Genomic DNA, 56,247 nt, shown 5'->3' with positions numbered 1-56,247 from the left:
CCACGAGGAGGGCCGTGCCCGCCCGCAGCGCCTCGACGGTGGCGAGGTCCGCCTTCGTGAGGACGTGCTCGGCCTCGCTCTGCGGCTCGACCCGGGTCCCCTCGACCGCCTGCAGGCGCATCGTCGTGGGCTCGGGAACGGGCGGCTGCTGCTGCTCGCCGCGCTCGTCGCCAGTCATGTCGTCCTACCACCCTCTCCGTCGGCGGTCGCCGGGACCTGCCACCCTAGATCACGTCGGCGCGGAAGTCCCGGTCCCGGGGGAAACCGGTTGCGCAGGGCAGTGATCAGGAGAGCTGGGCGCGGTAGGCGTCGACGTCGAGCAGCGCGGCGACGGCCGCGGCGTCCGACGGGCGCAGCTCGTACATCCAGCCCTCGCCGTAGGGGTCGGAGTTGACGAGCTCCGGGGTGGCGTCGAGGGCGTCGTTGACCGCCGTGACCTCGCCGGCCACCGGCGCGTAGAGGTCGCTGACCGACTTCGTGGACTCGACCTCGCCGCAGGTGTCGCCCGCGACGACGGAGTCACCGACCGCCGGCAGGCTGACGTACACGACGTCGCCGAGGGCCTCCTGCGCGAAGGCGGTGATGCCGATGCGCACGACCCCGTCCTCCTCGCGGACCCACTCGTGCTCGGCGGTGTAGCGCAGGCCGGCGGGGTACTCGAGGTCGCTCATGGTTCTCCTGTCTCGGACGCGGTCGCGTCAGGGGGTGCTCGTGGGTACGGGGCGAGCGTACTGAGGCGTGGTGACGCTCAGCAACGCGTCGACCTCCACCTCGTCGCGGATGTCGACGGAGGCCTCGGCGCCGGCCCGGCGCGCGGTGGCCGTGACGCCGCCGGGGATCTGCATGGCCCCGGCGAGGGTGTTGGGGTCGCCGATGGCCCGGATGACGTAGGGCGGGGTCACCTCGGACCCGGACACCGAGATGCCGCCGCCGTCGGTGTCGGCGAACCACGTCGAGGCCACGACGCGCACGTCCCCGACCTGGATCGCCTCGGCGCCGGCGGCCCGCAGCTCCTGGACGGCGTCGAGGAGCAGGTTCTGGCGGACCAGGCGCTGCGGGTCCTCGATGCGCAGGAGGATGCCCGGGCCCTTCGCGGGTGCCGTACCCGCGAGGATGCCGAGCGCGTCGAGGCGCTCCTGGGCGGCGCGCTGGGCCTCCTGCTCGCCGGTCGTGCGGCTCTTGAGCAGCTCGAGCGAGGACTGCAGGTCGCGGACCTCGCCGGAGAGCTGGTCGCCGTCCTGGTCGACGTCGGAGAGGATGCGCACGAGCTCGTCCTCGCGGAGGGTCTCCAGCCCCTGGATGGAGGTCTGGCGCACCTGGGCGATGATCGCGAAGCCGAGCGCCAGCGCGAGGAGCATCGCGAGGAGGTTGGAACGGCTCGGGCGCGGCGAGCCGGCGCGACGCAGCCGGGCCCACGCGTGGCGCGCGTCCCGGGGTCCCGTCGGCGTGGAGTCGTGGGGCTCGCTCATGCGTCGAACAGGTGGCGCCGGATTGACGCGACGTTGGAGAAGATCCGGACGCCGAGGACGACGACGACGCCGGTGGAGAGCTGGCTGCCGACCCCCAGCTTGTCGCCGAGGAAGACGATGAACGCGGCGACGACGACGTTCGAGAGGAACGAGACGACGAAGACCTTGTCGCTGAAGATGCCGTCGAGGATGGCGCGCACCGCCCCGAACACCGCGTCGAGGGCCGCGATGACCGCGATCGGCAGGTAGGGCTGGAGCCACACCGGCACGGTCGGCTGGAGGAGCAGGCCGACGAGGACGCCGACGGCGAGGCCGAGGGCAGGGATCACGACGGGCCCTCCTCCTGGTCGCTGCGCTCCCCGCCGCTCGGGGACGCCCCAGTATCCACCGGCGTCGCCTCGCGCAGCGTGAGGCCCCGGCCGGCCGGCACGGTGAGGTCGTCCTGGGAGACGTCGGTGTCGGCGCGGATGCCGAAGGTCGAGTGCAGCGTCGAGAGGTAGCTGCCGCCCACGCCGTCGGCGAACGCGGCGGGCATCGAGCGCGGGTCGCCGATCGCGGTGATCCGGTACGGGCGGGCCAGCGGCCGGAAGTCGACGACGAGCGCCGACCCCGCGAAGCGGATGGCCGAGACCGACGTCATCCGGTTGCCGTTGATGCTCACCGCCTCCGCCCCCGCCTGCCAGAGGGCGTTGACGACGTACTGGAGGTCCTTGGAGAGCACGCGCTGCTCCTCGGTGCCGTCGGTGCCGTCGCCTTTGTCGCCGGCCGGGGCGTCGTCGAGCGTCACGACCATCCCCGGGCCGGTCATCGCGACCGCCCCGACGGCCTGCGCCAGGGTCTGGCCGCGGGCACCGCCCGCGGCCGAGGGACCGAGCTGGGCGGCCTCGAGCGTGGACACCTCGGCCTGGAGGCCCTGCTGCTGGGCCGACAGCTGCTCGACCTGCGTCCGGCGCTCCTCGATCTGGCGCACGAGGTCGGCGCGGGCGGCGGAGCGCGGCGTGTCCGGGGCGGTGAGGTTGGAGGCGGCCACCCCGACGACGAGCCCGAGCGCGAGCGTCGCGGCGAGCAGCCGGGGCGCGCGCAGCGACGTCGAGCCCGGCAGGCCGGCCGCCTCCCGGCGGGCCGCGGCGGCGGCGTACCCCGGGTCGAGCGGGCGCTCCATCATCGTCCGGATGAGCGTCATCGACGCGTCCGGTCGGCGCCCGCCCGCGGCGCTCACGCCGGGACCGCCCGCTCGTGGGCGAGGAGGTGGCGCAGCTGCGCGGCGTAGATGAACGCCGAGAGCCAGTACAGGACGATCCCCCACCACGCGAAGCCCCAGCCGACCGGCTCGGCGACGCGCGCGAGGGTGCCGTCACCGTCGGCGAGCAGGAGCAGCGGGAAGGCGTAGAGGAGGTTGAAGGTGGCGGCCTTGCCGGCGAAGTGCACCGGCAGCCCGACCCAGCCGTGACGCTTGGCCACGAGCACGACGACCGCCATGAACGCCTCGCGGGCGAAGAGGACGACGACGACCCACCACGGGAGGATGTCGCGGTAGGCGAGGCCGAGCAACGTCGAGGCGATGTAGAGCCGGTCGGCGACGGGGTCGAGCAGCTGGCCGAGGCGCGACTCCAGGCCCCAGGCCCGGGCGATCTTGCCGTCGAGGTAGTCGGTGACGCCCGACGCCATGAGGAGCACGAGCGCGAGGACGTCGTGCTCGGTGACGATCGCCCAGAGGAAGACGGGCACCCCGACCAGGCGCAGCGAGCTGAGGACGTTGGGGAGGGTGAGGACCCGGGAGCTGGCCGGTGCCGGGGACCCCTCGTGCGTCATGCGCGCCACTGTATGGGGTGGTGGCCGGTCGGCGCGCCGTCGCCCCGCGGGTCGGGCGCGGGTCCGCGACCTAGGGTGGCGGGATGACGACCACGAGCATCCTGGGGGCCTCCGAGGCGGAGCTGCGGCGCGACCGCACGAGCGTCAAGTGGCTCGCCTACCCGCCCGACGTGCTGCCCCTGTGGGTGGCCGAGATGGACTGCGACCCGTGCCCCGCGGTTGCCGACGCCGTCGCGTCCGCCGTCTCGCGCGGCGACACCGGCTACGGCTGGGCCCCCCGCTACGCCGGCGAGGTCGCGCGCTACGCCGGCGAGACCTGGGGCTGGGACGTCGACCCGTCGTCGATGCTCGTCGTCACCGACGTGATGATCGGCGCGAGCGAGGTCCTGCGGATGCTCACCGACGAGCGCGGCGCGGTCGTCGTCTCGCCGCCGGTCTACGACTCGTTCTTCGGCTTCGTCGACGCCATCGGGCGGCGGCGGGTCGACGCCCCGCTCGGCGCCGACGGGCGGCTGGACCCGGAGGCGTTGCGGGCGGCGTTCCGCGAGGCGACCGCCGGCGGCGGCCGCGTCGGCTACCTCCTGTGCAACCCGCAGAACCCGACCGGGACGGTCCACTCCCCCGACGAGCTCGCGACCCTCGCCACGCTCGCCCGCGAGTTCGGGGTGCGCGTCGTCGCCGACGAGATCCACGCGCCGCTCGTCCACGACGACGGGCCCGCGTTCAGCCCCTACCTGACCGTCCCCGGCGCCGAGGACGCCTTCGCGGTCTTCTCGCCCTCGAAGGGCTGGAACCTCGCCGGCCTCAAGTCCGCGGTCGTCGTCGCCGGCCCGCAGGCGCAGGACGACCTCGCCCGGCTGCCCGAGGTCCACACCCACGGCAGCTCGCACCTCGGCGAGATCGCGCACGTGGCCGCGATGCGCGACGGCCTGGACTGGCACGCCCGGCTGCGGGCCGAGCTGAGGTCCAACCGCGACCTCGTCGGCCGGCTGCTCGCCGAGCACCTGCCGGCCGTGCGCTGGACGGTGCCGCAGGCCACCTACCTGGGATGGCTCGACTGCCGGGCGCTCGACCTCGGCGACGACCCCGCCGCCGCCTTCCGCGAGCGGGGCCGGGTCGCCCTCGGCTCCGGGCCGCGCTACGGGGCGCAGGCCGGCCGCGGGTTCGTCCGGCTCAACTTCGCCACCTCGCCCGCCATCCTCGAGGAGGCCGTCCGGCGGATGGCCACCGCGGTCGGCTGACCGGACCCCACCCACGCCGAAGGGCCCGACCGTGACGGTCGGGCCCTTCGCATCTGTCGGGCTGACAGGACTCCGCGCTCCTGCCCCGCTCGTCCCTCGCGGGGCACTCGCGCTCCCGGCATCCCGTCAGACCCGACAACGAGAGAGCCGCTGCGGTCGACTCCGTCGATCCGCAGCGGCTCTCTCGTTGTCGGGCTGACAGGATTTGAACCTGCGACCCCTTGACCCCCAGTCAAGTGCGCTACCAAGCTGCGCCACAGCCCGTGGCTCGCCCCCTCGCGGGAGCGTCGAAACCTTATCCCACGCGCGCCCGCGCGACCCAATCGGCCTGCCCCGCGGACGCGCGCGCGGGGTCAGCGGCGGTCGCGCCGCTTCTCGCGCACCCGGACCGAGATCTCGATCGGGGTGCCCTCGAAGCCGAACTCCTCGCGCAGGCGGCGCTCGACGAAGCGGCGGTAGCCGGCCTCGATGAAGCCTGACGCGAAGAGGACGAAGCGGGGCGGGCGGGTGCCCGCCTGGGTCGCGAAGAGGATGCGCGGCTGCTTGCCGCCGCGCACCGGGTGCGGGTGGGCCGCGACGATCTCGCCGAGGAAGGCGTTGAGGCGCCCGGTCGAGATGCGGGTCTCCCACGAGTCGAGCGCGCGGTCGATCGCCGGGACGAGCTTCTCGAGGTGGCGGCCGGTGCGGGCCGAGACGTTGACCCGCGGCGCCCACGGCACCTGGACGAGGTCGCGCTCGATCTCGCGCTCGAGGAAGTGGCGGCGCTCCTCGTCGGTGAGGTCCCACTTGTTGTAGGCGATGACGAGGGCGCGACCGGCATCGATGACCTGCTGGATGACGCGGACGTCCTGCTCGGCGATCGTCGCGCTCGAGTCGACGAGGACGACCGCCACCTCGGCCTTCTCCAGGGCGGTCTGCGTGCGCAGCGAGGCGTAGAAGTCGGCGCCCCGGGTCTGGTGCACGCGGCGGCGGATGCCGGCGGTGTCGACGAAGCGCCAGGTGCGCCCGCCGAGCTCGACGACCTCGTCGACCGGGTCGCGCGTCGTGCCGGCGACGTCGTCGACGACGACGCGGTCGGTGCCGGTCAGCTTGTTGAGCATCGAGGACTTGCCGACGTTGGGGCGACCCAGCAGGGCGACGCGGCGGGGCCCGCCGCGGGCGTAGGCGCCGACGGCCGAGACCTCGGGCAGCACCTCGAGCAGGGCGTCGAGGACGTCACCGCTCCCCCGGCCGTGGAGGGCCGAGACCGGCCAGGGCTGGCCGAGGCCGAGGTTCCACAGCGCCGCGGCGTCGGCCTCGGTGCGCTGGTCGTCGACCTTGTTGGCGACGAGGACGACCGGCTTGCCGGCGCGGCGGAGCATCCGGACGACGGCCTCGTCGTCGTCGGTGGCGCCGACGGTCGCGTCGACGACGAACATCACGGCGTCCGCGAGCTCGACGGCGATCTCGGCCTGCTCGGCGACGCGCAGGTGGATGCCGGTGGCGTCGACCTCCCAGCCGCCGGTGTCGACGACGGTGAAGTTGTGCCCGGTCCACTCGGCGTCGTAGGCGACGCGGTCGCGGGTGACGCCGGGGACGTCCTCGACGACGGCCTCGCGACGGCCGAGGATGCGGTTGACGAGGGTCGACTTGCCGACGTTCGGACGGCCGACGATCGCGACGACCGGCGCGGGGCCGCCGCGCTCCTCGTCTGCGCCGGGGTCGCCCTCGGAGTCGAGGAGGGCGCGGTCGTCGTCGTCGAGGTCGAAGTCCTCGAGTCCGGCCCGCAGGGCGCGCTCGACGGCCTCGGGGTCCTGCGTCTGCGTCGGGTCGTCGGTGCTCACGGGTCCATCCTCCCGCACGGGGGCCCGCTCCCCCGAATCGCGCCGGTCGGGGAGGTCAGGCCGGCGGCTCGTCGGCCGCGGCGACGACGTCGAGGACGGCCTCGATGCTCTCGTCGAGGTCGAGGTCCGAGGTGTCGACGAGGACGACGCCCTCCGCGGCCTCGGTGAAGGTCGAGACGGTCGAGTCGTCGCGGTCGCGGCGGACCACCTGGTCGCGCGTCGCCTCGACGGCGGCGGCGTCGGCGGTGCCGTGCAGCTCGGTGCTGCGCCGGCGCAGCCGGGCCTCCTCGGAGGCCGTGAGGAGCACCCGTACGCGGGCGTCCGGCGCGACGACGGTCGTGATGTCGCGGCCCTCGGCCACCACTCCCCCGGTGCGCTCGGCGGCGCTCGCCATGAGGTCGCGCTGGAGCTGCTGGAGGACGGGGCGCACCTCGCGGTTGGTCGCGACGGCCGAGACCGCGGTGCTGACCTCGGAGGTGCGGATCGCCTCGGTGACGTCCGTGCCGTCGACGAGCACCCGCGGCGAGGTCGGGTCGGTGCCCAGCTCGAGCGGCAGCTCCCGCGCCGCCGCCGCGACGGCCTCGGTGTCGGCGAGGTCGATGCCCCGCTCGACGCACCACCAGGTGAGGGCCCGGTAGGTGGCGCCGGTGTCGACGAACCCGATGCCGAGGCGCCGTGCCACGGCCCGCGCGACGCTGCTCTTGCCGGAGCCTGAGGGACCGTCGATGGCGATGGTGAGCGGCGTGGTCATGGGTGGAGAGCCTACTGACGCCGGTCAGCCGTGCAGGCGCCAGCCCCGATCCGCGAGAGCCTCGGCGAGCCCGGCGGCCGCGCTCGGCACGACGTCGACCTCGGCGAGCCCGAACGGCTGGCCGAGCCCGTGGTCGAGGTGGAACTCCTCGATGTTCGTGCCGATCTCGCCGACGTCGGCGAAGAGCCGGCCGAGCTGGCCCGGCTCGTCCGGGATGAGCACGCGCACGGTCGTGTACGCGGTCGGTGCGGCGCCGTGCTTGCCGGGGATGCGGGCGTGGCCGGCGTTCCCGGCGGCGATGGTGCGCGCCAGCGTGCCGCGCGCCCCGACCGGGTCCCCCCCGGCCTCGAGCGCCGCGAGCGAGTCGACGACGGCGGTGAGGTCGTCGGCGAGGTCGGCGAGCACGGCCCGCACCGCGCCGGCGTTGCCCGCGAGGATCTGCGTCCACAGGTGCGGGTCGCTCGCGGCGATGCGCGTGACGTCGCGCAGGCCCTGGCCGGCCAGGGCGACGGCCGGCTCGTCGAGGTCCTCGAGCCGGGCCGCGACGAGGCTCGCCGCCAGCTGCGGCACGTGCGACACGGCGGCGACGGCTCTGTCGTGCGCGTCCGGCGGCAGGCGGCGCACCGCGGCGCCGGCCGCCGTCGCGACGGCGGCCACGAGGTCGAGGACCTCGGGCAGCGTCTCGTCGGTCGGCGTGACGACCCACGCGCGGCCGTCGAAGAGGTCGTGCCGCCCCGACACCGCGCCGGACCGCTCGCGCCCGGCCATCGGGTGCGAGCCGCAGTACCGGCCGAGGTCGGCGCCCGCCGCGCGCAACGAGGCGAGCACCGCGCCCTTGACCGACGCGACGTCGGTGACCGCCGCGGCGGGCCAGCGGCGCAGGGCGTCGAGGACGCACCCCGCCGTGACGTCCGGCGGTGCCGCGACGACGACGAGGTCCGGCGAGAGGTCCTCGCCGTCCGACGGCAGCCGCCCGGCCCCGAGGTCGCGGGCCAGCGCGGCGTGCGTCGGCACGGCGTCCTCGAGGGTCACGTCGTCGCCGTGCCGGGTCAGCGCGAGCCCGAGCGAGGCGCCGATGAGCCCGGTGCCGACGACGTGGACGCGCATCAGAGCCCTGCGGCCTTGTAGAGGGCGGCGACCTCCGCGCTCGAGAGGGCGCGGAACTTGCCCGGCTTGGTCTCGCCGAGGCGCACCGGCCCGACCTGCGTCCGCACGAGCGAGAGCACGGGGTGGCCGACCTCGGCGAGCATCCGGCGCACGATGTGCTTGCGGCCCTCGTGGAGGACCACCTCGACGATCGCCTTGCCCGGCTGCGAGTCGACGACCCGGAAGGAGTCGACGCGCACCGGTCCGTCCTCGAGCTCGACACCCTCGCGCAGCCGCTTGCCGAGGTCGCGCGGCACCGGCCCGGGGATCTGCGCGAGGTAGGTCTTGAGGACGCCGTAGCGCGGGTGCTGGAGGCGGTGGGCGAGGTCGCCGTCGTTGGTCAGCAGCAACAGGCCCTCGGTGTCGGCGTCGAGCCGGCCGACGTGGAAGAGCCGCTCCTTGCGGTCGCCGAAGTAGTCGCCGATGTCGACCCGGCCGAGCTCGTCGCTCATCGAGGTGACGACGTTGAGCGGCTTGTTGAAGGCGAGGTAGACGCGCGACTCGTCGAGCTGCACGCGCTCGCCGTCGACGTGCACCGTCTGCGTGGCCTTGATGCGCACGCCGAGCTCGCGCACGACCTGCCCGTCGACCTCGACGCGACCCTGCGCGATGAGGTCCTCGCAGACGCGCCGCGAGCCGACGCCGGCGGCGGCGAGGAGCTTCTGGAGGCGCACGCCGTCGGGGTCGTGGACGTCGACGACGGGCCGCTGCGGCTCGCGCTTGGTCTGGGTCGGCTGGCTGGCCCGGGTGGTCCCGGTGCCGCGGGCCCGGCCGGAGCCGCCGCCCTGCGGGGGGCGACCGCCCTGCTGCGGGCGACCTCCCTGCGGGCGGCCTCCTCGTCCGGCGTTCCCACGGTTCTTCGGCGGCGTCATGCGCGGCCTCCTTCGGCGATCTCGTCGAGCACGTCGACCTCGGGCAGGTAGGGGGCGAGCGCCGGCAGGTCGTCGATCGACTGCAGGCCGAGGCGCTCGAGGAAGTAGCTGGTCGTGCCGTACAGCGTCGCGGTGGACTCCTCGTCCTGGCCCAGCTCCTCGATGAGGCCGCGGGTCAGGAGGGTGCGGATGACGCCGTCGACGTTGACGCCGCGCACCGCCGCGACGCGGGAGCGGGACACCGGCTGGCGGTAGGCGATGACGGCGAGGGTCTCGAGGGAGGCCTGCGTGAGGCGGGCCTGCTGGCCGTCGAGCACGAACTTCTCGACGACCGGGGCGTACTCGTGGCGGCTGTACATCCGCCAGCCGCCGCCGACCTGGCGCAGCGTGAAGCCGCGCAGCTGCTCGGCGTAGCCGGCCTCGAGCTCGGCGAGGGCCTCCTCGACGTCGCCGACCGGCTGCTCGACGGCGGAGGCGAGGGCCATCGTCGTCACCGGCTCGTCGACGACCATGAGCACGGCCTCGAGGGCGCCGCGGATGCCGCCCGGGAAGTCGGCGACGTCGAAGGCCAGCTGGTCCTCGGGCACGGCGTCGGGCACGACCTCAGGGACGACGTCGGGCGCGGGGTCACTCATCGGGGGTCTCCTCGGGGGTGTCGGGCAGGTCGTCGAACTCGTCGGTCACCTGCACCTCGCCGTCGTCGGGTCCGGTCCAGCGGACGGTCAGCTCCCCGAGCGCCTCCGCCTGCTCGAAGCCGATCGCGGCCTCCCGGAACAGCTCGAGGAGGGCGAGGAAGCGGGCGATGACGACCAAGGTGCTGTCGGCGTCCTGGACGAGGCTGCGGAAGGACGCGACCCGGTCGCGGCGCAGCCGCTCGCCGATGACGGCCGCCTGCTCGCGCACGCTGACCTGCGGCGCGTGCAGGTGGGCCAGTCCCACCGTCGGGACCGGCTTCGGGGTCAGCGCCCGCGCGGCGATGATCGCGAGCCGGTCCGGCGAGACCGTCATGACGAGCTCGGGCAGCAGCGCCGCGAGGTGCGGCTCGAGCGCGACGGCGCGGGGGTGGCGCCGGCCGGCGGTGGCCATCCGGTCGGCGAAGGTGCGGGCGATGTCCTTGAACGCGCGGTACTGCAGCAGCCGCGCGAAGAGGATGTCGCGGGCCTCGATGAGGGCGAGGTCCTCCTCGTCCTCCGGCCCGGACTGCGGCAGCAGACGGGCGGCCTTGAGGTCGAGCAGGGTCGAGGCGATGACGAGGAACTCGGTGGCCTGCGAGAGGTCCCACGCGTCGCCCTGCTCGCGCGCCGCACGGATGAACGCGATGAACTCGTCGGTGACGGTGGCGAGGGCGATCTCGGTGACGTCGAGCTTGTGCTTGCTGATCAGCCCGAGGAGCAGGTCGAACGGGCCGGTGAAGTTCTCGAGGTGGACCTCGAAGGGCGTGGCCGCAGCCCGGCGGGTGATGACCCCGCCGGGGACGACCGCCTCGTGCTCCGCGGCCCCGGGGGGCGAGGACATCGGGTCAGGCCGCCCCGCCCCGCGCGATGAGCTCGCGGGCCAGCTGACGGTAGGAGTCGGCGCCCTTGTGGGCCGACTCGTACGTCGTGATGGGCTCGGCTGCGAGCGAGGCGTCGGGGAACTTGACGGTGCGCGAGATGACCGTGTGGAAGACCTGGTCGCCGAAGTGCTCGACGACGCTCGCGACGACCTCGCGCGAGTGCAGCGTGCGCCCGTCGTACATCGTCGCGAGGATGCCGTCGATCTGCAGGCGGGGGTTGAGCCGGTCGATGATCTTCTCGATCGTCTCGACGAGGAGGGCGACGCCGCGCATCGCGAAGAACTCGCACTCGAGCGGGATGACGACCCCGTGCGCCGCGGTGAGGGCGTTGACGGTGAGCAGGCCGAGCGAGGGCTGGCAGTCGATGAGGACGACGTCGTAGTCGTCGAGGACCGGACGCAGCACGCGGGCGAGGATCTGCTCGCGGGCCACCTCGCCGACGAGCTGGACCTCGGCGGCGGACAGGTCGATGTTGGCGGGGACGACGTCGAGGTTCGCGACCTTGGTGTGCTTGATGACGTCGCGGACGTCGAGGCCGCGCTCGACGAGCAGGTTGTAGATCGTCGTGTCGAGGTCGTGCGTGGGGATGCCGAGGCCGACCGAGAGCGCGCCCTGGGGGTCGAAGTCGACGAGCAGCACCTTGCGCCCGAGCTCGGCGAGGGCCGCCCCGAGGTTGATGGTCGTCGTCGTCTTGCCGACGCCGCCCTTCTGGTTGCACATCGCGATGATGCGCGCCGGGCCGTGGGAGGCCAGGGGCTCGGGCTGGGGGAACTCCGGCATCGGGCGCCCGGTGGGCCCGACCTGCCCGTCGATGCGGATCTGGAACGCCGCCTCGGTCTCGGCCACCTGTGTACTCCCCGGTCCCTCTCGTGCGTCGGTCAGCCTCTCGCTGATCGGTGTCGACCCTATCAGCGTGCGGCGTCCCCGCCCGGGACCCCTCGGGCGCGCGGGTGGCTCTGGGCGTAGACCTCGCGCAGCTGCTGGACGGTGACCCGCGTGTAGATCTGGGTCGTCGTCACCGACGCGTGCCCGAGCAGCTCCTGGACGACCCGGACGTCGGCGCCGCCCTCGAGCAGGTGGGTCGCGAAGGAGTGCCGCAGGGTGTGCGGCGAGAGGTGCCCGCGCAGGCCGGCGCGGTCGGCCGCCGCGCGCAGCACCGCCCAGGCGCTCTGCCGCGAGAGCCGGGCGCCGCGGACGCCGAGGAACACCGCCGGCGTCCCCCTCCCCTGCCCCACGAGCGCGGGGCGGCCCCGGACGAGCCAGGCCGAGAGGGCCTCGGCGGCGTACGAGCCGAGCGGGACGATGCGCTCCTTGCCGCCCTTGCCGCGCAGCCGCACCACGCGCTCCTGCGTGTCGAGGTCGTCGACGTCGAGCCCGACGGCCTCCGAGATGCGCGCCCCCGTGCCGTAGAGCACCTCGAGCAGGGCGCGGTCGCGCAGCGCCGCCGGGGTGTCGCCGAGCGAGGCGGCCTCGAGCAGGCGCTCGACGTCGGTGAGCGGGATGGCCTTGGGCAGCCGGTCGGGCGTGCGCGGCGGGGCGACGTCGCGCGAGGGGTCGGCGTCGAGCACACCCTCGAGCGCGAGGAAGCGGTGCAGGCCGCGGACGGCGACGAGCGTGCGCGCCGCCGACGACGCGGCGAGCGGCCGGTGGTCGTCGTCGCCCTCGCGCAGGCCGGCGAGGAAGTCCGCGACGTGGGCCTGCGTGACGTCCTCGGGACGCTGCACGCCGCGAGCGGTCAGGTGGGCGCTCCACCGGGCGAGGTCGCGCCGGTAGGCGACGAGGGTGTTGGCCGACACGCCACGCTCGACGTCGAGGTGGGTCAGCCATGCGTCGACGGCCCGCCCCACGGGGGTGGGGCGGGCCGTCGGCGGCGGGGTGTGGTGGGTCAGGAGAGCGCCTCGTCGAGCGAGATGCTGTCCATCCCGAAGGCCTCGGCGACCGCGCCGTAGGTGATGTGGCCGGCGTGCGTGTTGAGGCCGAGGGCCAGCGAGCGGTCCGCGCGCGAGGCCTCCTGCCAGCCGTGGTCGGCGAGCTTCGTGGCGTACGACAGGGTGGCGTTGGTCAGCGCCCACGTCGAGGTGTGGGGCACCGCGCCGGGCATGTTCGCGACGCAGTAGTAGATCGAGTCGTGGACCTCGAAGGTCGGCTCGGCGTGGGTCGTCGGGCGGGAGTTCTCGAAGCAGCCGCCCTGGTCGATGGCGACGTCGACGAGCACCGAGCCCGGCTTCATCTGCGCGACCATCTCGTCGGTGACGAGCTTGGGGGCCTTGGCACCGGGGATGAGGACGGTGCCGATGACCAGGTCGGCCTGGAGCACCTGCTCGCGGACCGACATCGCCGAGGACGCGATCTGCGCGACGCGGTTGTCGTAGCGCCAGAAGCTCATCCGCAGCTTGTCGAGGTCGGTGTCGAGGAGCGTGACGTCGGCGCCCATGCCGAGCGCGATGTTCGCCGCGTTCTGGCCGGCGACGCCCGCGCCGAGGACGACGACCTTGGCGTTCGCGACACCGCCGATGCCGCCCATGAGGACGCCGCGGCCGCCCTGCGCCTTCATCATCGAGTGCGCGCCGACCTGCGGCGCGAGGCAGCCGGCGACCTCGGACATCGGGTAGAGCAGCGGCAGCAGGCCCGAGGGCAGCTGGACCGTCTCGTAGGCGATGGAGGTGACCTTCTTGTCGACGAGCTCCTTCGTGAGCGGCTCGTCGGCGGCGAGGTGGAGGTAGGTGAAGAGCGTGAGGCCCTCGCGCAGGCGGTGGTACTCCTCGGCGACCGGCTCCTTGACCTTCATGACCATGTCCGACGCGCCCCAGAGGTCGTCGGCGGACTCGATGATCGTCGCACCCTGCGAGACGTACTCGTCGTCGGTGATCGAGGAGCCGAGCCCCGCGCCCTTCTGGACGAGGACCTCGTGCCCGCGGCGGACGAGCTCGTGGACGCCGACGGGGGTGATCCCGACGCGGAACTCGTTGTTCTTGACCTCGGTGGGGATGCCGACCTTCACGGATACCAGCCCTGTCTCGTGTCGATGACCGCGGGCGACGCTGCCCGTGGTGGTGCCTCCTGCTGGAGTGCGGTGGAAGTCTAGTGCCGAGCCGGACCGGACCCGACACCGCAGGAGACCAGCGTGAAGCTCTACAGCGACCTCCCCGCCCGCCGCACCGTCCAGGTGCTCGCCGACCTCGGGGTGGTCGCGTGGGTGTACCTCTGCGTGCGGGTCGCCCAGCGGGTGCACGACGCGACGCTCGGGCTCGCCGAGCCGGGACGCCGGCTGGAGGCCGCGGGCACCGGGTTCACCGGCCGGATGAACCAGGCGGGCGACTCCGTCGACGACCTGCCGCTGCTCGACGACCGGATCGCCACCCCCTTCCGGTCGGCGGCCGGGGTCGGCGACGACTTCGCCTCCGCCGGGCGCGACCTCGTCGGCGCGGTCGAGCGCTTCGCGACGGTGCTCGGGCTCGTCACGGCGCTGACCCCGATCGTCCTCGTCGTCGGCCTCTGGCTCGTGCTGCGCTGGCGCTTCGTCCGGCGGGCCACGGCGGCGCAGCGGTTCGTCGACGGCGCACCGGACCTCGACCTCTTCGCGCTGCGGGCGATGGCGAACCAGCCGATGACCCGGCTCGCGCGCATCTCCCCCGACCCCGCCGGCGCGTGGCGGCGCGGCGACCCCGAGGTCGTGCGGGCGCTGGCCGTCCTCGAGCTGAAGGAGGTCGGCCTGCGCCCGCCGCCGGTCAGTGCTGCGGGATGACGACGCCCGGGCGCAGGTCGGCCGCGGGGCACTCCCAGCTGGCGGCGTCGGCGTCGACCTGGTCGCCGGAGCGGATGTCCTTGACCTGGTCGCCGCCGTCGCCACCGGCCCCGGGGAACCAGACGAACGGGATGCCGCGACGGTCGGCGTAGCGGATCTGCTTGCCGAACTTCGCGGCGCTGGGCGCGACCTCGCAGGGCACGCCACGCGCCCGGAGGGCCGCCGCGACCGCCACCGAGCGGGCCCGCGTGTCCTCGTCGACGACCGCGACGAGCACCGCGGCCGGGGTCGAGCGGCTCGCCGTCAGCCCGCGCTTGGTCACGAGGAGGTGGACCAGCCGCGAGAGGCCGATGGAGATGCCGACGCCGGGGTAGGTCGTCCGGCCGTCGGAGGCGAGCGAGTCGTAGCGGCCGCCGGAGCAGACCGAGCCCCACTCCTCGTTGCCGACGACCTGGGTCTCGTAGACCGTCCCGGTGTAGTAGTCGAGCCCGCGGGCGATCGACAGGTCGGCGACGAGCGTGCCGGGGGCCTGCTCCGTCCCGGCGCGGATGACCGCGGCCAGGGCGTCGAGGCCCTCGTCGAGGACGGGGTGCTCGACCCCGAGGGCGCGCACCTCGTCGACGAACGACAGGTCCTCGCTGCGGATACCGGCCAGCGCGAGGCACAGCCGCGCCTGCTCGTCGGTGGCACCGGCCTCGACGAGCTGGGCCGCGACCTTCTCGGGGCCGATCTTCGCGAGCTTGTCGACGACGCGGAGCGTGCCGGCGACGTCGGTCAGCCCGATCCCGAGGTAGAAGCCCTCGGGGACCTTGCGGTTGTTGACCTGGATGCGGAACTCCCCCACCGGGAGCCGCCGGAAGGCCTCCGCGATGACGAGGGGCATCTCGGCCTCGAAGTGCGGCGCGAGGGTGCCGACGTCGACGACGTCGATGTCGGCCTGCGTGAACTCGCGGAAGCGGCCCTCCTGCGGGCGCTCGCCGCGCCAGACCTTCTGCACCTGGTAGCGACGGAACGGGAAGGAGAGCTTCCCGGCGTTCTCGAGGACGTAGCGCGCGAAGGGCACGGTGAGGTCGAAGTGCAGCCCGAGCTCGGACTCGCGCCCGGTGTCCTCGCCGGCGAGGCGGCGGATGCCGTAGATCTCCTTGTCGGCGTCGCCGCCCTTGCCGAGCAGGCGCTCGACCGGCTCGACGGCCCGGGTCTCGAGCGGCGCGAAGCCGTGGAGCTCGAAGACCTCGCGGACGGTGTCGAGGAAGTGCAGCTCGAGGAGCCGCTCGGCGGGCAGGAGCTCGGGGAAGCCCGAGATGGGCGTCACCTTCTGGGCGGGAGGAGTCACGCGCCCAATCCTCGCAGGTACGGGTTGGTGCCCCGCTCCCGGCGCATCGTCGTGGCCGGGCCATGGCCGGTGAGGACGAGCGTGGAGTCGGGCAGCGGCAGGACGACGTCGCGCAGCGAGCGCTGCATCGCCGCGCCGTCGCCGCCGGGCAGGTCGGTGCGGCCGATGGAGCCGGCGAAGAGGACGTCGCCGGAGACGACGGTGCGGTCCAGCCCCTCGTCGGCGGGCAGGCCGTCGGGGACGGTGTCGAGGGCGAACATCACCGAGCCCTCGGTGTGGCCGGGCGCGTGGAGGACCTCCAGCGGCAGCCCGGCGACCTCGAGCCGCTGCCGGTCGGTGACCTCGACGACGCGCTCGGGCTCGCGCCAGGTCGCTCGCTGCCCGAACTGCGACTCCATCATCGCGAGCGTCCCGGGGTCGATGGTCGAGAGCGGGTCGGCGAGGCGGTAGCGGTCGTCGGCGTGGACGTAGGCGGCGGTGTCGCCGCCGCACACCGGGGTCACCGAGTAGACGTGGTCGAGGTGGCCGTGCGTGAGCAGGACGGCGGCCGGGCGCAGGCGGTGCTCGGCGAGCACCTCGCGCAGCGTCTCCTCGACACCGATGCCCGGGTCGACGACGAGGCACTCCTCCCCCGGGCCGGTCGCGAGGACGTAGCAGTTGGTGGCGAAGGCGGCGGCGGGGAACGCGACGGCGAGCACGCGGCGAGCCTAACGGCGCCGTGCCTAGACTGGGCGCCGCTGTTCGATCGACGACGACGACGAAGGACCACGGGGTGACCAGGAAGCAGGAGCGGGCCCGCGCCCGCCGCCGCTGGGAGAAGCAGCAGGCGAAGCAGTCGCAGCGGCAGCAGGACCGAGCGCGGCTCCAGCGGCTCTCGGCCGTCGTGGCCGTGGTCGTCGTCGTGCTCGGCGTCGTGGGGGTCCTCGCCGTGACGGTCGGCCGCGGAGGTGGCGACGAGGCCGCACCCGGCGCGGACAACACGCCCGCGACCGTGGTCGCCGGCTGCCAGCCGCCGCCCAGCCCCCTCGGGACCGCGTCCGAGCTGACCCTGCCGGACAAGGCGCCCGCCCGGGGCAAGGTCTTCGACGCGACGATCGCGACCAACTGCGGCGACATCGTCGTGCGCCTCGACGGCGCCAAGGCCCCGCAGGCCGTGGCCTCCTTCCTCCAGCTGGCCCGCGAGAGCTACTGGAAGGACTCCCCCTGCCACCGGCTGACGACCGCCGAGACCCTCAAGGTGCTCCAGTGCGGCGACCCGACCGGCACCGGCCAGGGCGGCCCGGGGTACGGGTTCGGCGTCGAGAACGCGCCGAAGGACGGCAGCTACCCGCGGGGCACGCTCGCGATGGCGCGCACCCAGGACCCGAAGGAGGGCAACGGCGGCCAGTTCTTCATCGTCTACGGCGACTCGAGCCTCCCCGACCCCGACGGGTACACCGTGTTCGGCACGGTCACCTCCGGGTTGGATATCGTCGACCGCGTCGCCGCCGAAGGGGTCGCTCCGAACGCGAGCTCACCGGACGACGGATCGCCTGCCGCACCGATCAGCATCCTCAGCGTTGCTGTCACCGAGGAGAAGTCCTGACCGTGTCCGAGGACCAGCCCACACCCCGTCCCCCCGTGCCCTCGCCGGCCGCGCTCGCCAAGCGGGTCGCCCCGCGCCCCGCGGCGCCGCCCGCCGCGGTGCCCGAGCACTCCGAGTCCGCGCGCTTCGGGCGCGCCGACGACGAGGGCCACGTCTTCGTCACCGTCGGTGACGAGGAGCGCGAGGTCGGCTCCTACCCCGGCGCGACCCCGGACGAGGCCCTGCAGTACTTCGCCCGCAAGTACGACGAGCTCGCGGCGTCCGCCGCCCTGCTCGAGGCCCGCCTGGCCAACCCCGACGTCTCCGCGAAGGAGATCGCCGACGGGCTGGGCACGCTCAAGGAGCACGTCGAGCAGGCCAACGTCGTCGGCGACCTGCCGGCCCTGCACGCCACCGTCGAGCGGGTCGAGGCCGGCCTCGAGGCCAAGCGCTCGGCCGAGTCCGAGCAGCGCCGCGCCGCCCGCGCGGAGGCCGCGACCCGCCGCGAGGCGATCGTCGCCGAGGCCGAGACCATCGCGGCGCAGCCCCCGGGCAGCACGCAGTGGAAGCAGAGCGGCGAGCGGATGCGGGCCCTCCTCGAGGAGTGGAAGGGCCACCAGCGCAGCGACGTCAAGCTCGACAAGCCCACCGAGACCGCGCTGTGGCAGCGCTTCAGCCACGCCCGCAACGCCTTCGACAAGGCGCGCCGTGCGTGGTTCGCCGAGCTCGAGACGACCCGCGCCGACGCGAAGTCGACCAAGGAGTCGCTCGTCGCCGAGGCCGAGTCGATGTCGACGAGCACCGACTGGGGCCCCACCGCCCGCGCCTACAAGCAGCTGATGGACCGCTGGCGCCAGGCCGGCCGGGCCAGCCGCAGCGACGACGACGCCCTGTGGGAGCGCTTCCGGGCCGCCCAGGACGCGTTCTTCACCGCGAAGGACGCCGCCTCGGCCGCCGAGGACGAGGAGTTCCGCGGCAACCTCGCCGTCAAGGAGGAGCTCCTCGTCGAGGCCGAGGCGCTGCTGCCGGTCACCGACCTGGAGGCCGCCAAGGCGTCGCTGCGGGGCATCCAGGACCGCTGGGAGGCCGCGGGCAAGGTCCCGCGCGCCGACATCGAGCGCGTCGAGAAGCGGATGCGCCGCGTCGAGACCGCCGTGCGGGAGGCCGACGACCAGCGCTGGAAGGCCACCAACCCCGAGCTGTCCGCCCGGGCGCGGAGCATGGCCGAGCAGCTCGAGGCGGCCGTCGCGAAGGCGGAGGCCGACGTCGCGAAGGCCGAGGCCTCCGGCGACGAGCGCAAGGCCGCGGCCGCGCGCGAGCGGCTCGCGTCGCAGCAGCAGTGGCTCGACCAGGCCCGCGCGGGCCTGGACGAGTTCGGCGGCTGACGACTCGCACCGACGCCCACCCGGCGGGGACGCCCACCCGGCGGGGCGCCGCGGACCTCAGTGGTCCCGGCGCCCGCCGGTGACGCGCTCGGCGTCGAGGACGCCGTCGACGTTCTGCACGGCCCGGATGACGTGACCGAGGTGCCCCGGGTCGCCCATCTCGAAGGTGAAGCGCAGGATCGCGACGCGGTCGCGCGAGGTCTGGACCGACGCCGAGAGGATGTTGACCCCGTGGTCGGAGATGACCCGGGTGACGTCCGACAGCAGCCGTGAGCGGTCGAGCGCCTCGACCTGGAGCTGGACGAGGAACAGGCTCGCCGACGTTGGCGCCCACTCGACCTCGATGATCTTGTCCGACTGCGCGAGCAGCGAGTCGGCGTTGGTGCAGTCGCGCCGGTGGACCGAGACGCCGTTGCCGCGCGTGACGAAGCCGAGGATCTCGTCACCGGGCACCGGCGTGCAGCAGCGCGCGAGCTTGACCCAGACGTCCGACATCCCCTTGACGACGACGCCCGGGTCGCCCGAGCGGCGCGCCCGTGGGCGGCTGAGCACCGGTGACGCGACCTCGGCGATGTCCTCGCTGGCTCCCTCCTCGCCGCCGACGGAGGCGACGAGCCGCGAGACGACGTGCTGCGCGCTGACGTGCCCCTCCCCGACCGCGGCGTAGAGCGCCTCGATGCCGGGGTGGCGCAGCTCCTCGGCGACACCGGTGAGGGACTCGACGGAGGTGAGCCGCTGCAGCGGCAGGCCCTGCTTGCGCATCGCCTTCGCGAGGGCCTCCTTGCCCTCCTCGATCATCTCCTCGCGGCGTTCCTTGGTGAACCAGTGCTTGATCTTGTTGCGCGCCCGGGCGGAGCGCACGAACGAGAGCCAGTCGCGCGAAGGGCCGGCCGAGTCGGCCTTGGACGTGAGCACCTCGACGACGTCGCCGTTGTCGAGCCGGCTCTCGAGCGGCACGAGGCGCCCGTTGACCCGGGCGCCGATGCAGTGGTGGCCGACCTCGGTGTGCACCGCGTAGGCGAAGTCGACGGGCGTCGCGCCGGCGGGCAGCCCGACGAGCTGGCCCTTCGGGGTGAAGACGTAGACCTCGCTCGCGGTGATCTCGAAGCGCAGCGACTCGAGGAACTCGCCCGGGTCGGCGGTCTCCTTCTGCCAGTCGAGGAGCTGGCGCAGCCAGGCCATGTCGTTGACCGGGCCGGTCTGCCCGTCGCGGGCGTGGGCGCCGGGGGCCGGCCCGTTGGGGTCCTCCTTGTACTTCCAGTGCGCGGCCACGCCGTACTCCGCCCGGCGGTGCATGTCGTGGGTGCGGATCTGGATCTCGACGGCCTTGCCGCCCGGGCCGATGACCGTCGTGTGCAGCGACTGGTACATGTTGAACTTCGGCATCGCGATGTAGTCCTTGAACCGGCCCGGGACCGGGTTCCACCGCGCGTGGAGGGCGCCGAGCGCCGCGTAGCAGTCGCGCACCGTGTCGACGAGGACGCGGACGGCGACGAGGTCGTAGATCTGGTCGAAGTCACGACCGCCGACGATCATCTTCTGGTAGACGGAGTAGTAGTGCTTCGGGCGCCCGGTGACCGTCGCCTTGAGCTTCGCCGAGCGCAGGTCGGACCCGACCTCGTCGCGCACCTGCGCGAGGTACTCCTCGCGGGCCGGGGCGCGCTCGGCGACGAGCCGCACGATCTCGTCGTAGACCTTCGGGTAGAGGGTCTGGAACGAGAGGTCCTCCAGCTCCCACTTGATCGTGTTCATCCCGAGCCGGTGCGCGAGCGGCGCGTAGATCTCGAGGGTCTCCTTGGCCTTGCGCTGGGCGCTCTCCTGCGAGACGTAGCGCCACGTCCGGGCGTTGTGGAGGCGGTCGGCGAGCTTGATGACGAGCACCCGGATGTCGCGGGCCATCGCGACGACCATCTTGCGGACGGTCTCGGCCTGCGCGGCCTGGCCGTAGGTGACCTTGTCGAGCTTGGTCACGCCGTCGACGAGCATCGCGATCTCGTCGCCGAAGTCGCGGCGCAGCGCCTCGAGGCTGTAGGCGGTGTCCTCGACGGTGTCGTGCAGGAGCGCGGCCGCGAGGGTCGTCGGGGTCATGCCGAGCTCGGCGAGGATCGTCGTCACCGCGAGCGGGTGGGTGATGTAGTCGTCGCCGCTGCGGCGCTTCTGCCCCTGGTGGGCGCGCTCGGCGACGGCGTACGCGCGCTCGACGAGGGCGATGTCGGCCTTGGGGTGCGTGCTGCGGACGGTCTGGAGGAGCGGCTCGAGGACCGGGTTGCTCGGCGGGCGGTTGCGCCCGACGCGCGCCAGGGCGGCCCGCGCCCTGGCCCGGGACCCCACCCCGGCCGCGCCGTTCCCCGGGGTGGCGGCTGTCGTCTGCTCCGCCATGCCGGGAGTCTAGTCGCGGGTCAGGCGACGACGTGCAGCGCCCGCACCTCGCGGTCGCCGAGCCGGTCGCGCCCACCGAGGAAGGCGAGCTCGACGACGCAGTCGAAGCCGACGACGTGCCCGCCCACGCGCTCGAGCAGCTCCCAGGCGGCGAGGGCGGTGCCGCCGGTGGCGAGCACGTCGTCGACGAGGACGACGCGGGCGCCGGCCGGGACGGCGTCGGCGTGCACCTCGATGGTCGCCGACCCGTACTCGAGGTCGTAGGACGCGGCCACCGTGTCGCCGGGGAGCTTGCCGGCCTTGCGGACCGGCACGAACCCGACGCCCATGGCGTGCGCCAGCGCGGCGCCCACGACGAAGCCGCGGGCCTCGACCCCGGCCACGAGGTCGACCTCGCCGCGACGGCCGTCGGCCAGCGCGCCGATGACCTCGCCGAAGGCCACGGGGTCCGCGAGCAGCGGGGTGATGTCCTTGAAGACCACCCCGGGGCTCGGGAAGTCGGCGACGTCGCGCAGCGAGCGGGCGACGACCTCGTCGACGCCGCCGTGGGGCAGCGCGGTCACCGCTTGGACTTCGGCGTCCGGCGCGGCTGGTTGCGCGGGCCGGAGCGGGCGTACTCGTGGACGGCCCGACCGGTGAGGGTCGCGCCCTCCTCGCGGTCGACCTGACCGGCGGCGACCGAGGCGGCGGGCACGGAGTCGTCGTCCGCCGCGGGCACCGGCTCGCCGGCCTCCTTGGCCTTCTTCGCCTGGTGGCGGCGCGCGCGCTTCTCGAGGTCGACGACCTTCTCCTCGCGGCGGCGCAGCGTGACGAGCACGGGCGTGGCGATGAAGATCGACGAGTACGCGCCGACGAGGATGCCGACGAAGAGCACGAGCGAGAGGTCGACGAGCACGCCGGGGCCGAGGAAGACCGTGCCGACGGCGAGCACCGCGGCGATCGGCAGGAGGCCGATGACCGTCGTGTTGATCGAGCGGACCATCGTCTGGTTGACGGCGAGGTTCGCGGCCTGCGCGAAGGTCATCCGGCCGTTGGCGAACGCCTCGTTCGTGTTCTCGCGCACCTTGTCGAAGACGACGACGGTGTCGTAGAGGCTGTAGCCGAGGACGGTGAGGAAGCCGATCATCGTCGCCGGCGAGATCTCGAAGCCGCTGAGGCTGTAGATGCCGACGGTGATGACGAGGTCGTGCACGAGCGCGACGAGCGAGGCGGCCGCCATCTTCCAGTTGCGGAAGTAGATGCTCAGCATGATGACGACGGCGACGAGGAAGATGACGAGCGCGCGCAGCGCCTGGCCGCTGACCGACGCGCCCCACGACGGGCCGATGAAGGTCGCGCTGACGTTCTCCTCGGGGACGTCGAAGGCCTGCGCGAGCTCGCCGCGGACCTGCTGGCTGTCGGTGTCGGACAGCTTCTCGGTCTGGACGCGCACGGTGTTGTTGCCGACAAGGGTCACGTTGACGCCGCTGGCGTCCTCGGCGGCGCCGACGGCGTCGCGGGCGGTCTGCTCGTAGCCGCTCGGCGCCGAGCTCGTCGCGATGCGGAACTCGGAGCCACCCCGGAACTCGAGGCCGAGGTTGAGGCCCTGGAGCGTCAGGCCGAGGACGGCGACGACGATGAGGACGAGCGAGCCGAGGTAGAACGACCGGCGCTTGGCGACGACCGGGATCGAGCGCTTGCCGGTGTAGAGGTCGTTGCCGAAGTCGGCGAAGGAGGTGCTCACGCGCGGCTCCCTTCGGTGGCGGGGGCGGAGGGTTCGACGGGGGTGAACCGCCCGCGACCGGCGTAGGTGCGCTTCTTGGCGCCGAGCCTGCGCGGGTCGAGGCCGGAGAGCCGGTGGCCGTCGCGGAAGAAGGGCACCCGGGTCAGCAGCGTGAGCAGCGGGTGGGTGAACCAGAAGACGACGAGCAGGTCGATGAGCGTCGTGAGGCCGAGGGTGAACGCGAAGCCGCGCACGCTCGAGCTCGCGAGCACGTAGAGGACGATCGCCGCGAGGAAGTTGACGCCGTCGGCGATGAGGACCGTGCGCTTGGCGCGGTTCCACCCGGTCTCGACGGCGCTCGCGAGGGAGCGGCCCTCGCGCAGCTCGTCACGGACCCGCTCGAAGTAGACGATGAAGCTGTCGGCGGTGAAGCCGATGGCGACGATGAGTCCGGTGACGCCGGCCATGTCGAGGCGGTAGTTCTGCGCCCACCCGAGGATCGTGATCGCCAGGTAGGTGAGCAGGCCTGCGACGACGATCGAGCTGATCGTCACGAACCCGAGCACCCGGTACTGGAAGAGCGAGTAGACGACGACGAGCAGGAGGCCGATGAGCCCGGCGATGAAGCCGTAGCGCAGCTGCTCGCCCCCGAGGGTCGGGCTGATGTCGACGCTCGACTGCTCCGTGAAGGACAGCGGCAGGGCGCCGAACTTCAGCTGGTCGGCGAGCTCCTTGGCCCCGGCGAGGGTGAAGCCGCCGGTGATGCTCGCGCGGCCGTTGGGGATCGCCTCGTTGAACTGCGGCGCGACGATGACGCGCGAGTCGAGGACGGTCGCGAGCTGGTTCTGCGGCGAGGGCAGCGAGACCATCGTGCGGCTGATGTCGGCGTACTGGCGGGCGCCCTCGCTGTTGAAGGTGAGGGCGATCTCGACCGTGCTCGTGACGACACCCTGCGGGTTGGTCTGGTAGCCCGCGGTGGCGTCGGTGATCTTCTCGCCGGAGACGGCGACCGGGCCGAGGATGTACTTGGTCGAGCCGTCGTCGGAGCAGGTCACGAGGGGCTCGGACTCGACGTCGCGGACGTTGTCGAGGGCCTTGGGGTCGGCGCAGTCGAGGTCGTCGTACGCCTGCTGGACCTCGGGCGTGATCCAGGCGAGGTCGGTCGGGCCGCTCGGCGCGGCGCTGCCGCTGCTGCTCGGGGACGGGCTCGGGCTCGCGGACTCCGAGGGGCTCGCGGACGGGCTGGGGCTCGCCGCGGTGAGCGCCTCGTTGACGGCGCTGTTCTGCGTCGAGGACGCGCTCGGGGCCGGCGAGGCGGTGGCCGACGCCGAGGCAGAGGGGGACGGGGACGCCGCACCGCTCGCGGAGGCGCTCGGCGACGCGCTCGGGGACCCGGTCGGCACCGGCACCCCGGAGCCGATCGCGAGCACGGCGCGGAACTGCATCTGCGAGGACTGGCTGATCGCGTTACGGACGGCCTGGGTCGGGATCTCGGGGATGCTGACGACGATGTTGCTGTCGCCCTGGGTCGTCACCTCGGCGCCGGAGACGCCGTTGGAGTCGACGCGCTGGACGATGATGTCGCGCGCTTGCGCGAGGGCCTCGGCCGAGACCGCCTGGCCGCTGCTGACCCGCGGCTCGAGGATGATCTGGGTGCCGCCCTCGAGGTCGAGGCCGAGCTTGGGGGTGGCCTGCCCGTCGCTCCAGAGGATCGACCCGGTGAGGACGCCGCCGAGGGCGACGACGAGGACGGTCAGGCCGATGAGGGCCCGGCGGGCCAGCGTGCGCGGTGCGGTGCTCGCCACGTCAGCGCACCTCTCCCGCGCGCATCCCGATGGCCCGGCGGTCGAACCGCAGCGCGACGCCGTTCCCGACGTCGAGCGTCGCCACCTGGTCGTCGAGCGCGGTGATCGTGCCGTAGAGGCCCGACGTCGTCACGACCTCCTCGCCGACCGCGAGGGAGGCCTGGAGGGCCTGCACCTGCTGCCCGCGCTTGCGCTGGGTGAAGAACATCCAGACGAGGAGGAGGAACGGCAGTCCCAGGATCAGGAGGTAGGCGAGGCCGGAGCCGGAGCCGGAAGACATCGGAGTTGGTCCTTCGGAGCGGGGGTCCCCCCGCGCTGTGGTGAACAGTGGGTCGGCCCGGGAGCACCGGGCCGAGGACTCACTGTAGGCGAGACGCGGACGCCCCACCAACGATCCGACACGCCCGCGCGTGCCCGGCACGCCGCAGCCGCGCGGGTCAGCCGCCGAGCCGGCCGGGGCCGTCGTCGAGCAGCGGCAGGGCGCCCTGCTGCGGGGCGCCGGCCGGCGGGTGCAGCCCGAGGTGGCTCCAGGCCCGGGCCGTGGCTGCCCGCCCGCGCGGTGTGCGCGAGATGAAGCCCTCCCGCACGAGGTAGGGCTCGGCGACCGTCTCGACGGTGTCGGACTCCTCCCCCACGGCGACGGCGAGGGTCGAGAGACCGACCGGCCCGCCGGCGAACCGGCGGCACAGGGCCTCGAGGACGGCGCGGTCGAGGCGGTCCAGGCCGGCGTCGTCGACGTCGAAGAGGACGAGGGCGGCCCGGGCGGCGGCGTGGTCGACGTGGCCGTCGCCGTGGACCTGCGCCCAGTCGCGGACCCGGCGCAGCAGGCGGTTGGCGATGCGCGGTGTGCCCCGCGAGCGGCCGGCGACCTCGGTGATGCCGTCGGCGTCGGCCTCGACCCCGAGCAGGCCGGCCGAGCGGCGCAGGATGGCCACGAGGTCGGCGGTGTCGTAGTAGTCGAGGTGGCCGGTGAACCCGAACCGGTCACGCAGCGGCGCCGGCAGCAGCCCGGCGCGGGTCGTCGCGCCGACGACGGTGAAGGGGGGCAGCTCGAGCGGGATCGCGGTGGCGCCGGGGCCCTTGCCGACGATGACGTCGACCCGGAAGTCCTCCATCGCGAGGTAGAGCATCTCCTCCGCGGAGCGGCTCATCCGGTGGATCTCGTCGAGGAAGAGGACCTCGCCCTCGTCGAGGCTGGAGAGGGCGGCGGCGAGGTCACCCGCGTGCTGGATGGCCGGGCCGCTCGTCACGCGGATCGGGCGCTCGAGCTCGGCGGCGACGATCATCGCCAGCGTCGTCTTGCCCAGGCCCGGCGGGCCGGAGAGCAGGACGTGGTCGGGCGGGCTGCCGCGGCGGCGCGCGGCCTCGAGGACCAGGCCCAGCTGGTCGCGCACGCGGGGCTGGCCGGGGAACTCGGCGAGCCGGCGCGGGCGCAGCGCGGCCTCGACGACCCGCTCGTCGTCGCTGCCCCCGGCGTCGACGACCCGGGCGGTGGCGTCGAAGGAGCCGTCGTCCTCGCGGTCGTCGGCCTCGTGGACCTCGCTCCCCCAGGCCCGCGACGCGCTCACGGCCGCAGCTCCCGCAGGGCCAGGCGCAGCAGCGCGGCGATGTCGGCGTCGGCCGGGGCGCTGCCGGCGACCCGCTCGACGGCGTCGCCCGCCTGCTTGGCGGACCATCCGAGGCCGACGAGGGCCTCGACGACCTGGCCGCGCCACGGCTCCTCGCCGGGCACGACCGGGGCGGGGGCGTCGGCCCCGGCGCCGGTGCGCACGGCGCCGACCTTGTCGCGCAGCTCGAGGACGAGGCGCTGGGCGGACTTCGCGCCGATGCCGGGGATGGCGGTCAGGGCCTTGGCGTCGCCCGACGACAGCGCGGCCGCGAGCTGGTCGGGCCCCATGACCGAGAGCATCGCGAGGGCGAGGCGCGGCCCGACGCCCGAGACCGTCTGGACGGTCTCGAACATGTCGCGCTCGGCCGGGCTGCCGAAGCCGTAGAGGGTCAGGGAGTCCTCGCGGACGACGAGGGCCGTCGCGAGCGAGGCCTCCTGGCCGCGGTGGCAGGCCGCGGCCGTCGCCGGGGTCGTGTGCACGAGCATCCCGACGCCGCCGACCTCGAGGACCACGTGGTCGAGCCCGACGTGGCCGACCGGCCCGCGCAGCGAGGCGATCATCCGCGGGCCGCCTTCGCGAGGGCGTCGAGGCGCGCGGACTGGGCGCCGCGCCAGGCGTGGCAGATGGCGAGGGCCAGGGCGTCGGCGGCGTCCGCCGGCTTCGGCGGGGTCGCGAGGCCGAGGATGCGGGTGACCATCGCGGTCACCTGGGCCTTGTCCGCGCGGCCGGAGCCGGTGACGGCCGCCTTGACCTCGGTCGGGGTGTGGAAGACGACGGGCACCTCACGCTTGGTGGCGGCGAGCAGCGCGACGGCGGTGGCGTGCGCGGTGCTCATGACGTTGGTGATGTTGGAGTCGGCGAAGACCCGCTCGACGGCGACGACGTCGGGCCGGTAGCGGTCGAGCCAGCCCTCCATCTCGCGCTCGAGGAAGACCAGCCGCTCCCCCGGATCGCCGTCGCTCGGTGTGCGGACGACGCCGACGGCGACCATCCGGGCACGCCCGAGCCGACCGTCGACGACCCCGAGGCCGCAGCGGGTGAGGCCGGGGTCGACACCGAGGACGCGCACGCGGGCTCCTTCACCGACCGATGGAACAGGTGTTCGACACCTACGCTACGACCCCGCGGGTCGCTCCCCCGGCACCGACACGCGGCGCCGGTCAGTCCTCGGCGTCGAGCTCGGCGAGGACGTCGTCGGGGATGTCGCCGTTGGCGAAGACGTCCTGGACGTCGTCGGAGTCCTCGAGCGCCTCGATGACGCGGATCATCTTCTTCGCGCCGTCGGCGTCGAGCGGGACCTGGAGGTTCGGGACCCAGGAGGCCTCGGCCGAGTCGTAGTCGATGCCGGCGTCCTGGAGCGCGGTGCGGACCGCGACGACGTCGGTGGCCTCGGAGACGACCTCCCACGCGTCGCCGTTGTCGTTGACCTCCTCGGCCCCGGCCTCGAGGACGACCTCGAGGATCTCGTCCTCGCCCTTGTCGTCGCTCTTGGGGACGATGACGACGCCCTTGCGGTTGAAGACGTAGGCCACCGAGCCCGGGTCCGCGAGCTGGCCGCCGTTGCGGGTCAGGGCGGTGCGCACCTCGGCCGCCGCGCGGTTGCGGTTGTCGGTGAGGCACTCGATGAGCAGGGCCACGCCGCCGGGCGCGTAGCCCTCGTACGTGATGGTCTGCCAGTCGGCCCCGCCCGCCGTCGCACCGGAGCCGCGCTTGACCGCGTTGTCGATGTTGTTGTTGGGGACCGACGACTTCTTGGCCTTCTGGATCGCGTCGTAGAGCGTCGGGTTGCCCGCCGGGTCACCGCCGCCGGTGCGGGCCGCGACCTCGATGTTCTTGATGAGCTTGGCGAAGAGCTTGCCGCGCTTGGCGTCGATCGCCGCCTTCTTGTGCTTGGTGGTCGCCCACTTGGAGTGGCCGCTCATGAACGCTCCCTCTGGCTCTGCTTCACGATGTCGACGAACAGGCGGTGGACCCGGTGGTCACCGGTCACCTCCGGGTGGAAGGACGTGACCAGCAGGTCCCCCTGCCGCGCGGCGACGATCCTACCCGCGGCCGGGCCGTGCTCGACCCGCGCGAGGACCTCGACGGCCTCCCCCGCCTCCTCGACCCACGGCGCCCGGATGAACACCGCGCGCACCGGCTCGCCGCCGAGCTCGCGGATGTGCAGGTCCTCCTCGAAGGAGTCGACCTGCCGCCCGAAGGCGTTGCGGCGCACGAGGATGTCCATCCCGCCGAGCGTCTGCTGGCCGGCCGCGCTGTCCGCGAGGCGGTCGGCGAGGAGGATCATCCCGGCGCAGGAGCCGTAGACCGGCAGGCCGGCCGCGATGCGTCCGCGCAGCGGCGCCTGGAGGTCGAAGGCGCGCACGAGCTTGTCGATGGTCGTCGACTCGCCGCCGGGCAGGACGAGCCCGTCGACGGCCTCGACCTCGGCGGGCCGGCGCACCGTGACGGCGCGGGCGCCGCCGCGCTCGAGGGCGACGAGGTGCTCGCGCACGTCGCCCTGCACGGCGAGCACGCCGACGGTGGGGGTGGTGGTCACGCCGACCGACTCTACGGGCCGCCGCGACCTAGGCTGCACCGGTGCCCGAGCCCACCGTGCGCCCCCGCCGGCCCGCCGACGTCCCTGCCCTCGTCGAGGTGCTCGCGGCCCAGCAGCCGGCCTCGCGCTACCCGGTGCGCTGGCCGCTGCCCTTCCCCGTCGAGGAGTTCGTCGTCCGGCCGGGCGAGCTCGGCGCCTGGGTCGTGACCGTCGACGGCGCGGTCGCGGGGCACGTCGCCGTCCTCGAGCCCGGGGAGGGCTGGGAGACCGCGGCGTTCGTCGAGGCGACCGGGCTGCCGGCCGCGCGGCTCGGCACGGTGTCGACGCTCTTCGTCGACCCCGCGCGCCGCGGCCTCGGGCTCGGCTCCCGGCTGCTCGAGGTGGCCGTCGGGCACGTCCGGTCGCTCGGGCGCACCCCGGTGCTCGACGTCGTCCAGGAGCACTCCGTCGCCGCCGACCTCTACCGGCGCCGCGGCTGGCGGGTCGTCGGCGAGGCGCGCCCGCACTGGCTGCCCGCCGACCGCGAGCCGGTGCTGCTCATGACCCTCGACGCCTGACGGCGCCCCGCGTCAGACCGAGACGCCGTCCCGCCCACGCTCCTTGGCGCGGTAGAGCGCGCGGTCGGCCATGTGGCGCAGGCCGTCGAGGTCGGCCACCTTGCCCACCGCGAGCCCGACGCTCACCGTGACGCGCAGGTCGTCGGCGAGGTCCTCCCAGTGGTCGCTGCGCACGAGCTCGGCGAGGTCGAGGCACCGGTGCAGGGCGGTGTCGAGCCGGTCGGTGTCGAGCAGGAGCAGGAACTCGTCCCCTCCCCAGCGCACGACGAGGTCGGTGCCGCGCACGACCGTCCGCAGGCAGCTCGCGACCCGGACGAGCACCTCGTCGCCCACCTCGTGGCCGTGGGTGTCGTTGACCGACTTGAAGTGGTCGACGTCGACGAGGACGAGCGTCACCTCGTCGCGCACGGTGCCCGGCTCCGCGCCGAGCAGCCCGTCGACGTGGGTCTCGAGCCCGCGCCGGTTGGCGACCCCGGTCAGCGCGTCGACCTCGGCGGCGACCCGCAGCCGCGCGTGCTCGCTCGACAGGTACTCGTTCTGGATGAGCGAGCCGATGGCCTCGAGGGCGGCGATGCGCGCCTCCTGGCGCCGCTGCGCCAGCTCCCGGGCGACCCGCAGCCCGGCCGTCTCGTAGCCCAGCTCCTCGGCCTCGAGCTCGGCGTCGCGGGTCAGCGCCAGCAGGTACAGCTCGGGCATCCGGACCCGGTCCCAGGCCTCGATCGCGGCGGCGAGGTGCTCGCGCGCCGTGCGGGGGTCGGGCTCGGTGAAGGAGCGTGCGAGACCGAGGTAGGTCGCGAACTCCGCGTTCTCCTCGTCCGCGGGCGGGCGCGGCGTCCCGGAGGCGGGCGGCGCGATGGCGTCGATGAGGTTCTCGAAGATGTGCAGGTCCACCTGCCAGCTCTCGGGCAGCAGCTGCAGCGGCACCCGCTGCACCGCGCCGCGCGCGAGGATGCCGAGCTCGTGGAGGTCCTCGCTCGGGCCGGTCTGGCGGGTCACGCACAGCCGGCGCAGCTGGATCTCGGCGCGGTTGTACATCGCCGTGGCCATCCGCCACGCGTCGCGCTCGTCGCTCCCCAGCTGGTCGGCGGCCGACGAGGTGTGCTCGAGGGCGAGGTCCCACATGTCCCGGTCGAGGTAGCCGGTCGCGCACTCGACGTGCGCCGAGCCGAGCATCTCGTGGCCCCGCGGCGCCCCGCGCAGGAGGACGGTGGCGCGGGTCAGGTCGCGGTCCGCGTCGAGCCGCGGCCGGTCGTCCCACATCTCGGCGGTGGCGCCCTGGGCCAGGGCCAGCGCCTCCCACACGATGTCGCCCTGCGCCCGCGCGCGCTCGCGCAGCCGGACGAGGTGACGGCGCCGCTCGACGGCACCGTCCGCGGCGAGCAGCCGCACGTACTCCAGCACCATGAGGACGTCGACCCAGCCCTCCTGCGCGGCGCGCGAGGCGATCTCCTCGAGCCGGAGACGATCGAGGGCGTCCGGGGTCTGCGCCGTGAGGATGAGCGCGCGCGACTCCTCGAGCAGCTCCTGGTGCTCCGCGCTGCGCGCCTGTGGACAGTCCGGTGGCTGTGTCGTCGTGGCTCCCCGCATGACGTCGAGTGTGGGACGTCCGTCACTGCACCGCAGGGATGTCCGCAACTCGGAGGCGCAAGTGTGGCCGAACGTCCATCACCTGCGCGAGGTGCTTGCCGGACGGCGCGCGAGGTGCCGAGGGGCGGACCGGATAGCGTCGGGCCATGTCGTCAGTGCTGACCGCCCGCGCCCGGGACCTCGACGCCGACCACGCGGGCACGGACCTGCGCTCCCGCTTCGTGCTGCCGGAGGGGGTCGTCTACCTCGACGGCAACTCGCTCGGTGCGCTGCCCACCGGTGTCGCCGACGCGGTCGCCGACGTGGTGCACCGGCAGTGGGGCGAGCGGCTCATCGCGAGCTGGAACGAGGCCGACTGGTGGGGTGCGCCGAGCCGCGTCGGCGACCGCGTCGGGGCGCTCGTGGGCGCCGCCCCCGGGCAGGTCGTCTGCACCGACTCGACGACCGTCAACCTCTTCAAGGTCGTCGTCGCGGCCGCCCGGATGCGTCCGGGGCGGCGCGTCGTCCTCACCGACCCCGCCTCCTTCCCCACCGACCTCTACGTCACGGCCGCCGCCGCCCGCGACACCGGGCTCGTCGTCGAGCACGTCTCCCCCGCCGACGCCCCGGCCCGCATCGCCGAGCTCGGTGACGACCTCGCGCTCGCGTCCTACAGCTCGGTCGACTACCGCACCGGCGAGCTCTGGGACCTGCCGGCGGTCACGCGCGCGGCCCACGCCGTCGGCGCCCTCGTGTGCTGGGACCTCTGCCACTCGGCCGGGGTGCTGCCCGTCGACCTCGACGCCCACGAGGTCGACCTCGCCGTCGGGTGCGGCTACAAGTACCTCAACGGCGGGCCAGGCGCCCCGGCGTACCTCTACGTCGCGCAACGCCACCAGAACGCCTTCGACCAGCCGCTGTCGGGGTGGAACGGGCACGCGACCCCCTTCGCGATGGCGCCCGAGTTCGCGCCGGCCGCCGGGATCGCGCGCGGCCGCGTCGGCACGCCCCCGCTGCTGTCGATGCTGGCGCTCGAGGCGGCCCTCGCCGCGTACGACGACGTCGACGTGGCGGACCTGCGGGCCCGCTCGCTCTCGCTCACCGGCTACTTCCTCGAGTGCCTCGACACCCTCCTGCCCGACCTCGAGGTCGCGACCCCGAGGGACGGCGCCCGTCGCGGCTCGCAGGTGAGCATCCGGCACGAGGGCGCCTACGGGGTCGTCCAGGCGCTCATCGCCCGCGGCGTCGTCGGCGACTTCCGCGAGGCCGACATCGTGCGGCTCGGCTTCAGCCCGATGTACCTCACCCACGCCGACGTCCTGCGCGCCGCCGAGGAGCTCGTCGCGGTCCTCGACGGCGGCGAGCACGAGCGGCCCGAGTTCGCGGAGCGCGCCCAGGTGACCTGAGGCCCGTCGGCTGGTTCGATGGTCCGGTGAGCGCCGCCTCCGTCACCACCGACCGCGGGCTCCCGCTCGCCTCGGCGGGCGGGCGGTGGCTGCTCGTCGCCTCGATCCTCGGCTCGGCGCTCGCCGGCATCGACGCGACGGTGGTCAACGTCGCGCTGCCGGCCGTCGGGGCCTCGCTCGACGCCGACTTCGCGACCCTCCAGTGGGTGGTCTCGGCCTACGCCCTGACGCTGGCGGCCTTCATCCTCCTCGGCGGCGTCCTCGGCGACCGGTTCGGCCGCCGGCGGGTGTTCGTCGTCGGGGTGGTGTGGTTCGCGGCCGCCTCGCTGCTGTGCGGAGCCGCCCCGGACGCCGGGCTCCTCGTCGCGGCCCGGGCCCTCCAGGGGGTCGGCGCGGCGCTGCTGACACCGGGCAGCCTCGCGATGATCCAGGCGAGCATCGCCCCTTCCGACCGCGGCCGGGCCATCGGCGCGTGGTCGGGCCTCGGCGGCGTGGCCACCGCGGTCGGGCCCTTCCTCGGGGGCTGGCTGGTCCAGTCCTTCTCGTGGCGCTGGGTGTTCCTCGTCAACGTCCCGCTCGCCGCGGTGGTCGTCGTCCTCGCGGTGCGGCACGTCCCCGAGAGCCGCGACCCCGGCGCGAGCGGCCCGGTCGACGTCGCCGGCGCGGTGCTCGGCGCGCTGGCCCTCGGTGGGGCCACCTACGCCCTGATCTCGGCCGGCGAGTCCGGCGCCTCGGCCGCCGTCCTCGTCGCCGGCGCCGCCGGGCTGCTCGCCGCCGCCGCCTTCGTCGTCGTCGAGCGGCGGGCCCCCTCCCCGATGCTCCCCTTCGACGCCTTCCGGGGGGCGCAGTTCCGTGCCGCCAACCTCGTGACCTTCCTCGTCTACGCGGGCCTCGGGGCGGTCTTCCTGCTCCTCGTCGTCCAGCTGCAGGTGGTGTCCGGCTTCTCGCCGATCGCGGCCGGGACGGCCCTGCTGCCGGTGACCGGGGTGATGCTCCTGCTCTCCTCGACCTCCGGCGCGCTCGCCGCGCGTCTCGGGCCCCGGCGGCAGATGGCGGCCGGACCGGTCGTCGCCGCAGCCGGGGTGCTCCTCATGCTGCGGCTCGGCCCGGGGGCGTCGTACCTGCTCGACGTCCTGCCGGCGGTGCTCGTCCTGGGCCTCGGCCTCGTGACGATGGTCTCGCCGCTCACCGCCACGGCGCTGGCGGCCGCTCCGGCGGAGCACGCCGGGATGGCCTCGGGCGTCAACAACGCCGTGGCCCGCACCGCCGGCCTGCTGGCCGTCGCCGTCGTCCCCGCCGTGGCCGGGCTGTCCGGGCGCGCCTACGACGACCCGGTCGCCTTCGACGCCGGGTTCGCCGTCGCCCTGTGGGTCAGCGCGGCCGCCCTCGCCGCCGGCGGGGTGCTCGCGTGGCTCACCGTGCGCGACGACGTCCTCGCCCCCGCGGCCGGCGACCGGCAGCTGACGTTCTGCGCCGGGGTTGGCGCGCCACCGCTCGCGACCCGCGTCGACGCCACGGGCCGCCCCGACTGCGAGCCGGTCCGGCTCGTCACCACCACCGAGGAGGACCCGATGCCCTGTACGCACCTGACCGACCCCACGCCCCCGACCCCGAGCGGCGACGGCTGTGTGGAGTGCCTGCGCGACGGCGGCACGTGGGTGCACCTGCGGCTGTGCCAGGAGTGCGGCCACGTCGGCTGCTGCGACTCCTCACCCGACCGCCACGCGACGGCGCACGCGCACGGCACGGAGCACCCGGTCGTGCGCTCCTACGAGCCCGGCGAGGAGTGGTTCTACTGCTACGTCGACGACGTGGCGCTCGAGGTGCCCGGCGCCCCACCCGCGCCGAGCCACCCCTGAGCGCCGGCCGTCACCAGCCGCGCTCGGCGAGGCGGTGCGGCTGCGGGATCTCGTCGACGTTGATGCCGACCATCGCCTCGCCGAGGCCGCGCGAGACCTTGGCGATGACGTCGGGGTCGTCGTGGAAGGTCGTGGCCTTGACGATGGCCTCGGCGCGCTGCGCCGGGTTGCCGGACTTGAAGATGCCCGAGCCGACGAAGACGCCCTCGGCGCCGAGCTGCATCATCATCGCGGCGTCGGCCGGGGTGGCGATGCCGCCGGCGGTGAAGAGCACGACGGGCAGCTTGCCGGTCTCGGCGACCTCCTTGACGAGGTCGTACGGGGCCTGGAGCTCCTTGGCGGCGACGTAGAGCTCGTCGGGCTCCATCGAGCGCAGGCGGTTGATCTCCTTGCGCAGGGAGCGCATGTGCGTCGTCGCGTTGGAGACGTCGCCGGTGCCGGCCTCGCCCTTGGAGCGGATCATCGCCGCGCCCTCGGTGATGCGGCGCAGCGCCTCGCCGAGGTTGGTCGCACCGCAGACGAAGGGGACGGTGAACTGCCACTTGTCGATGTGGTTGGCGTAGTCGGCCGGGGTGAGCACCTCGGACTCGTCGATGTAGTCGACCCCGAGGGACTGCAGGACCTGCGCCTCGACGAAGTGGCCGATCCGGGCCTTGGCCATGACGGGGATCGAGACGGCCTCGATGATCGAGTCGATCATGTCGGGGTCGCTCATCCGCGAGACACCGCCCTGGGCGCGGATGTCGGCGGGGACGCGCTCGAGGGCCATGACGGCGACGGCGCCGGAGTCCTCGGCGATCTTCGCCTGCTCGGCGGTGACGACGTCCATGATGACGCCGCCCTTGAGCATCTCGGCCATGCCGCGCTTGACGCGGGTCGTGCCGGTGCCGGTGGTCGTGGGGGCGCTCTGCTGCTCGGTCATGGGCGCGATTCTAGGACGGTCGCGCGGGTGCTCCCGACCACGGTTCGACAGCGCTCAGCGGGCCAGGGCGGAGGGCAGGTCGTCGTCGAACTCGACCCGCTCGGGCAGCGCCGCGTGACCCGCCAGCCGGAAGACGCGCACGACCCACTTCCCGCGCACCCGGCGCACCTCGCGCACCGCGTCGTTGTGGAACCGCCGGGCCATCCGTACCCGCAGGGCGCTGGAGGCGATGCGGTCGAGCGACTCCTCGACGAGCTCGTCGCCGTCGGCCCGCAGCCGCGTCACGACGTCGTCGGTGAGGGTGACCGAGAGCACCTCGCTCAGCGCGGACTCGACCTCCTCGCGCCCGCCGAAGTGCTGCCCGTCGAGGAGGTCCTCGGCGAGCGGGTGCTCCGTCGTGCGCTCGACCGACTCGGTCGCGGCGTCCGCGAGCAGCAGGGCGGTGGCCGGGTCGAGCGCACCGCTGTTGGCCAGCTCGAGGGTGGCCTCGGCGCGGCGGACGAGCTGGGCGTCGAGCGCGCTCATCGCGCCCTCGGCCTTGGCGTGCAGCCGGTCGAGCCGGGCCGCCGCGTACGAGAGGTACCAGGCGGCGACGATGAGGACGATGACGACGAAGGTCGTCACCTGGAGGATGTCGACGTCGCTCACGAGCCCCCCGTCCCCGGGACGCTGCGGACGAACCGGCTCCACAGACCGCGGGGCGGCTCCGCGAGCTCGGCGTGCGCGCCCTCGAGCACCGTCTCGTAGACGGCCATCACCTGGCCCGAGACGCGCGACCAGTCGAAGGTGCGGGCCCGGTCGCGGCCCTCGCGGGACAGGTGCTCGCGGCGGGCGGGGTCCGCGAGCAGGCCGACGACGGCCTCACCGAGCGCGGCGGCCGAGCCCGCCTCGAAGGTGACGCCGACGCGCCCCCCGTCGAGCACCGCGACGAAGGCCGAGAGGTCGGAGGCCACGACGGGTGCGCCGGCGGCCATCGCCTCGACGAGCACGATGCCGAAGCTCTCGCCGCCGAGGTGCGGCGCGAGGTAGGCGTCGACCGAGCGCAGGAGGCTGGCCTTGTCGGCGTCCGAGACGGCGCCGAGGACGACGGTGGCGGCGGCCACGCGCGGCTCGACCCGCTTGAGCAGGTCGTCGGCCTCCCCCGGTCCGGCGACGAGCAACCGGGCCCGCGGGTGGGCGTCGAGGACCGCCGGCAGGGCCGCGAGGGCGACCCCGAGGCCCTTGCGCGGCTCGTCGACCCGGCCGAGGAACGCCAGCGTCGGCGCGTCCGGGGTGCCGGTCCACTCCGGACGGCGGGGCGCGACGTCGAACGCGTCGACGTGCACGCCGTTGGGGATGATGTAGGTGTCACCGCCGAGGTGCCGGCGCACGGTGCGCGCGGCGTCCTCCGAGACGGCGATGCGGGCGCGGATCTTCTCCAGCGAGGGCCGCAGCAGCGGATTGGCGGCGTGCATCGCCCGGGAGCGGACGGTCGAGGTGTGGAAGGTCGCGACGACCGGCTCCTCGGCCGCCCAGAGCGCCATCAGCGAGACCGACGGCGTGACCGGCTCGTGCAGGTGCACGACGTCGAAGCCGCCCGTCTCGAGCCAGCGGGTGACCCGCGCGGAGGTCACCGGGCCGAAGGTCAGCCGGGCCACCGAGCCGTTGTAGCGCACCGGCACGGCGCGCCCACACGAGGTGAGGTACGGCGGGAGGTCCGAGTCCTCGTCGGCCGGTGCCAGCACCGAGACGTCGTGGCCCTGCGCGATGAAGACCTCCGCGAGGTCGCGGACGTGGAACTGCACGCCTCCCGGCACGTCCCACGAGTAGGGGCAGACGATCCCGATCCTCACGAGGTCACACCCTGCCGCGCCAGGCGGTCCTCGTCGAGGTCCTCGAGGAAGACGCGCTGGAGCATGTGCCAGTCGGCGGTGTGCTCGCGCACCGCGGAGCCCAGCGCGTACGCGCACTGCTGCACCATCGAGACGACCTTCTCGCGGGTGGCGCCGGTCTCCGGCACGGTGACCGCCGGGTGGAAGGTGATGACGATGCCCCAGCCGAGGCCGCGTCGCTCGTGCCGGATCGACACCGGGAAGAGCGGACGCCGCTCGGCGAGGGCGAGGGCCGCGGGACCGGGCGCCATCCGCGCCGGGTGGCCGCAGAGGTCGACGGTGACGCCCTGGTGGGTGAGGTCGCGGTCGGCGAGCAGCGGGACGAGGCCGGGGCGGCGCGCGGCCTCGCGCAGCGCCGGGAAGACGGCGGGCCCCCCGGTGAGCGGCAGGATGGTCATCCCGAGGCCCTCGCGGAAGGCGAGGAACTCGCGGAAGACCTCCTCGGGCTCGAGCCGCTCGGCGACGGTCGTCACCGGGCCGAGGTGCACCGTGCACCAGGCGCCCGCGAGGTCCCAGTTGCCGAGGTGACCGAGGAAGCAGACGACGCTGCCGCCGGCGTCGAGCACCTCGCGCACCGGGGCGTCGCCCTCGAGCCGGACGCGCGCGGCGAGCTCGTCGGGGCCGAGCTCCGGCAGCCGGAAGGCCTCGCAGTAGTAGCGCAGGTAGGAGCGCATCCCGTCGCGGACGAGGGCGTCGAGCGCGGCGTCGTCGAGCTCGGGGCGCACCCGCGCGTAGTTGGCGCGCATCCGCGCGGCACCGCCCCGGGCGACCGTGAGGTCGGCGACGGCGTCGAAGAGCCGGTAGGCGGCGCGCTCCGGCATCCGCCGGACGGCGGCCCAGCCCAGGCGGTGCCCGGCGAGCACGGCGGCGTCGCCGAGCCGCGCCGGCACTCCCCTCACGCGGCGCCCAGCGCCTGCCGACGCACCTCGAGGATGCGCTGGACGACGGTGACTAGGCTCGCGAGCGCGAGGACGGCGAGGACGACCCCGAGGAAGACGGTGGGGATGGAGAACAGCCCGGTGAGGCCGGTGGCCACGAGGACGGCGACGAGCCGGTCGGCGCGCTCGGCGATGCCGACGTTCGCCGTCATCCCCAGGCCCTCGGCGCGGGCCTTGGCGTACGAGACGACGCTGCCGAGGATGAGGCAGGCGAGCGCGAGCGCGGCCATGTACGCGTTCCCGCCGTTGCCCGCGTACCAGAGGACGAGGCCCCCGAAGACGGCCGCGTCGCCGACCCGGTCGAGCGTGGAGTCGAGGTAGGCGCCCCAGCTGCTGGAGCGCCCGAGGCGCCGCGCCATGATGCCGTCGACGGTGTCGGAGAAGACGAACGCCGTGATGACGAGGGTGCCGACGAAGAACTCGCCGCGCGGGTAGAACACGAGCGCGCCCGCGGCCACGCCGATGGTCCCGATGACGGTGACGACGTCGGGGCTGATGCCGAGCCGCAGGAGCAGCGAGGCGACCGGGGTGAGGAGCTTCGTGAAGAACGCGCGCGCGTATCGGTTGAGCATGGTCCGGTCAGCGTAGTGGGGGCCCGCGATCCTCTTGTGCAGGGTGCCGGGGAGGAGTTGATTGGGGGCATGAGCGGAACACCGGCCCCGACCGTCACGGACACCACCCGCCTGCGCACCGTCCTCCTCCTCGGACCGAGCGGCGCGGGGACCTCGCGGCTCTTCGACCGCGTCGTCGAGGAGCTCGCCCCGCGGTCGGGGACCCGGTCGAAGGGCTCGGAGCCCTCCGGCCTGCGGGCCGCGACCCTCGCGTGCGGGGAGGTGGTGATGACCCTCCTCGACGCCCCGGGCAACCCCGACTTCGTCGGGCAGGTGAGGGCGGGTCTGCGTGCTGCGGACGCCGCCCTCTTCGTCGTCTCGGCCGCGGACGGCGCCGACGCCCGCTCGCGCCAGCTCTGGCACGAGTGCGCGGTCGTCGGGATGCCACGGGCGGTCGTCGTCACGCAGCTCGACGCCCGCGACGCCGACTTCGTCGCGACGCTCGAGGACTGCCGGGCGCACTTCGGCGCGGGCATCCAGCCGCTCGGGGTCCCGGTGGCGGGCGCCGACGGCGCGGTGACCTCCATCGCCGACCTCCTGCTCGGCGAGATCCACGACTACGCCGGGGGCGCGCGGACGGTGCGGCCCGCCGGCGCGGAGCACGCCGACGCCTTCGACACCCACCGTCCGGGGCTCGTCGAAGGCATCATCGAGGAGTCCGAGGACCCCGAGCTGATGGACCGCTACCTCGCCGGGGAGGACCTGCCGTTCGAGACGCTCGAGCGCGACCTGCTCCAGGCGGTCGCCCACGGCGCGTTCCACCCGGTGCTGCCGGTCTCCGGCGAGACCGGCGCGGGCCTCGACGTGCTGCTGCACCTCGTCGAGGCGGCGTTCCCGCACCCGGGGATGCGTCCGCTGCCGACCGTGACGCCCGTCGGCGGCGGCGACCCGGTGCCGATCACGGCCGACCCGGGCGGCCCGCTCGTCGCCGAGGTCGTCCACACCGAGTCCGACGCCTACGTCGGCCACCTCTCGCTGGTGCGCGTCTTCTCCGGGACGCTGCGCGCGGACCGCCCCGTGCACGTCTCGGGCCACCTCGAGCTGCTCGACGGCCCGACCGGCGAGGGGCACGAGGCGCACGACGACGACGTGCGGCCCGGGTCGCTCGGGTCGCCGCTCGACGGCGAGCTACTCGCGAAGGAGCAGGCCGTGGCCGGGGAGGTCGTGGTCGTGACCAAGCTCGCCGGCGCGCAGACCTCCGACACCCTCTCCGACCCCGCGCGCCCGCTCCTCGTCACCCCGTGGGCGCTGCCGGACGCCCTGCTGCCGGCGGCGGTGCGGGCCGCGACGCGCGCCGACGAGGACCGGATGCCCGTCGCGTTCCGCGAGCTCGCGGCCGAGGACCCGTCGCTGCGGATCGAGCACGACCCCGAGACCGGCCAGGTCGTCCTGTGGACCACCGGCCCCGCGCACCTCGACCTCGTCCTGCACCGCCTGCGCGACCGCTTCAACGTCGGGGTCGAGCAGGAGCCGGTGGCCGTGGCGCTCAAGGAGACCGCGGTGACCCGGTCGCAGGCGCAGGGCAGGCACGTCAAGCAGTCCGGCGGCCACGGGCAGTACGCGGTCTGCCACCTCACCCTCGAGCCGCTCCCCCGCGGCTCCGGCGTCGAGTTCGCCGAGGTCGTCGTCGGCGGCGCCGTCCCGCGGCAGTTCATCGGCAGCGTCGAGAAGGGCGTGCACGCGCAGCTGGCCAAGGGCCTGCTCGCCGGGTGGCCGGTCACCGACGTCCGCGTCACCCTGACCGACGGCAAGGCGCACAGCGTCGACTCCTCCGACATGGCCTTCCAGACCGCGGCCGGGCTCGCGCTGCGCGAGCTCGCCTCCCCGCAGTCGCTGTGCCTGCTCGAGCCGATCGACACCGTGACGGTCGAGGTCGACGACGAGCACCTCGGGGCGGTGATGACCGACGTCAGCACCCGACGCGGGCAGATCATCGGCTCCGAGCCGGCCGAGGGCGACACCGGCCGCTCGGTGCTCACGGCGGCGGTGCCGCGCCTGGAGCTGCTCGACTACGCCGTGGCCCTGCGCTCGCTCGCGCACGGCACGGGGACCTTCCGGCGCGAGCCGCGCGGCTACGAGGTGCTGCCGGACCGCCTGGCCCGCGAGCACCTGAGGGCCACGGCCGACTCCGCCTGACGGTGCCTCAGGCGGGCCAGTGCTCGGCGAGCCGGGCGCGCACGTCCTCCAGCAGCATCGGCACGGCCTTGGTGCGCGCGACGATCGGCAGGAAGTTGCTGTCGCCGCCCCAGCGCGGCACGACGTGCTGGTGCAGGTGGGCCGCGACGCCGGCCCCGGCGACCGCGCCCTGGTTCATCCCGAGGTTGAAGCCCATCGGCGCCGACGCCGCCTCGAGCGCACGAACGGCCTGCTTGGTCAGCAGGGTGAACTCGGCCGTCTCCTCGTCGGTGAGGTCGACGTAGAGCGGGACGTGCCGGTAGGGGCAGACGAGGACGTGGCCGGGGTTGTACGGGAAGAGGTTCATCACGACGTAGCAGTGCTCGCCGCGGTGGACGACGAGCCCCTCCTCGTCGCTCTTGCCCGGGGCCGCGCAGAACGGGCAGCCGTCGCCGGCGTCGGGGTCGGGGCGGTCCCCCTGGATGTAGACCATCCGGTGGGGGGTCCACAGCCGCTCGAAGCCGTCCGGCTCACCAGCGAAGTCGGCGGTGCTCTCGAGGTCGGCCATGCCCCGATCCTAGGTGCGTCGCCCCGGCGGGCTCAGCGCAGGTACGACGCCCCGTTGAAGTCGAGCACGGCGCCCGAGGCCCACTCGGCCGCCGGTTCGGCGAGGGCGACGACCGCCGCCGCCACCTCCTCCGGCTGCGCGACCCGGTGGAAGGGGCTCTGGGCGCGGGTGGCCTCGGCGGCGGCCGGGTCGGCCATCGCGTAGCCGGCCATCTCGGTCGCGATGAAACCCGGGGCGATGCTCGTGACGGCGATGCCGTGCCGGCCGAGGTGCTGCGCCATCGACTGGCCGAAGGAGTGCAGGCCCGCCTTGGACGCACCGTACGCGGGGATGTCGGGCTCGCCGCGGTACGCGCCGCGGGAGCCGACGTTGACGACGCGGCCGACCGGGACGCCGTCGGCCGGGGCGACCTCGAGCATGTGCCGGGCGACGCACCACGTGAGGTTCGCGGGGCCGAGGAGGTTCGTCGCGATCGTGCGCTGCCACACCGCGACCCAGTCCTCGTACGACGTCGCGTCGAGCGGGTGGTCGCCGCGGCGGCTCGCCGACGAGCCGGGCTCCGCGATCATCGCCGCGTTGTTGACGAGCACGTCGACGCGCCCGAGCGCCACCACGGCGTCCGCGGCGAGGGCCTCGACGGCGGCCGGGTCGGCGAGGTCGGCCGCCAGGCGCACGTGCCCCTCCCCGGCCAGCGAGCCCAGCACCTCGTCCGCCCGGTCGGCGCTGCCGGGCCCGCGGTGGTGGACGACGACGCGGTCGCCGCGCTCGGCGAAGGCCCGGGCGACGGCGGCTCCCACCCCTCGGGACGAGCCGGTGACGAGGACTCCGCGGGAGGTGGTGGGCTGCATCCGCCCACCCTAGGTCGGGCGGTCGAGCCTCAGCTCCATGAGGCGCTCGGACGGGGCGCCGAACCCGACCCGCTCGTAGAGCCCGCGCGCCTCCGGCACGGCGTTGAGCTGGATGCGGGTCACGCGGTCGGTCACGGCCCACGCGACGAGGGTGCGCAGCAGGCGTTCTCCCACCCCGGCGCCGCGCGCGTCCGGCGTGACGAAGAGCAGGCTGACGTGGAACCAGGCGTCGGCCGGGCGGCGGGCGCTCGGCAGCTTCTGGACCCGGGTGCCGTGCACGAGCCCGAGCGGCCGGCCGCTGCCGTCCTCCGCGAGCCAGGTGCGGCGGGCGCGGTCGGCCAGCCAGGCGTCGGCGAAGGAGTCGAGGAAGCCCGGCGGCAGCGCGTACCCCTGCTCCCGCTCGTCCTGGATGTGCAGCGCCGCGACCGAGAACGCGTCGGTGGGCAGCGCCTCGCGCACCCGCACGTCCCTCGCCGTCTCCACGTGCCCAGCATGGCCCATCCGGCGCCCTCGTGGGAGGTGGAATGGGTGAGGCCCCGGAACCAGTATGAGTGGTTCCGGGGCCTCGGGTGACGCGTCGTGATGCTCCGCGTCTCGCGGTCCGGCTCCCCGGTCACCACCACCGTCATCACCCGGTGGCTCCTCGCGGCGAGGCCGCGGGGCCTGGTGTCCTTCGTCCGGTCCGTTCCCTCCGCCACCGAAGTGGTGGAGTGGTCTGATCTTGCTCCTCGGTCAGCCTGCGCCGCAAGCGTTTCCGACGAGGAATGTCGGACCTGTGAGGCCGGCGGCGTGTCGTCGGCGTGTCGTGTGACGGACGTGACGGGTGGTCAGACCTGCGTCTTCGTGCGGATGGCCTCGAGCACCTCGGCCACGGCGTCGTCGACCGGCACCCCGTTCTTCTGCGACCCGTCGCGGTAGCGGAAGGACACCGCGCCGGCGTCCCGGTCCTCGCCGCCGGCGATGAGGACGTAGGGCACCTTGGACTTGCTCGCGGTGCGGATCTTCTTCGGGAAGCGGTCGTCGGACTCGTCGACCTCGAAGCGGACGCCGTGCTCCGCGAGCTTCGCCCCGACCTCGCGCAGGTACGGCACGAACTCCTCGGCCACCGGCACGCCGAGCACCTGGACCGGCGAGAGCCAGACGGGGAAGGCGCCGGCGTAGTGCTCGACGAGCACCCCGATGAAGCGCTCGATGGAGCCGAACTTCGCCGAGTGGATCATCACCGGCTCCTGGCGCGAGCCGTCGGCGGCCTGGTACTCCAGGCCGAAGCGGTGCGGCTGGTTGAAGTCGTACTGGATGGTCGACATCTGCCAGGTCCGGCCGATGGCGTCGCGCGCCTGGACCGAGATCTTCGGGCCGTAGAACGCGGCGCCGCCCGGGTCGTCGACGAGCTCGACGCCGAAGGTCGAGGCGGTGGAGCGCAGGACCTCGGTCGCCACCTCCCACTGCTCGTCGGAGCCGATGAACTTGTCCTTCTTGTCACCCTCGGTCGCGCGGGTCGAGAGCTCGAAGTAGTAGTCGTCGAGGCCGAAGTCCTTCAGGAGGCCGACGACGAACTTGAGCAGGTGCTCGATCTCGGCCGGGGCCTGCTCGGGCGTGACGTAGGAGTGCGAGTCGTCCTGGGTCATCGCCCGCACGCGGGTCAGGCCGTGGACGACGCCGGACTTCTCGTAGCGGTAGACCGACCCGAACTCGAAGAGGCGCATCGGCAGCTCGCGGTAGGAGCGGCCGCGCGAGCGGAAGATGAGGTTGTGCATCGGGCAGTTCATCGCCTTGAGGCGGTACTCGGCGTGCTCGAGCTCCATCGGCGGGAACATCGTGTCGGCGTAGTACGGCAGGTGGCCCGAGGTGTGGAAGAGGCCGTCCTTGCTGATGTGGGGGGTCCCGACGTACTGGAAGCCCTCCTCGATGTGCCGCCGGCGGACGTAGTCCTCCATCTCGCGCTTGATGACACCACCGCGCGGGTGGAAGACGACCATCCCGGACCCGATCTCGTCGGGGAAGGAGTACAGGTCGAGCTCGGCGCCGAGCTTGCGGTGGTCGCGCTTCTCGGCCTCGGCGAGCCGGTCGAGGTAGGCCTTGAGCTCGTCCTTGGTCGGCCACGCGGTGCCGTAGACGCGCTGCAGCTGGGGGTTCTTCTCCGAGCCGCGCCAGTAGGCGGCGGCGCTGCGCATCAGCTTGAAGGCGTTGCCGAGGACCTTGGTGGAGGGGACGTGCGGGCCGCGGCACAGGTCGCCCCACGCGACGGTGCCGTCGCGGCGGACGTTGTCGTAGATGGTCAGCTGGGCGCCACCGACCTCCACGCTCGCCCCCTCGGCGGCGTCCTCGGCCGCCCCGCCCTTGAGGCCGATCAGCTCGATCTTGTACGGCTCGTCGGCGAGCTCGACGGCGGCGTCGGCGTCCGACACCTCGCGCCGCCGGAAGGTCTGGCCCTCGTTGACGATGCGCTGCATCACCTTCTCGAGGGACTTGAGGTCCTCCGGGGTGAACGGGGTCTCGACGTCGAAGTCGTAGTAGAAGCCGTCGCGGACCGGCGGGCCGATGCCGAGCTTCGCGGACGGGTGGACCTCCTGCACGGCCTGCGCGAGCACGTGGGCGGCGCTGTGCCGCAGGACGTCGAGGCCGTCCTGCTCGGCGGCGGTCACGGGCTCGACGGCCTCGCCGTCGGCGGCGGCGAGGTGGAGGTCGCGCAGCTCTCCGTCGACGCGGGCGACGAGCACGGCGCGGTCGCCGTCGAAGAGGTCGCCGTAGGTCGTGCCCTCGGCCACCGATCGCTCGCTCCCGGCGACGTGGACGGTGATCTGGGCAGCCATGGTGAGGGTCTCCTCGTGGTGGTGGGCGTGCCGGGATCCCGGCACGCCCCGATGCTAGCGAGGCGCACCCGGGCGGGTCGCGGCAGTTCCGGTGGCGGGCCCGTCAGCTGGTCGCGGCGGCCGTCGCCGCCGTCGCCGCGATGACACCGGCCATGACGGCGGCGTTGACCTGCTCCACGGCGGCCCGGACGGCCGGGGCGGCCCAGTCCCCCGCGGTGACGGCGTCCGCGCGCCGCTTCGCCTCGCGCTTCGGCAGCCCGGTGACGGCGGCGAGGTGGTCGACCGATGAGAGGAGCGCGACGAGGGCGGCGGTCCGGGCGTCCGGCACGGGCGCGCCGTCGGCCAGGGCGGCAGCGACGCGGTGGCGCAGCGCCGGCACGAGCGAGGGGTCGAGCACCGTCCAGCGGGAGCGTGGGAAGAGCCCGAGCACCCTGGTCTCGTCGTGGCGCAGCACGCCGGCGACCGTCATCCGCTGGAACGACAGGTCGCGCAGCGCTCCCGCGCGGTCCCGCCACGCGCCGGCGCCGCCGAGCTTCGAGACGACGTCCTTGGGCCGACGGCCCTCCGCGAGGTCGAGCACCTCGCGCAGGCGGGGCTCGGTGGGCACGGCGGTGCCGGTCTGCCGCAGCCGGGCCCGCTTGTCGGTGCCGTCGAGCGCGAGCGCGCCGTCGAGCACGAGACCGGCCACGGTCGCTCCTCCCACGACGGCCCGCAGCCGCGTGCTGTCGATCGCGGGTCGTCCGCTCGCGGGGTCGAGGACGAGCAGCAGCAGCTCGTCGGTCAGCGAGAGGGTCATCGTCGCCTCCTCGGGGGTGTCGGATGCCTCCATCGGACCACGGTCGCGGAGCCGGCGCCTCCCCCTGCGGGCGGAGCGTGACGTCGCCCCCGCGAGGGACCTAGCCTGACCCCATGGACCTCGTCGTCGTCAACCTCGCCGAGCGTCCGGACATGGCCCACCACCTGTGGGACCCCGCCCTCGACTGGCCGCGCTTCCTGCAGCAGGACCCGGTCGGTGACCTCTTCTTCGCACGGGCGGGCACGACGTTCGCCGCCCACACGCTCCTCGCGTTCGACGCCGAGCACCTCGACCGTCCGGTCGCCCGCTCGTGCTCGGTGCCCTTCGCGTTCGGAGCCGACACCGGCCGCGACGAGCTGCCCGACGACGGCTGGGACGGGGTCATCCGGTGGGCCTGGCTCGACGAGGTCGCGGGTCGCCGGCCGACCCACGTGTCGGCGCTCGAGGTGACGATCCGTCCCGACCTGCGCGGCACGGGGCTGGCGTCCGTCCTCCTCGAGCACAAGCGCGCCAACGCCGCCGGGCTGGGGTACCGCGACCTCGTGGCGCCGGTGCGGCCCAGCCGCAAGGCCGACGAGCCGCACACCCCGATGACGGAGTACGTGTCGCGCGTGCGGGCCGACGGCCTCCCCACCGACCCGTGGCTGCGGCTGCACGTGAGGGCGGGCGGGACGATCCGTACGGTGTGCCCACGGGCGATGACGATCTCCGGGTCGCTGGCCGAGTGGCGCTCCTGGACCGGCGAGCCCTTCGACGCCTCGGGTGAGGTGGTGGTCCCCTTCGCGCTGAACCCGGTCCACGTCAGCCTCGAGCACGACCACGCGGTGTACGTCGAGCCGGCGGTCTGGGTGCACCACTCCCTCTGACCGCGGCGAGGCCGTCAGCCCTCGACGTCGAGGCGGAACGTGCCGGTGTCGAACCAGTGGCGGAGCCTCGCCACCGTCGTGACGAGGTAGCCGGCGGCCATGGCGCGCAGCGAGGCCGTGCTCGATGCGAGGAGGTCGTTGGCCAGGAGCAGCTGGCGGGACGCGACGAGCGCCTCGACATCGGCCGGTGCGACGTCGGGCCACGGCAGGACGTCGGTGTACCCGTCGCGCAGCGCCACCTCGGCCGCCTCGTCCCCGCCACGCCGCAGGTAGAAGGTCGTGATGGCGAGGTCGAGGACGGGCAGCCCCAGGCCGGCGTCGTCGAAGTCGAAGACCGCGAGCCGTCCCTCGTGCCACTTGAGGTTGCCGCCGTGCAGGTCCGCGTGCAGCGGGACGACGTCGGCAGCCTCGTACAGGCGGTCGAAGACGTCGCGGGCGCGGGCCATCCCCTCGGCGACGACCGCGCGACCGTCGGCGTCGAGCCCGGGCGCGCTGCTCAGCACGTCCGCGTCGCCGAAGAGCGGCTCGTCGAAGCGCGGCAGCCCGGCGCCGTCGGGCATCCGCCAGGTGGCGGCGTGCCGGTGCAGCGCGGCCGTGGCGCGGCCGAGCGCGTGCGCCCACTCCGCCCCGGCCCCGTCGCGCGCGTCGTCGCCGTCGAGCCACGACGCGGCGGTCACGAGCACCGGGCGGCCCAGCGCGGCGGGCGTGGTGCGGGCGAACCACTCCCCCGCGCGCGTGCGCAGCGGCCGTGGCACGACGACGTCGGTCTCCGTCGCGATGGCCTCCTGCCACGCCTGCTGGGCCAGGACGTTCGCCGGGGTGCTCTTGGAGTTCGTCCCCACGCGCAGCGCCAGGCGCCGGCCGTCGCGGGTGTCGACGCGGAAGGTCGTGTTGTACGCGTGGAGCAGGACCTCCATCCGGTCGACGTCCAGCCCGAACTCGGCGGCGGCGTCGAGCGCGGCGGGGCGCAGCGCCTCGACCTGGCCCTCCTCGTCGAGCTCGTCGTAGGGCCGCGGGGCCGTCCCTGGGTCCGTCATGGCGGTGAGTCTGGCACCGCCATCCACCACGGCGCCCGCATGATGTCCCGGTGCCCCCGCCCTCGCCCGCCGCCGTGCCGCCCTCGCCGAGCCTGGTGACGCGGCTGCTGCGCGACCAGCTGCCGCACCTCGCCGACCTGCCCGTCCGCCCGAGCCCGACGAGCGGCAGCAGCAACGTGGTCTTCCGGCTCGGGGACGACCTCGCCGTGCGGATGCCGCGCGAGGCGCGGTACGTGCCGGACCTCCTCACGGAGGCGCGCTGGCTGCCGCAGCTCGGGCCGTCCCTGCCGACGCCGGTGCCCGAGGTAATCGCCGTGGGACGTCCGAGCGCCGACTTCGACCGGCCGTGGTCGGTCGTCACCTGGCTGCCGGGCGAGATGCCGCTGGCGCTGACGGCCGACGACGAGGAGCGCCTCGCGCGCGACCTCGGGACGTTCGTCGACGCGCTGCACGCGCTCCCCGTCGCCGGCGTGCCGGTCGGGCCGGAGCACTGGGGGTACCGCAGCGGCGAGCCGGTGACCGACACGATCGACGCCTGGGCTGACGAGGCGGCGCATGCGCTCGCCGACCTCCTCGACCCGACCGCCGTCCGCGAGGCCTGGCGCCGGCTGCGGGACGTGCCGCCGGCGTCCGCTCCCCCGTGCTGGGTGCACACCGACCTCTCCCCCGAGAACGTGCTCTGCGCCGACGACGGCCACCTCACCGGGGTGGTCGACTTCGGCGGGCTCGGCGTCGGCGACCGCTCGGTCGACCTGCTCTACGCCTGGGGGCTGTTCGGGGCCTCCGCCCGGGCGACGTTCCGCTCGGCTGCGGGTGCCGACGACGCGACGTGGGCCCGGGCGCGCGCCTGGTCCTTCGTCGGCCCCGGCATCCTCACCCTCGCCACCTACCGCCGCACGATGCCCGCCCGCGCCGCGCGCCTGACGACGATGGTCGAGGCGGTGGCGGCCGAGGTCGGCGTCCGCCTGCGCTGAGGCACGCCCGTCCTGGTCACCGGCACGACCCGTGCACACGGCCGAGCGCCGCCTCCTCGTCCCCGCGGTGCTCGTTCACCCATCGGATGAAGGGGACGATCGTCGTGTCCTGCCGGCGGTGACAGGTGGTCTCGAACAGCGTGTGCGCCCCGCTGCGCGTCGTCTCGGCCGCCCGTTCCCAGTAGCGGAGCTGGTCGGGGTCGACCCCGGTGGAGGGGCGGCCCAGCACGAACGCCTCGCTCCCCTCCAGGTAGGGCCCGACGATCCCGTACCGCCAGTACCCGTTACGGCCACGGGCGACGTACTCGCCGTCCGCCGGGCGGATCCCCTCGATGTCGTAGGCGGTCCCCGTGACGTCGATCCACGTCGGGCATCCGGTCCTCAGGTTGCGGGACAGCGTGTCGGTGACGATGAGCACCGTCGGGTCGTCGGCGGCCAGACATCCCCTGGTGGCCGTCACGCGCTGGACGAAGTGCGGGTCGAGCTGTCGGCCCGGCACGAGGGTGAGGGAGCAGACGGCGGCGAGGACGAGGACGAGCGCCGCGCCCCCCGCAGGCCGTGGACCTCGGACCGCGCCCCCCACGCACCAGGCGAGCGGCACGGCGACGAGCGCGCCGTACTGCAGGAAGTGGCTCGGACTCGTGAGCAGGACGACGAGACCGGTCGTGAGCAGCGCCGCCGGCAGCACCTCCCCGGCTCGGACGCATCGGACGACCAGCCACACGAAGACGCCCGCGATGACGCACCCGGCACCGTCGACGGCGAGATGAGCCAACGGTCCGCTCGACGGGTCGAGCCGCGGGGCACCCATCACCGCGGGCAGGCGGACGAGCGGTCCCGGGTTGGTGTCCGGGCGACCCACCTGGTCGAGCACCACCATTCGCCACATGCGGGTGGGTGCGAGGGCGAAGAATGGCAGGCACACCACCACCACCGCGCCGACGGCGCCCAGCGCGAGACGACGCACGGCGGCCCGGCCCTCCCGGAGGCCGAGCCACACCAGCACCACGAGCAGGGGGACGACGCCCCAGATCTTCACCGTCGCCGCGAGGCCGAGCAGCGCACCCGCGACCACGACGCGCCGTGACGACGGCGACCGCGGGGTGAGGAGGAGGACGGCGCCGACCAGCACCGCGTTGGCGACGGACTCCAGCGTGACGGAGGAGTCCGCGTAGACCGCGGGGACGAACACGGCGTACGCAGCCCCGGCGAAGCCCATGGCCCGGGGACCGCGTGCGCGCAGGAGCCAGGCGACCCCGCCCGCGGTGACGGCCCCCACGACCATCGTCGCCGTGCGCGCCACCACGAGGACGGCATGGTCGGGCAGGACGGCGGCGAGCCCGGCGAGCGGTGCGAGGAGCACCGTGCTCCCCGGTGGGTGGAGCATCACGAGGTCCCGGTAGGGCAGCTCGCCGTGGAGCAGCGAGACCGCCATCCCGAGATAGACGCCGTCGTCGTAACGGCCGAGGGCGAGCCAACCACCGGAGACCGCCGTGGGAAGCATCCTCACGGCCAGCGCCAGGACCCCCACTGCGATCACCACCGCGTGCGGTGCCGCGATCACCGGGACGGATCGCCGCTCCCGGGCCGCGCGACCGCCACGGAGCACGGACCGGGCGTCCACGACTGCGTGCATCCCGTCCCCTCCCCGGTCCGTTCCGACCGGAAGGCTAGGGGGCACGGACGTCGCCGTCGTGCCGGCGCGCCGTCGTCCGTCGCCGAAGAGGGGCTGTCGGTGGTCGCGTCTAGGTTTGGGTCATGGAGGGGACGGCTCGCACCGCGGCCCTCGACCGGGGGTCGGTCGAGGGGATGGCGGACGTGCGAAAGTCGTTGGCGCACAGCGACATCGCGACGATGAGCGATGATGACCGCCTCGCGCTGGTCGACGAGCTCGAGCGGCTCAAGGGCGCCGCCACCGCCGCTCAGGCCCGCGCGGTGCACGCCGTCCGCCGCTCGCGCGAGGCCGCCGCCCCGCAGGACGCGCTGCGCTCGGTGGGCTCCGAGGTCGCCCTCGCCCGGCGGGAGTCGCCGACGCTCGGTGACCGGTTCGTCGGGCTCTCGCGGGCGCTCGTCGAGGAGCTGCCCGCCACGCTGGCCCACCTCACGACGGGCGCGATCGGCGAGCGGCACGCCCTCGAGGTCACGCGCGAGACCGCGACGCTCACCCGCGAGCACCGCGCCGAGGTCGACGCCCGCCTCGCCGCCGTCATGCCGGCGCTGTCCCCGCACGCGCTCGGTCGAGCGGCCCGGCGCGTCGCCGCCGAGCTCGACGCCGCCTCCGTCGTGGCCCGGACGGAGGCCGCCGTCCGCTCGCGCCGGGTGTCGGTCCGCCCGGCCCCCGACGGGATGGCCTGGCTCACCGTGCTCGGACCGATGCGCGAGGTCATCGGCGCCCACGCCGCCCTGACCGCCCGCGCCCGCGCCGTCGTCGGTGGGCAGTGCCCGGACGAGTCCCCGGAGGGCCGGGGTGCCGGGGCCGTCGCCGCCGACACCGCGCTGCGGCTGCTCGCCGGCCTCCTCCCGGGCCAGGTGCAGCCCGTCGAGGTCCACCTCGTGATGACCGACCGCGCACTCCTCGGTCTCGGCGACCCCGACCGCTCCGTCGACGAGCCGGCCCGAGTCCCCGGCCACGGCTCGGTCCCTGCCCCGGTGGCCCGCGCCTGGGTGCGCGACGCCGGGCCCGCCTCGGTGTGGCTGCGTCGGCTCTTCACGACGCCGGACGGCCGCGACCTCGTCGCGATGGACGCGCGCCGGCGCACCTTCGCCGGTCTCCTGCGCCGGATGGTCGTGCTGCGCGACGACGTCTGCTCCACCCCGTGGTGCGACGCGCCGGTCGTGCACGCCGACCACACCGAGCCCGTGCGCCTCGGTGGACCCACGAGCTACGTCAACGCCGGGGGTCGGTGCGCCCGCTGCAACCAGGTCAAGGAGGCACCCGGCTGGCGGGTCGACCTCGTCCGCGGCCCGCCGCACACCCTGCGCACGACCACCCCGACCGGCCGCACCCACCACGGGACGGCACCGCCGCTGCTCGGGTGGGGCACCGACCCGCCCCGACGCTCGGCCCTCGAGGACCACCTGCTCACACTCCTGCCCGCCTGAGCGCCCCGACGCCTAGGCTCGCCCGATGCGGACCCTCCCCTACGGCACCTGGCCCTCCCCGATCTCCCCCGAGGACCTCACCGGCGGGCAGGTGATGCTGGACGAGGTGCGCGCCGACGGCGAGCACACCTACTGGCTCGAGTCGCGCCCGCGCGAGGGTGGACGCCAGACCCTCGTCCGCCACGACGGCACGGCGAGCACCGAGCTCCTCCCCGCGCCCTGGAACGTCCGCACCCGCGTCCACGAGTACGGCGGCGGGGCGTACGCCGTCGCCGACGGCACCGTCGTCTTCTCGCACCTCGGCGACGACCGCGTCCACCGGCTCGACCCCGGCAGCACGGACCCCGTCGCCATCACCCCCGAGGCGAACCGGCGCTACGCGGGGTTCGTGCTCCACGGTGAGCACGTGTTCGCCGTGCGTGAGGACCACACCGGCGACGGCGAGCCCGCGAACGAGCTGGTCCGCCTCGACCTCCACGGCGACAACATCGACGGCGGGCTCGTGCTGCACACCGGCACCGACTTCGTCTCCCGGCCGGCGGTCTCCCCCGACGGCACCGACCTCGCCTGGGTCACGTGGGACCACCCCGACATGCCGTGGGACACCACGCGGCTCCTGCGCGCCCGGCTCACCGACGAGGGCGCCGGCGAGCCCCACGTCGTCGCGGGCGGCGACGAGGTCTCGGTCGCCCAGCCGACCTTCGGCCCCGACGGCGCCCTCTGGTTCGTCTCCGACGAGTCCGGCTGGTGGCTGGTCCACCGCGACGCCGGCGACGGTCCGCACCCGGTCCACGCCACCGAGGCCGACCACGCCCAGCCCCAGTGGTCGCTCGGGATGCGCGACCTCGCCGTCCTCGACGCCGACCGCGTCCTCGTCCGCTGGTTCGAGGAGGCCGGTCAGGGCCTGGGGGTCCTCGAGGCGTCGAGCGGCGTGGTCGTCCCGAGCGCCGGCGCGGGCTCCTTCCACGACCACCTGACCGCCGCCGGGGACGAGGTCGCGTTCAAGCGCGGCCGCACCGACGGGCTGCCGCAGGTCGTCCGCGGCCCGGCCGGCGGGCCCTTCCGCGTCCTCGCCTCCTCCGCCCCGAACGACCCCGACCCGGCGTCGGTCTCGCAGCCGGAGCCGTGGTCGTGGACCAACACCGACGGCGACGTCGTCCACGGCTTCCTCAACCCTCCGTGCCTCGACGGCGTCACCGGGCCGGAGGACGAGCGACCCCCGCTGCTCGTCCTCGCGCACGGCGGACCCACGAGCCGCGCCGAGACCTCCTACCTGTCCTCGACCCAGTTCTGGACGACCAGGGGCTTCGCGGTGCTCACCGTCAACTACTCGGGCAGCACGGGCTACGGCCGCGCCTACCGCAACCGTCTGCGCGCCCGCTGGGGCGTGCTCGACATCGACGACTGCGTGACCGGCGCCCGCTCCGTCGCCGAGGCGGGGCGCGCGGACGCCACCCGGCTCGCGGCCCGTGGGGGCAGCGCCGGCGGGTACGTCGTCCTGCGCGCGATGACGACGAGCGACGTCTTCGCGGCGGGCACGAGCCTCTTCGGGGTCGCCGACCTCGCCGCCCTGGCCCGCGACACGCACAAGTTCGAGTCGCGCTACTGCGACCGCCTCGTCGCGCCCTGGCCCGAGGGCGAGGAGGTCTACCGCGACCGCTCGCCGGTCCACCACGCCGACCGCCTCCACGGCGAGCTGCTCCTCCTCCAGGGCACCGACGACAGGGTCGTCCCGCTGGCGCAGGCCGAGGACATGGCCGCCGCGATGCGCGCCGCCGGCCACGACGTCGAGCTCGCCGTCTACGAGGGCGAGGGTCACGGCTTCCGCCGCCCGGAGACCGTCGTCGACGCCCTCGAGCGCGAGCTCGCCTTCTACACCCGGGTGCTACGCCTCGGGACCTGACGCACGGTCGGCACCCTCGCGCCGCCGCAACGCCTCCTGCGCGCGGGCTCCGGCCATCCCGGCGATGCCCTCGGCGAGCGGTGCGCGCAGCGCCCCCGTGTCGGTCGGGACGGCCGCCCCGGCGTGGCCGGCGCGGATCTCCTCGACGAGCCGGTGCGCCTCGACGACGAGGGTGCCGTACGCCGGCCAGGCCCGGGGGTCGTCCAGCGGTGTCGAGCGCACCTCGTCCGCGAGCTGCTGAAGGGCCGCGACGGCGGCGTCGAGGTGCTCCTGCACCTCGCGGTCGGACTCGCCGCGGTGCACGCCGAACCGGGCCGCCGCCGCGCCGAGGTGCTCGAGGACCTCGGCGTAGCACCCGAGCCACTCGGGCGAGGGCGACGCCTGCCACGGCGACTCGGCCGCCGCGTCGGCGAGGGTGCGGGCGATCCCGGCGACCGGCCACTGGCTGCGCTGCACCGCGTGCGCGGCCCCGACGTACCCGTCCCAGTCGATGCGGGCCGGGCGCAGCCGGTGGCGCAGGTTCAGCCGCGTGCTCTCGCGGCCGGTCTCGACCGCCTCGAGGACCGCCGGCACGTCCACCCCGACGCTGGTCGCCCGGTCGTGCCAGCCCCGGGCGACGTCGGCGTCCCAGCCCGCGCGCAGCCCCTCGGCCATGTCGTCGAGGAGGCCCCGCAGCCGCTCGGTCAGCTCCAGGACGGCGCGCCGCGGACCGGTCAGGTGCATCGGGGCGAGGACCACCGCGTTGACGACGACGCCGACGACACCGCCGAGCATCGTGTCGAGGATGGTCGCCGCGGTGAACGAGACGCTGTCCCACTGGAGGCTGAGCAGCGAGAGCAGGACCATCGTCGGCACCTGGATGCCGTGCGCCCCCAGCCGGTCCCACCGGCCGATGACGAGCGCCAGCAGGAGGACGAGCACCATCGACCACCACGTGACGCCGACGAGGTTGCCGACCCCCCAGGCGACGCTCATCCCGACGACGACGGCGACGAGGCGCTCCACGCTCTGCCACAGCGACCGGACGATCGTGCGGTCGACGACGAGGAGCGCCGCGAGGGGCGCGTAGAACGAGGTGCTGCTGTCGACGACGACGACGGCAAGCTGCCACGCGAGGACGGCGGCCGCCGCCGACTTCACGAGCATCAGGGCGTCGTCGCGCTCGGGCCCCGGGCCACGCAGCACGGCCCGGGCGGTGTCGCCCCACCGCTCGAGGGTCGCGCGGACGCCGCGGCGGGCCGTGGCCTGGGTGGTCATCCTCCCGACCCTAGCCACCGCCGGAGGTCGACGGAACCGCCGGGTCAGGCCTCCAGCGTCAGCACGAGGTGCGTCGTCGGGGGGTCCCGACGCGACCGCAGCGCGGCCGTGGTGGCACCCGGTGCGCGCCCGACGACGAGCTCGACCGTGCTCGGCAGGAACACGGGCTTGGTGAACCACACCCGGCTCGTCGAGGGCCCGAGCGAGGTCCGGCCGAGCGCCGCGAGGGTGCGTGCGTAGGTCCACATCCCGTGGGCGATGTGCCGCCGGAAGCCCATCGCCCGCGCCGCCAGCGGGTGCAGGTGGATGGGGTTGACGTCGCCGGAGACGCCGGCGTACTCACGCCCCAGCCCGTCGGGCAGCCGCCAGACGGCGACGGCCGGCCCGTCCGGGGCCTGCGGCGGGGCGTCGCCGCGCGGAGCGTCCTCGTCGCCGCGACCGCGGGAGAGGTAGACGCTGTCGCACGTCCAGACGAGCTCGTCGTCGACGCGCGCCTCGAGACGGACGTCGAGCGTGCGCCCCTTCCGGTGCGGACGGAGGTCTCTCGCCGTCACGTCGAGCGTCAGCGGCTCCGAGGCGTCGAGGGGGCGGTGCGTCGTGACCCGGTTCTCGAGGTGGACCAGCCCCGGCAGGGCGAACGGGAAGTCCGGTCGCGTCATGAGCGCCGTCTGCAGCGGGAAAGCCAGCACCCACGGGTACGGCTGCGGCACGGTGTCGGACACGTCGTACCCGGTCAGCCGCTGGTAGGCCGCGAGCCGGCCCCGGTCGACGCGCACGTCCTCGACGCGCAGCGTCCGCTGGGGCACCTCGCTCCCCCGGCGGCCACGCGCGGTGACCGCTCCCCGGGCGAGCAGGGGCGCCGTCGCGGGCAGCGTCGCCAGTGTCTCGACGGCCACCGTCAGGCCCCGAGCAGGCTCTGGCCGCACACGCGGACGACGTTGCCGGACACCGCGGCCTGGGCGTCACCGGCGAAGAAGGCGATGGCCTCCGCGACGTCGACCGGCAGCCCGCCCTGCGCGAGGCTGTTGAGCCGGCGCCCCACCTCGCGGGTGCCGAGCGGGATGCGCGCGGTCATCTCGGTCTCGACGAAGCCCGGTGCGACGGCATTGACCGTGATGCCTCGTCGGCGCAGCGCACGGTCGTCCGCGTACCCGTCGACGAGACCGATGACGCCGGCCTTGGACGCCGCGTAGTTCGCCTGGCCACGGTTGCCGGCGATACCGGCGATCGACGACACGAGCACGACCCGGCCGCCCTCGCGCACACCGTCCTTCGCGAGGAGCGTCTCGTTCATCGCGAGGATCGAGAGGAGGTTGACGCGGACGACGGAGTCCCAGCGGTCGGCGTCGGTGTTGGCCAGCAGCTTGTCGCGGGTGATGCCCGCGTTGTGCACGACGACGTCGAGGCCACCGTGCCGGGTGCGGGCGTGCTCGAGGATGCGGGCACCCGCGTCGGCCGCGGTGACGTCGAGCTGCAGTGCGGTCCCCCCGACGGCGTTGGCCACCGT

At 74.4% G+C, this 56,247-nt stretch carries 55 protein-coding genes and 1 tRNA gene (2 of these 56 cut by a window edge); 12 read left to right on the top strand and 44 right to left on the bottom strand.

What is annotated here, in order from left to right:
* From J3473_RS02360 to J3473_RS02335, 6 genes are all read right to left on the bottom strand, one after another.
* A protein-coding gene (locus J3473_RS02360) for an FHA domain-containing protein (RefSeq protein WP_030529153.1) crosses the window boundary here: on the bottom strand, positions 1–178 show its start. Its footprint begins 281 nt before the window's first position; only the first 178 of its 459 coding nucleotides appear in the window; the start codon lies at positions 176–178; the stop codon falls past the left edge of the window.
* A 106-nt stretch (positions 179–284) separates the two neighbouring features.
* Complete coding sequence (gene gcvH / locus J3473_RS02355) at positions 285–671, bottom strand: glycine cleavage system protein GcvH (RefSeq protein ID WP_030529152.1); 387 nt, start codon at positions 669–671, stop codon at positions 285–287.
* 27 nt (positions 672–698) lie between these two features.
* Entirely contained in the window at positions 699–1,469 is a 771-nt protein-coding gene (locus tag J3473_RS02350) for a DUF881 domain-containing protein (protein ID WP_036830361.1), read from the bottom strand.
* On the bottom strand, positions 1,466–1,798 hold the full coding sequence (locus J3473_RS02345; protein ID WP_030529150.1) for a small basic family protein: 333 nt from the start codon (positions 1,796–1,798) through the stop codon (positions 1,466–1,468). The genes J3473_RS02350 and J3473_RS02345 overlap by 4 nt, the downstream gene beginning before the upstream one ends.
* Positions 1,795–2,688: a DUF881 domain-containing protein gene (locus tag J3473_RS02340; protein ID WP_207021738.1), complete on the bottom strand. Its 894-nt coding sequence runs from the start codon at positions 2,686–2,688 to the stop codon at positions 1,795–1,797. The genes J3473_RS02345 and J3473_RS02340 overlap by 4 nt, the downstream gene beginning before the upstream one ends.
* Positions 2,685–3,281 carry a CDP-alcohol phosphatidyltransferase family protein gene (locus J3473_RS02335; protein WP_207021737.1) on the bottom strand — a complete coding sequence of 199 codons (597 nt, stop codon included), beginning with the start codon at positions 3,279–3,281 and terminating at the stop codon, positions 2,685–2,687. The genes J3473_RS02340 and J3473_RS02335 overlap by 4 nt, the downstream gene beginning before the upstream one ends.
* 83 nt (positions 3,282–3,364) lie before the next feature.
* On the opposite strand from J3473_RS02335, the gene J3473_RS02330 reads away from it, so the two are divergent.
* Entirely contained in the window at positions 3,365–4,522 is a 1,158-nt protein-coding gene (locus J3473_RS02330; RefSeq protein WP_207021736.1) for a MalY/PatB family protein, read from the top strand.
* 190 nt (positions 4,523–4,712) lie between these two features.
* Here J3473_RS02330 and J3473_RS02325 read toward each other — a convergent pair.
* From J3473_RS02325 to ald, 10 genes are all read right to left on the bottom strand, one after another.
* Positions 4,713–4,786 (bottom strand) — tRNA-Pro (locus J3473_RS02325).
* Between the two features lie 89 nt (positions 4,787–4,875).
* Entirely contained in the window at positions 4,876–6,345 is a 1,470-nt protein-coding gene (der, locus tag J3473_RS02320) for a ribosome biogenesis GTPase Der (RefSeq protein ID WP_242525634.1), read from the bottom strand.
* 55 nt (positions 6,346–6,400) lie between these two features.
* A complete protein-coding gene (cmk, locus tag J3473_RS02315; RefSeq protein WP_207021734.1) occupies positions 6,401–7,096 on the bottom strand; it encodes a (d)CMP kinase in 696 nt (231 codons plus the stop codon).
* Positions 7,097–7,120: 24 nt separating this feature from the next.
* Positions 7,121–8,203, bottom strand: coding sequence for a prephenate dehydrogenase (locus J3473_RS02310; protein WP_207021733.1), 1,083 nt, complete (start codon positions 8,201–8,203; stop codon positions 7,121–7,123).
* Entirely contained in the window at positions 8,203–9,114 is a 912-nt protein-coding gene (locus J3473_RS02305) for a pseudouridine synthase (protein ID WP_030529143.1), read from the bottom strand. The genes J3473_RS02310 and J3473_RS02305 overlap by 1 nt, the downstream gene beginning before the upstream one ends.
* Positions 9,111–9,749, bottom strand: a complete 639-nt coding sequence (gene scpB, locus J3473_RS02300; protein WP_207021732.1) for an SMC-Scp complex subunit ScpB — start codon at positions 9,747–9,749, stop codon at positions 9,111–9,113. Before scpB ends, J3473_RS02305 begins: the two co-directional genes overlap by 4 nt.
* Complete coding sequence (locus J3473_RS02295; protein WP_207021731.1) at positions 9,742–10,629, bottom strand: ScpA family protein; 888 nt, start codon at positions 10,627–10,629, stop codon at positions 9,742–9,744. The genes scpB and J3473_RS02295 overlap by 8 nt, the downstream gene beginning before the upstream one ends.
* Before the next feature lie 4 nt (positions 10,630–10,633).
* Positions 10,634–11,449 (bottom strand): ParA family protein, encoded by an 816-nt coding sequence (locus tag J3473_RS02290; protein ID WP_030529140.1) that lies wholly within the window; start codon positions 11,447–11,449, stop codon positions 10,634–10,636.
* A 128-nt stretch (positions 11,450–11,577) separates the two neighbouring features.
* Positions 11,578–12,516 (bottom strand): site-specific tyrosine recombinase XerD, encoded by a 939-nt coding sequence (gene xerD / locus J3473_RS02285; RefSeq protein ID WP_242525633.1) that lies wholly within the window; start codon positions 12,514–12,516, stop codon positions 11,578–11,580.
* A 38-nt stretch (positions 12,517–12,554) separates the two neighbouring features.
* Positions 12,555–13,670: an alanine dehydrogenase gene (ald, locus tag J3473_RS02280; RefSeq protein WP_242525632.1), complete on the bottom strand. Its 1,116-nt coding sequence runs from the start codon at positions 13,668–13,670 to the stop codon at positions 12,555–12,557.
* A 123-nt stretch (positions 13,671–13,793) separates the two neighbouring features.
* Here ald and J3473_RS02275 point away from each other — a divergent pair, with 123 nt between their 5' ends.
* A complete protein-coding gene (locus tag J3473_RS02275; protein ID WP_030529137.1) occupies positions 13,794–14,414 on the top strand; it encodes a hypothetical protein in 621 nt (206 codons plus the stop codon).
* Here J3473_RS02275 and hisS read toward each other — a convergent pair.
* Together hisS and J3473_RS02265 are read right to left on the bottom strand one after the other, a co-directional pair.
* Complete coding sequence (hisS, locus tag J3473_RS02270) at positions 14,398–15,747, bottom strand: histidine--tRNA ligase (RefSeq protein ID WP_207021730.1); 1,350 nt, start codon at positions 15,745–15,747, stop codon at positions 14,398–14,400. The two genes, J3473_RS02275 and hisS, sit on opposite strands and share 17 nt — an antisense overlap.
* Entirely contained in the window at positions 15,744–16,445 is a 702-nt protein-coding gene (locus tag J3473_RS02265) for an MBL fold metallo-hydrolase (protein WP_207021729.1), read from the bottom strand. Before J3473_RS02265 ends, hisS begins: the two co-directional genes overlap by 4 nt.
* A 74-nt stretch (positions 16,446–16,519) precedes the next feature.
* Here J3473_RS02265 and J3473_RS02260 point away from each other — a divergent pair, with 74 nt between their 5' ends.
* Positions 16,520–17,332, top strand: coding sequence for a peptidylprolyl isomerase (locus J3473_RS02260; protein ID WP_207021728.1), 813 nt, complete (start codon positions 16,520–16,522; stop codon positions 17,330–17,332).
* 2 nt (positions 17,333–17,334) lie between these two features.
* Complete coding sequence (locus J3473_RS02255) at positions 17,335–18,696, top strand: DUF349 domain-containing protein (protein WP_207021727.1); 1,362 nt, start codon at positions 17,335–17,337, stop codon at positions 18,694–18,696.
* 57 nt (positions 18,697–18,753) lie between these two features.
* Here the strand turns inward: J3473_RS02255 and J3473_RS02250 are convergent, their stop codons facing one another.
* The 10 genes from J3473_RS02250 to pdxT all read right to left on the bottom strand — a co-directional run bounded on the left by J3473_RS02250 (position 18,754) and on the right by pdxT (position 28,731).
* The gene (locus tag J3473_RS02250) at positions 18,754–21,075 is read right to left on the bottom strand and encodes a bifunctional (p)ppGpp synthetase/guanosine-3',5'-bis(diphosphate) 3'-pyrophosphohydrolase (RefSeq protein ID WP_207021726.1); all 2,322 of its coding nucleotides are present in this window, start codon (positions 21,073–21,075) and stop codon (positions 18,754–18,756) included.
* 20 nt (positions 21,076–21,095) lie between these two features.
* Complete coding sequence (locus J3473_RS02245) at positions 21,096–21,638, bottom strand: adenine phosphoribosyltransferase (RefSeq protein WP_242525631.1); 543 nt, start codon at positions 21,636–21,638, stop codon at positions 21,096–21,098.
* Positions 21,635–22,798: a protein translocase subunit SecF gene (gene secF, locus J3473_RS02240; protein WP_207021725.1), complete on the bottom strand. Its 1,164-nt coding sequence runs from the start codon at positions 22,796–22,798 to the stop codon at positions 21,635–21,637. The genes J3473_RS02245 and secF overlap by 4 nt, the downstream gene beginning before the upstream one ends.
* Complete coding sequence (gene secD / locus J3473_RS02235) at positions 22,795–24,582, bottom strand: protein translocase subunit SecD (RefSeq protein WP_207021724.1); 1,788 nt, start codon at positions 24,580–24,582, stop codon at positions 22,795–22,797. The genes secF and secD overlap by 4 nt, the downstream gene beginning before the upstream one ends.
* Position 24,583: 1 nt before the next feature.
* A complete protein-coding gene (gene yajC, locus J3473_RS02230; RefSeq protein ID WP_207021723.1) occupies positions 24,584–24,862 on the bottom strand; it encodes a preprotein translocase subunit YajC in 279 nt (92 codons plus the stop codon).
* Between the two features lie 157 nt (positions 24,863–25,019).
* Entirely contained in the window at positions 25,020–26,150 is a 1,131-nt protein-coding gene (gene ruvB / locus J3473_RS02225) for a Holliday junction branch migration DNA helicase RuvB (protein ID WP_242525630.1), read from the bottom strand.
* Positions 26,147–26,752: a Holliday junction branch migration protein RuvA gene (gene ruvA / locus J3473_RS02220; RefSeq protein ID WP_207021721.1), complete on the bottom strand. Its 606-nt coding sequence runs from the start codon at positions 26,750–26,752 to the stop codon at positions 26,147–26,149. Before ruvA ends, ruvB begins: the two co-directional genes overlap by 4 nt.
* Positions 26,749–27,261, bottom strand: a complete 513-nt coding sequence (ruvC, locus tag J3473_RS02215; protein WP_030529125.1) for a crossover junction endodeoxyribonuclease RuvC — start codon at positions 27,259–27,261, stop codon at positions 26,749–26,751. Before ruvC ends, ruvA begins: the two co-directional genes overlap by 4 nt.
* Before the next feature lie 91 nt (positions 27,262–27,352).
* Positions 27,353–28,114, bottom strand: coding sequence for a YebC/PmpR family DNA-binding transcriptional regulator (locus J3473_RS02210; RefSeq protein WP_030529124.1), 762 nt, complete (start codon positions 28,112–28,114; stop codon positions 27,353–27,355).
* A complete protein-coding gene (gene pdxT, locus J3473_RS02205; protein ID WP_207021720.1) occupies positions 28,111–28,731 on the bottom strand; it encodes a pyridoxal 5'-phosphate synthase glutaminase subunit PdxT in 621 nt (206 codons plus the stop codon). The genes J3473_RS02210 and pdxT overlap by 4 nt, the downstream gene beginning before the upstream one ends.
* Before the next feature lie 41 nt (positions 28,732–28,772).
* Here pdxT and J3473_RS02200 point away from each other — a divergent pair, with 41 nt between their 5' ends.
* Positions 28,773–29,288 (top strand): GNAT family N-acetyltransferase, encoded by a 516-nt coding sequence (locus J3473_RS02200; RefSeq protein ID WP_207021719.1) that lies wholly within the window; start codon positions 28,773–28,775, stop codon positions 29,286–29,288.
* Positions 29,289–29,300: 12 nt separating this feature from the next.
* Here the strand turns inward: J3473_RS02200 and J3473_RS02195 are convergent, their stop codons facing one another.
* Positions 29,301–30,875, bottom strand: a complete 1,575-nt coding sequence (locus tag J3473_RS02195) for a GGDEF domain-containing protein (RefSeq protein ID WP_207021718.1) — start codon at positions 30,873–30,875, stop codon at positions 29,301–29,303.
* A 146-nt stretch (positions 30,876–31,021) separates the two neighbouring features.
* On the opposite strand from J3473_RS02195, the gene kynU reads away from it, so the two are divergent.
* Positions 31,022–32,260: a kynureninase gene (gene kynU, locus J3473_RS02190; RefSeq protein WP_207021717.1), complete on the top strand. Its 1,239-nt coding sequence runs from the start codon at positions 31,022–31,024 to the stop codon at positions 32,258–32,260.
* 26 nt (positions 32,261–32,286) lie between these two features.
* Entirely contained in the window at positions 32,287–34,119 is a 1,833-nt protein-coding gene (locus J3473_RS02185; protein ID WP_207021716.1) for a DHA2 family efflux MFS transporter permease subunit, read from the top strand.
* A 10-nt stretch (positions 34,120–34,129) separates the two neighbouring features.
* On the opposite strand, the gene pdxS is transcribed toward J3473_RS02185, so the two are convergent.
* Genes pdxS through pgsA form a run of 5 tightly spaced genes read right to left on the bottom strand, consistent with a single transcriptional unit; the run spans position 34,130 to position 38,422 of the window.
* Positions 34,130–35,041 carry a pyridoxal 5'-phosphate synthase lyase subunit PdxS gene (pdxS, locus tag J3473_RS02180; protein ID WP_030529118.1) on the bottom strand — a complete coding sequence of 304 codons (912 nt, stop codon included), beginning with the start codon at positions 35,039–35,041 and terminating at the stop codon, positions 34,130–34,132.
* A gap of 54 nt (positions 35,042–35,095) precedes the next feature.
* The gene (locus J3473_RS02175) at positions 35,096–35,689 is read right to left on the bottom strand and encodes a hypothetical protein (protein WP_242525629.1); all 594 of its coding nucleotides are present in this window, start codon (positions 35,687–35,689) and stop codon (positions 35,096–35,098) included.
* Positions 35,686–36,873, bottom strand: a complete 1,188-nt coding sequence (locus tag J3473_RS02170; RefSeq protein ID WP_207021715.1) for a glycosyltransferase family 4 protein — start codon at positions 36,871–36,873, stop codon at positions 35,686–35,688. The genes J3473_RS02175 and J3473_RS02170 overlap by 4 nt, the downstream gene beginning before the upstream one ends.
* Positions 36,870–37,811, bottom strand: coding sequence for a phosphatidylinositol mannoside acyltransferase (locus J3473_RS02165; RefSeq protein WP_242525628.1), 942 nt, complete (start codon positions 37,809–37,811; stop codon positions 36,870–36,872). Before J3473_RS02165 ends, J3473_RS02170 begins: the two co-directional genes overlap by 4 nt.
* Positions 37,808–38,422, bottom strand: coding sequence for a phosphatidylinositol phosphate synthase (gene pgsA, locus J3473_RS02160; RefSeq protein ID WP_030529114.1), 615 nt, complete (start codon positions 38,420–38,422; stop codon positions 37,808–37,810). The genes J3473_RS02165 and pgsA overlap by 4 nt, the downstream gene beginning before the upstream one ends.
* 69 nt (positions 38,423–38,491) lie before the next feature.
* Between pgsA and J3473_RS02155 the strand changes: the two genes are divergently transcribed.
* Positions 38,492–40,597: an elongation factor G gene (locus J3473_RS02155; RefSeq protein WP_207021714.1), complete on the top strand. Its 2,106-nt coding sequence runs from the start codon at positions 38,492–38,494 to the stop codon at positions 40,595–40,597.
* Positions 40,598–40,604: 7 nt separating this feature from the next.
* Here the strand turns inward: J3473_RS02155 and J3473_RS02150 are convergent, their stop codons facing one another.
* The 5 genes from J3473_RS02150 to J3473_RS02130 all read right to left on the bottom strand — a co-directional run bounded on the left by J3473_RS02150 (position 40,605) and on the right by J3473_RS02130 (position 45,634).
* The gene (locus tag J3473_RS02150; RefSeq protein ID WP_207021713.1) at positions 40,605–41,144 is read right to left on the bottom strand and encodes an HIT domain-containing protein; all 540 of its coding nucleotides are present in this window, start codon (positions 41,142–41,144) and stop codon (positions 40,605–40,607) included.
* Positions 41,145–41,176: 32 nt separating this feature from the next.
* Positions 41,177–41,992, bottom strand: coding sequence for an SDR family NAD(P)-dependent oxidoreductase (locus J3473_RS02145; RefSeq protein ID WP_207021712.1), 816 nt, complete (start codon positions 41,990–41,992; stop codon positions 41,177–41,179).
* 9 nt (positions 41,993–42,001) lie between these two features.
* On the bottom strand, positions 42,002–42,475 hold the full coding sequence (locus J3473_RS02140) for a GNAT family N-acetyltransferase (RefSeq protein ID WP_207021711.1): 474 nt from the start codon (positions 42,473–42,475) through the stop codon (positions 42,002–42,004).
* Between the two features lie 344 nt (positions 42,476–42,819).
* Positions 42,820–44,805: a threonine--tRNA ligase gene (thrS, locus tag J3473_RS02135; RefSeq protein ID WP_207021967.1), complete on the bottom strand. Its 1,986-nt coding sequence runs from the start codon at positions 44,803–44,805 to the stop codon at positions 42,820–42,822.
* A 103-nt stretch (positions 44,806–44,908) separates the two neighbouring features.
* Entirely contained in the window at positions 44,909–45,634 is a 726-nt protein-coding gene (locus J3473_RS02130) for a GPP34 family phosphoprotein (RefSeq protein ID WP_207021710.1), read from the bottom strand.
* An 80-nt stretch (positions 45,635–45,714) separates the two neighbouring features.
* Here J3473_RS02130 and J3473_RS02125 point away from each other — a divergent pair, with 80 nt between their 5' ends.
* A complete protein-coding gene (locus J3473_RS02125; protein ID WP_207021709.1) occupies positions 45,715–46,467 on the top strand; it encodes an N-acetyltransferase in 753 nt (250 codons plus the stop codon).
* A 14-nt stretch (positions 46,468–46,481) separates the two neighbouring features.
* Here the strand turns inward: J3473_RS02125 and J3473_RS02120 are convergent, their stop codons facing one another.
* Positions 46,482–47,504, bottom strand: a complete 1,023-nt coding sequence (locus J3473_RS02120) for a phosphotransferase enzyme family protein (RefSeq protein WP_207021708.1) — start codon at positions 47,502–47,504, stop codon at positions 46,482–46,484.
* A 50-nt stretch (positions 47,505–47,554) separates the two neighbouring features.
* Here J3473_RS02120 and J3473_RS02115 point away from each other — a divergent pair, with 50 nt between their 5' ends.
* Positions 47,555–48,478, top strand: a complete 924-nt coding sequence (locus J3473_RS02115; protein ID WP_242525627.1) for an aminoglycoside phosphotransferase family protein — start codon at positions 47,555–47,557, stop codon at positions 48,476–48,478.
* A gap of 16 nt (positions 48,479–48,494) precedes the next feature.
* Here J3473_RS02115 and J3473_RS02110 read toward each other — a convergent pair whose 3' ends face one another.
* Positions 48,495–49,982, bottom strand: a complete 1,488-nt coding sequence (locus tag J3473_RS02110; RefSeq protein WP_207021707.1) for a glycosyltransferase 87 family protein — start codon at positions 49,980–49,982, stop codon at positions 48,495–48,497.
* Between the two features lie 254 nt (positions 49,983–50,236).
* Here J3473_RS02110 and J3473_RS02105 point away from each other — a divergent pair, with 254 nt between their 5' ends.
* A complete protein-coding gene (locus J3473_RS02105; RefSeq protein WP_207021706.1) occupies positions 50,237–51,580 on the top strand; it encodes a DUF222 domain-containing protein in 1,344 nt (447 codons plus the stop codon).
* Positions 51,581–51,605: 25 nt separating this feature from the next.
* Positions 51,606–53,483, top strand: a complete 1,878-nt coding sequence (locus J3473_RS02100) for a S9 family peptidase (RefSeq protein WP_207021705.1) — start codon at positions 51,606–51,608, stop codon at positions 53,481–53,483.
* Here J3473_RS02100 and J3473_RS02095 read toward each other — a convergent pair.
* The 3 genes in view from J3473_RS02095 to J3473_RS02085 are tightly spaced (at most 44 nt apart) and all read right to left on the bottom strand, a layout consistent with a single transcriptional unit that may run on beyond the window.
* Positions 53,466–54,740, bottom strand: coding sequence for an aromatic acid exporter family protein (locus tag J3473_RS02095; RefSeq protein WP_207021704.1), 1,275 nt, complete (start codon positions 54,738–54,740; stop codon positions 53,466–53,468). The two genes, J3473_RS02100 and J3473_RS02095, sit on opposite strands and share 18 nt — an antisense overlap.
* Before the next feature lie 44 nt (positions 54,741–54,784).
* Positions 54,785–55,636, bottom strand: coding sequence for a MaoC/PaaZ C-terminal domain-containing protein (locus J3473_RS02090; protein WP_242525626.1), 852 nt, complete (start codon positions 55,634–55,636; stop codon positions 54,785–54,787).
* 2 nt (positions 55,637–55,638) lie between these two features.
* On the bottom strand, positions 55,639–56,247 hold the 3' end of the coding sequence (locus J3473_RS02085) for a 3-oxoacyl-ACP reductase (protein WP_207021703.1). Its footprint extends 741 nt past the window's final position; the window shows 609 of its 1,350 coding nt (coding positions 742–1,350); its start codon lies beyond the right edge, outside the window; it ends in the stop codon at positions 55,639–55,641.

It is taken from the genome of Phycicoccus sp. DTK01 (assembly GCF_017312765.1).
GTDB lineage: Bacteria > Actinomycetota > Actinomycetes > Actinomycetales > Dermatophilaceae > Phycicoccus > Phycicoccus jejuensis.
Note: the sequence above shows the minus strand (reverse complement) of the source record. Positions and strands in the feature narration are given on the sequence as shown.

Bases quoted from the DNA above. Each gene is read 5' to 3' on its own strand.
- J3473_RS02125 (WP_207021709.1), top strand. From the start codon at position 45,715: ATGGACCTCGTCGTCGTCAACCTCGCCGAGCGTCCGGACATGGCCCAC.
- J3473_RS02110 (WP_207021707.1), bottom strand. From the start codon at position 49,982: ATGCTTCCCACGGCGGTCTCCGGTGGTTGGCTCGCCCTCGGCCGTTAC.
- ruvA (WP_207021721.1), bottom strand. From the start codon at position 26,752: ATGATCGCCTCGCTGCGCGGGCCGGTCGGCCACGTCGGGCTCGACCAC.
- J3473_RS02150 (WP_207021713.1), bottom strand. From the start codon at position 41,144: ATGGCCGACCTCGAGAGCACCGCCGACTTCGCTGGTGAGCCGGACGGC.
- J3473_RS02120 (WP_207021708.1), bottom strand. From the start codon at position 47,504: ATGACGGACCCAGGGACGGCCCCGCGGCCCTACGACGAGCTCGACGAG.
- J3473_RS02100 (WP_207021705.1), top strand. From the start codon at position 51,606: ATGCGGACCCTCCCCTACGGCACCTGGCCCTCCCCGATCTCCCCCGAG.
- scpB (WP_207021732.1), bottom strand. From the start codon at position 9,749: ATGAGTGACCCCGCGCCCGACGTCGTCCCTGAGGTCGTGCCCGACGCC.
- J3473_RS02305 (WP_030529143.1), bottom strand. From the start codon at position 9,114: ATGACGCCGCCGAAGAACCGTGGGAACGCCGGACGAGGAGGCCGCCCG.
- thrS (WP_207021967.1), bottom strand. From the start codon at position 44,805: ATGGCTGCCCAGATCACCGTCCACGTCGCCGGGAGCGAGCGATCGGTG.
- J3473_RS02210 (WP_030529124.1), bottom strand. From the start codon at position 28,114: ATGAGCGGCCACTCCAAGTGGGCGACCACCAAGCACAAGAAGGCGGCG.
- pgsA (WP_030529114.1), bottom strand. From the start codon at position 38,422: ATGCTCAACCGATACGCGCGCGCGTTCTTCACGAAGCTCCTCACCCCG.
- J3473_RS02330 (WP_207021736.1), top strand. From the start codon at position 3,365: ATGACGACCACGAGCATCCTGGGGGCCTCCGAGGCGGAGCTGCGGCGC.
- yajC (WP_207021723.1), bottom strand. From the start codon at position 24,862: ATGTCTTCCGGCTCCGGCTCCGGCCTCGCCTACCTCCTGATCCTGGGA.
- J3473_RS02130 (WP_207021710.1), bottom strand. From the start codon at position 45,634: ATGGAGGCATCCGACACCCCCGAGGAGGCGACGATGACCCTCTCGCTG.
- kynU (WP_207021717.1), top strand. From the start codon at position 31,022: ATGTCGTCAGTGCTGACCGCCCGCGCCCGGGACCTCGACGCCGACCAC.
- J3473_RS02145 (WP_207021712.1), bottom strand. From the start codon at position 41,992: ATGCAGCCCACCACCTCCCGCGGAGTCCTCGTCACCGGCTCGTCCCGA.
- J3473_RS02105 (WP_207021706.1), top strand. From the start codon at position 50,237: ATGGAGGGGACGGCTCGCACCGCGGCCCTCGACCGGGGGTCGGTCGAG.
- J3473_RS02250 (WP_207021726.1), bottom strand. From the start codon at position 21,075: ATGGCGGAGCAGACGACAGCCGCCACCCCGGGGAACGGCGCGGCCGGG.
- J3473_RS02290 (WP_030529140.1), bottom strand. From the start codon at position 11,449: ATGCCGGAGTTCCCCCAGCCCGAGCCCCTGGCCTCCCACGGCCCGGCG.
- pdxS (WP_030529118.1), bottom strand. From the start codon at position 35,041: ATGACCGAGCAGCAGAGCGCCCCCACGACCACCGGCACCGGCACGACC.
- J3473_RS02195 (WP_207021718.1), bottom strand. From the start codon at position 30,875: ATGCGGGGAGCCACGACGACACAGCCACCGGACTGTCCACAGGCGCGC.
- J3473_RS02155 (WP_207021714.1), top strand. From the start codon at position 38,492: ATGAGCGGAACACCGGCCCCGACCGTCACGGACACCACCCGCCTGCGC.
- J3473_RS02310 (WP_207021733.1), bottom strand. From the start codon at position 8,203: ATGCGCGTCCACGTCGTCGGCACCGGGCTCATCGGCGCCTCGCTCGGG.
- J3473_RS02295 (WP_207021731.1), bottom strand. From the start codon at position 10,629: ATGTCCTCGCCCCCCGGGGCCGCGGAGCACGAGGCGGTCGTCCCCGGC.
- gcvH (WP_030529152.1), bottom strand. From the start codon at position 671: ATGAGCGACCTCGAGTACCCCGCCGGCCTGCGCTACACCGCCGAGCAC.
- J3473_RS02335 (WP_207021737.1), bottom strand. From the start codon at position 3,281: ATGACGCACGAGGGGTCCCCGGCACCGGCCAGCTCCCGGGTCCTCACC.
- J3473_RS02350 (WP_036830361.1), bottom strand. From the start codon at position 1,469: ATGAGCGAGCCCCACGACTCCACGCCGACGGGACCCCGGGACGCGCGC.
- J3473_RS02095 (WP_207021704.1), bottom strand. From the start codon at position 54,740: ATGACCACCCAGGCCACGGCCCGCCGCGGCGTCCGCGCGACCCTCGAG.
- cmk (WP_207021734.1), bottom strand. From the start codon at position 7,096: ATGACCACGCCGCTCACCATCGCCATCGACGGTCCCTCAGGCTCCGGC.